This is a genomic window from Leifsonia xyli subsp. cynodontis DSM 46306, from assembly GCF_000470775.1.
Lineage (GTDB): Bacteria > Actinomycetota > Actinomycetes > Actinomycetales > Microbacteriaceae > Leifsonia > Leifsonia cynodontis.
The window spans coordinates 797,085-854,755 of the sequence record NC_022438.1; the positions used below are offsets into that span (position 1 = coordinate 797,085).

Sequence of the window (57,671 nt, forward strand, 5' to 3'; positions counted from 1 at the left end):
CGACTCAACGAAAGCACGCAACCGCAGCTCTGTCACCAGTCTTCGCGGCTTTGGCCGTGGGCGACGCTTCGCCGAGTAGCGATGTGCTGCGAAGGGGTGATAGATCCCGGTCGAGGACCGGTTCCGGGAGATTTCCCGACTGATCGTGGATGGCGACCGCCGCAGCTGGGCGGCGATGCTCCGCAGTGACAACCCATCGCGGAGGAGATCCCGGATCTGCTCACGTTCCTCCAGCGAAAGGAACCGCGGATCGAGCTTCCTCTCCAGCTGAAAGATCGCCGCCGGCGAGATTGTCTCGGTGCCGTCAAGAAACGTCGTCATACCTGTTTTGTAATCGACGACCCGACCATCTGGGTAATAGCGGCGATGAGCGGTCTTCCGGACACCGTTATCCCAATCCCGTGCCGTGCGGATGTTCACCCCGACGGCAGCCGCTGCTTCGCGACGCGAGATGCCATCGCGTCGCAACTGGAAGTAGCGTTCCTTTCCTGGATGCGGACCAGTCCCGGTTTTCCCCTGGCTGCGCAGGCCGGCCTTCCATACCCACGTCCCGCAGGTCGCCGGGTTGAACCCCAACTCACGCGCCGCGATCGTGATGCTCCCACACGCCTCGAACAACGCGAAGAACGCGTCCTTATCAGCCTGCGTGAAACAGCGTCGATCCCTCGAATAGCTCCTTAAACGGGCCACGGTCGTTACAACTCCCAGAAAGTCCAGGTGTTGCAACGACCGTTAGAACCCAAGACAAAGGGATTCGGAGGCTTCGCGCTGGTGCCCCCAGTGGGATTCGAACCCACACTGAAGCGATTTTAAGTCGCCTGCCTCTGCCGATTGGGCTATGGGGGCCGAGTGCTTTCGTGAGCTGGCGCTTCCGTGGGCTGGCGGAGGGTTCGCTCCGCCGGGTCGCACGGCCGGGCCGGCAGGCTCCGGGGGTGAGTCTAGCCGGTTCAGCGGTTGCGGTAGGGGGCCTTGGCCATCGCGACCAGGGACACCAGCACGCCGATTCCACCGCCGACGACGATGAGCCAGATGATACCGATGAACAAGCCTTCCATGCCTCTAAAGGTACACGGTGGGAGCTCGTGTCGGCGGTCGTCTACACTCGCTGGGTGACCCTCCTGCGTTGCCCCTGCACCAGCGGTGAGAACGTATGGCCGCTGCTGCGGCCCTCTGCACGCGGGATCTCTCGCACCGACCGCGGAGCGTTTGATGCGCTCCCGGTTCAGCGCGTTCGCGCTGGGCGACGGCGGCTATCTCCTGCGCAGCTGGCACCCCTCGACGCGGCCCGGCGAGCTGCTCCTGGAGGACGGCCTCCGCTGGTATCGCCTCGATATCGAGAGCACCGGGCGGGGCGGACCGTTCGACCGGGACGGCGTGGTCGCGTTCGCCGCGTACTACAAGAGCGTCGAGCGGGGTGTCCAGCGCGAGACGGGGACTGGTACTACGTCGCGGCGGTCTGAACTCTCAGCGCGCCGGTTCGATGTAGCGCTCCCACAGCCACACGCTGACGCTCAGCACGGCGAACACGAGCGCGGCGCCGAGGATCGCGACGAGGCCTGTGCCGTTCCGGATGAGGGAGGCCACCGGCAGCAGGAGCGCGAACAGCATCGTGTACACGAGCAGGCCCAGTCCGAGCCACAGCGGCCGCACCCAGAGGAAGACCGCGCGGCCAGGAAGCCCGCCGATCGGCAGAAGCGCGACGGCGGCGGACCCGATGCCCAGCAGTGAGAGCGCGTTCGCGAACTCCACCAAGAAAGCGGAGACCCCGCCCGAGGGCGACGGGAGTACACCGACGGCGAGCCAGGCGAGCACACCGAGGGCGGCGATGGCGCAGAGCTGCACGGCGGCGATCCGTCCGCGCGCCACCCGGGCGCGGCCGTCCGGGAGCAGCACTCCCACCACCAGACCGAACAGCAGTGCGGGCTCGAACCCGAACAGACGCGACCCCACAGCCGTCGCCGCCACGGCCATGAGCAGGAGCGGGCGCACGACCACGGGAGGTGCGGATCTGCCCAAGTGCCGCGCCATCGCGCGTGCGGCGAGCACCCCGACGGCATTGACGGCGGCGACAGCCAGCGCGACGGCGAACAGCAGCCGGATGTAGGCGACGGCATCCTGCACGGAGGTCGACAGGGTCACCAGAGCGGCGGCCACGACACCGACGACCGGCGCCAGCCAGAGCGGCTGGGGCGCCGTCGTCGCGGGCACGGAGAGTCCGGAGGCCTCCGACAGCGCGGAGCCCCTCGGCCAGCGCTGCCCGCCGAGCACAGCGTCGGCCTCGGCCAGCTCGGCCCGGGTGCGGTTGCGCCCGAAGACGGAGGGGAGCGCGGGGCGCGAGGCGGCCCGCGAGCGGCGGCGCGCCAGCGCGGCCGCGAGCAGCTGAGCCGGCAAAGCCAGGAGCAGGAGTGCGGCGACGGCGAGAGCGAGCGAGCGGAGCCAGCCCGGAACGGAGGCGGCGTCGACGGCGGGTGCGGAGGCCGTCGAGAACGGGGTTTCGGTCCAGCCCTTGGTGTCGGGACGCTCGGGGTCGGAGGGCGGGGCCGGCGCGGGGACGGTCGGCGTCGGAGTCGGCGAAGGTCCGGCCGCCGGTTTCCGGGAGGACGGCGGAGCGGTCGCGACGGCGTTCTGAACCGTGACCGCGATGGTGTTGCTTCCGGCGCTGACATTGCCGGCGGCATCCCGCTGCAACGCTGAGACGCGGTATCCGCCGGGCGGCAGCGCGCCGGCGCACGACCAGACGCCGTCGGTGACGGGCGAGACGCAGGCGACGGTCGTGCCGGACAGGGTGCTCGCGTAGACCGTGACCTCGCCGCCGGACTCGCCGGCGCCGCCGAAGCCGAACGCTCCGCCGTTCGCGACGGAGGAGCCCAGACGGGGCGCGGTGATGGTGGGGGCGGGCGGTGGGACGGTGTCGAGGACGATCGAGACGCTGGCGCTGCGCCCGGAGCGTGTCGTCGAGAATGGGGCGACTTGCGTCGCGGTGATCGTGTGCCGTCCGTCCGGCATCCCGCCGATGACGCATCCCCAGGTTCCGGCCCCGTCTGCCGGGAACGTACACTGGGCGCCGGTCTCGGAGGCGACGGTCACGGTTGCGCCGGGGAAGGCTGTCCCACGGATGCCGCCGCCGGTCGCCGTGCCGTCCGCGGTGGTGATCGCCGGAGGCGAGAGCACCTGCGCCTGCCAGCTGTCGGACAGCCCGGTCGCGCGGGATTCGGCGCGCACGGGCACGCGGCTGCCGTCCGGCAGACGGCGGAGGGCGCAGCTGAAGCGGCCGTCGCTGTCGGCGGTCGCGGTGCAGCTGGTGTCCGCGCCCGGAGAGGACCCGCCCGAGACCGCGATGACGTCGCCGGGGCTGGCCGTTCCGGAGACCGTGAGCGGGAAGGAGACGACGAGGTCCGAGGGCGCCGGGTCGAGCCGCGGGGCCGACGGGGTCGGCGTCGGGCTCGGTGTGGCGGTGTCGGCGGAGGCCGCCGACGCGGTGGGAGTGGAGGATCTGGGGGAGACTGCTGTCGTTGCCGCAGCCGGCCCCGTCGGAGCGCTGAGCGCCATCGCCACCAGCAGCAGCGCGATGGGCGCAGCCGCGAACGATCCCATCGCTCCCCGCGACCGGACCGGTGGTGGCATGTCCGACGTGAATAACTGCATTTCACCCTATTCCAAGCGCGGCGGACGCCCCTGTCAAATGGAATCGCGCTATTCGCGGCATACTGCCACCCGGTCCGCCTGGCCCTTCGCCGGGAAGCGGCTGCGGTCTCGGCAGCGCCGGCCCGGCAACGCCGATGGCGCGCATCGCCGTCGCAGACTCGCCGCGCTCGTCCCGACGGGCCTCGGGGTCGTGGCCCGCCCCTCACCCGATCCTGCTTTCACGCGATGCCCGAGAACGCCGGCTGGCCATGCCGGAGACGGAGGAGGCTGTCTGCGGCGGAGGGAGCCGCGCGGCGTGGCGCCTGCCGTCCCCGACGCGGTTGCTTCGAGTGTGATGGGAAGGGCGGGGGAGGCTCATTCGCCGCGGTTAGGATGGCACCAGCGCACCCTCTCACAGCGCCCGCACGCAAGGAGTTCCCCTCATGGAATGGCTCATTCCGGTCATCATCGTCGTGGTGATCGCCGCGATCGTCGGAATCTACCTCTGGGCCACCTACAACTCGCTCGTCACCCTCAAGGTGCGCGTGGACGAGGCGTGGAGCGACATCACCGTGCAGCTCAAGCGACGTGCCGATCTCATCCCCAACCTGATCGAGACGGTGAAAGCCTACGCGGCCCACGAGAAGGGCGTCTTCGAGTCCGTCACGCGGGCGCGCTCCGAGACTCTGACCGCTCAGACGCCGGGCGAGGCGTCCGCGGCCGAGGGGCACATGCAGACGGCGCTGAAGAGCATTTTCGCGGTGGCCGAGGCGTACCCGCAGCTGCAGGCCAGCCAGAACTTCCTGCGGCTCCAGGCCGACCTGGTGGACACCGAGGACAAGATCCAGGCGTCGCGCCGTTTCTACAATGGCGGGGTCCGCGAGTTCAACACGAAGATCACGGTGTTCCCCAACAACCTCTTCGCGCGGCGGCTCGGATTCACCGAGCGCGAGTTCTTCGAGGTCGACAACCTGGCGGCGATCGCCGAGCCGCCGCGCGTCCATTTCTAGGTGTGTTTCTCAGGGACGTTGGTCAATCTGCTGATGGGTGGCTGGCTGCCGATGGCGGTGTGGGGCCTGTGGTGATTGTAGGAGTGCAGCCAGGCCGGGAGTGCGTTGCGGCGGGCTGATTCGGAGTTGTAGTGCCGGGCGTATGCCCAGCCGTCGGCGAGGGTGCGGTGGAAGCGTTCGATCTTGCCGTTCGTCTGCGGATGGTAGGGCCGGGTGCGTTTCGGTTGGATGCTGAGCTCGGCGCAAGCGTCGCGCCAGGCGTATGAGCGGTATGCGGAGCCGTTGTCGGAGAGCACCTGTTCGACGGTGACGCCACGGCTGGCGAACCAGCCGACCGCTCGACGCAGAACAGCGATTGCAGTGGCGGCGGTTTCGTCGTCGTGGATCTCGGCGTAAGCGACACGGGAGTGATCGTCGATGACGGTATGAACGAACGCTGTGCCGGTGATCATGTCGCCGGTGATCCCGTGTTTCCCGGTCCGCTTCGCGGTGATGGCCTTGTTCCGCTCTCCCTGGAGACGTCCGACGTAGCGCCAGCCGCCACCGTCGGGGATGTTGCCGAGTTTCTTGATGTCGACGTGGATCATCGATCCGGGATGCTCGTGCTCGTAGCGGCGGGCGGGTTCGCCGGTGCGGACGTCGACGTGGCTGGGCCGATTGATCCGGCACCGGGAGAGGACCGTGTGAACGGTCGAGGCGGGCATGCCGAGCTGGGCGCCGATACCGACTGGTCCCAGCCGCTTCTTCCACCGCAGATGCACGACCTTGCGGACCAGTCTTCGCGGGGTCTTGTTCGGGCTGTGATGCGGCCGTGACGAACGGTCCAGCATTCCCGCCTCGCCCATCTCCACGTAACGACGAGCCCATCGGTCCGCGGTGCGTCAGGACACTCGGAAGTAGGTCGCCGCCGCAGCAACGGACCAGCCGTCGTCGACGACTTGGCGGGCCAGGCGGAGGCATTCGCGAGGAGTCAAAGCAGCATTAGCGTGGGTCACGAGGACCTCCTAAGTCATCGAGTGCAGGGAAACTAGACAGCCCCACTCTCGACCGGGAGGTCCTCACCCATCTATCGCGTCACACCTCAACCAACGTCCCTGAGCAGCACACCTAGCGGCGGAATGCGGCGTCCCCTGGTAGGATTGTTGTGGTCGGCCGCGTGCCGGCCGCCGGAGCAGGCTGGCAGTAGCTGGTCCTCGGTGGTGGTATCCGGATGCGTTCGCCGTGAGGCAAGCGACAGCCGTGTATTTCTACTGATGGCCAGACGGGCTCAGCCCACGCACCCGCCTGGGATGCCGCGCGTGCACGCACTCGCGTGTCGAACTGCCTGCTCGCTCCACCGCTCCATCGAAGAGCAAAGGAGAGTCGCGCCCACACGGGGCCGCGACGTTAAACAAAGGAGAAAGACCTCTTGGAAGGTCCCGAAATCACATTCGCCGAAGCCGTGCTCGACAATGGCCGCTTCGGCACCCGCACCGTCCGGTTCGAGACCGGGCGACTCGCTCAGCAGGCGCAGGGCGCCGTCGCCGCCTACCTCGACGAGGAGACCATGCTGCTGAGCGCGACGAGCGCCAGCAAGCACCCGAAGGACAACTTCGACTTCTTTCCACTGACCGTCGACGTGGAGGAGCGTTCCTACGCGGCCGGCAAGATCCCCGGTTCGTTCTTCCGCCGTGAGGGCCGCCCGTCGACCGAGGCCATCCTGGTCTGCCGCCTGATCGACCGCCCGCTGCGTCCGTCGTTCGTCGACGGCCTCCGCAACGAGGTCCAGATCGTCATCACCGTCCTCAGCATCGCGCCGGACGAGTTCTACGACGCCCTGGCGATCAACGCGGCCAGCGCGTCCACGCAGATCTCCGGTCTACCGTTCTCCGGACCCGTGGCGGGTGTGCGCCTTGCGCTCATCCCCGGCAACGGCCAGCACGAAGACCAGTGGATCGCCTTCCCGAAGGCCTCGCAGCTGGAGGAGGCCGTGTTCGACCTCGTCGTGGCCGGACGGGTGCTGACCAACGAGGACGGCACCGAGGGCGACGTCGCGATCATGATGGTCGAGGCGGAGGCCACCGAGGGCAGCTGGAACCTCATCCAGGGCGGCGCTGTGAAGCCGAACGAGGAGGTCGTCGCCCAGGGCCTGGAGGCGGCCAAGCCGTTCATCCGCCAGCTCGTCGGCGCCCAGGCGGCCCTCGCGAAGCAGTCCGCGAAGGCGATCGCCGACTACCCGGTGTTCCTGCACTACTCGCAGGAGGCCTACGACAGCGTCGCCGCTCTGGCCTACGACGAACTCGTGAACGTCTACCAGATCGCCGACAAGGTCGAGCGTCAGAACGCGGACGACGCCCTCAAGGAGCGGGTCAAGGCCGCCCTCGCCGAGAAGGTGGAGGCCGGCGCGCTCGACGCCGAGGCGCTCACGCAGTTCTCGGCGGCGTACAAGTCCGTCTCGAAGGTCGTCATGCGCGGCCGCGTCCTCCGCGAGGGCGTTCGCATCGACGGCCGCGGCCTGACCGACATCCGCCCGCTCGACGCCGAGGTGCAGGTCATCCCGCGCGTCCACGGCTCGGCGATCTTCCAGCGCGGCGAGACCCAGATCCTGGGCGTCACCACCCTGAACATGCTCAAAATGGAGCAGCAGATCGACTCGCTCTCGCCGGTCACCAAGAAGCGCTACCTGCACCACTACAACTTCCCGCCGTACTCGACCGGTGAGACCGGTCGCGTCGGCTCCCCGAAGCGTCGCGAGATCGGGCACGGCTTCCTCGCCGAGCGTGCGCTGGTTCCGGTGCTGCCGAGCCGCGAGGAGTTCCCGTACGCGATCCGTCAGGTCTCCGAGGCGCTGAGCTCCAACGGCTCGACCTCGATGGGCTCGGTCTGCGCGTCCACCCTGTCGCTGCTGAACGCCGGTGTGCCGCTGCGCGCCCCGGTCGCCGGCATCGCCATGGGCCTGATCTCCGACGTCGTCGACGGTGAGACCCGCTACGCGGCGCTGACCGACATCCTGGGCGCGGAGGACGCGCTCGGCGACATGGACTTCAAAGTCGCCGGCACCAGCGAGTTCGTCACTGCCATCCAGCTCGACACGAAGCTCGACGGCATCCCGTCGTCGGTGCTCGCCAGCGCCCTGAAGCAGGCGAAAGACGCCCGCACCACGATCCTGAGCGTGCTCGACGCCGCGATCGACGCCCCGGACGAGATGGCCCCGACTGCGCCGCGCGTGATCTCGGTCCAAATCCCGGTCGACAAGATCGGCGAGCTGATCGGCCCGAAGGGCAAGACGATCAACGCCATCCAAGACGAGACCGGCGCCGACATCTCCATCGAGGAGGACGGCACCGTCTACATCGGCGCTGTCGACGGCCCCTCGGCCGAGGCGGCCCGCGCCCAGGTGAACGCGATCGCGAACCCCACCAACCCGGAGGTCGGCGAGCAGTTCCTCGGAACCGTCGTCAAGAACGCCGCGTTCGGTGCGTTCGTCTCGCTCCTGCCGGGCAAGGACGGCCTGCTGCACATCTCCGAGGTGCGCAAGCTGGCCGGCGGCAAGCGTGTGGAGAGCGTCGACGACGTCCTCAGCATCGGGCAGAAGATCCTGGTGGAGATCACCAAGATCGACGACCGTGGCAAGCTCTCGCTCGCCCCGGTGCTCGCCGACGAGGCCGAGACGCACGGCCGCGACGCCGCCAGCGAGGGTCCTGAGGCTCCCGCCGAAGGCTGATCTCCGCACGAAGGCCGCGCGACCCTCCCGGTCGCGCGGCCTTCGTCCTCCCTCTCGCTCAGCCATCGATTCCTCACTTCTTCCGCCGACACGCCGGTGTCCGCCCGGAAGAAGTGAGGAATCGATGGCTGAAGAGCTTAGGCGTGGAGGGCGGTGTTGAGGTGGACGCCGGTGCCCGCGCGGCGCAAGACTTCGACGGCCCCGGTGACCGAGTTGCGTCGGAACAGCAGTCCGTGTGCGCCGGAGAGCTCGACGGCTTTCACCGTCTGCGGGCGTCCGCTCGCGTCCACCGGCCCGTCGACCACGACGACCTTCGTCCCGGCGGTCACGTACAGTCCGGCCTCGACCACAGTGTCGTCCCCGATCGAGATGCCGATGCCGGAGTTCGCGCCCAGCAGTGCCCGCTCTCCGATGGACACCCGCTGGACCCCGCCGCCGGAGAGTGTCCCCATGATGGACGCGCCGCCCCCGATGTCCGAGCCGTCGCCGACCACGACGCCCTGAGAGACACGGCCCTCGATCATCGAGGCGCCGAGCGTTCCGGCGTTGAAGTTGACGAACCCCTCGTGCATGACGGTGGTTCCGGGGGCGAGGTGGGCGCCGAGCCGGACGCGGGAGGCGTCGGCGATGCGGACGCGGTCGGGGGTGACATAGTCCAGCATGCGAGGGAACTTGTCGATGGCGGTGACGTGGAGGCCGGCGCGCTGCAGCGCCGGGCGCAGCCGGTCAAGGTCGTCCGGCAGCACGGGCCCGCCGTTCGTCCATGCGACGATCGGGAGGTGCCCGAAGACGCCATCCAGATTCACTGTGTTCGGGCGGGCGAGGAGGTGCGAGAGGATGTGGAGGCGGAGGTAGGCGTCGGGCGTGGACGCGGGAGCGGCATCCAGGTTGATCTCGACGGTGACGATGTCCACCGTGACGTTCCGCCGCGGGTCCGGCGCGGCGAGCCCCTCCAGACCGCCGGGCACGATCCACTTCTCGCGCCCGGCCGGGATGCCGCCGAGCTGCGGCTCGCGGAACCAGGTGTCGAGGACGGTGCCGTCGCCGGCGACCGTCGCGAGCCCGTAGCCCCAGGCCGTCCTCGGGGCGGCGGTGTGGACGGGCGCGGCGAATTCACGGGAGACATCGGAAGGCATGGCTCTAGATTAGTAGGGTGCCTTTGGACCTCACCGCCACCTCCACCGACCTCACCCGCCAGATCTGCGACATCGAGACCGTCTCCGGGAACGAGAAGCCGCTGGCCGACGCCATCGAAGCCGCTCTCGCGCCGCTGCCGCATCTGGAGCTGATCCGCGATGGCGACACCGTCGTCGCCCGCACAGACCTCGGCCGCGAGCGTCGCGCGATCATCGCCGGCCACATCGACACAGTGCCGCTGAACGGCAACCTGCCCACACGGTTCGCGGAGGAAGACGGCACCCGCTTCCTGTGGGGCCGTGGGACGGTCGATATGAAGGCGGGCGTCGCCGTGCAGCTCAAGCTCGCCGCCGAACTCACCGCCCCCGCGGTCGATGTGACCTGGATGTGGTACGACCACGAGGAGGTCAACGCCGAGCTGAACGGTCTCGGCCGGCTCGCGCGCAATCGGCCCGACCTGTTCACGGGCGACTTCGCCATCCTGGGCGAGCCGAGCAACGGCGTGATCGAGGGCGGCTGCAACGGCAACCTGCGCGTGGAGGTGCGAGCGTTCGGGCGGCGCTCGCACTCGGCGCGCGGCTGGGTGGGGGAGAACGCCATCCACAAGGTCGCGCCCATTCTGGACACCCTCGCCGCCTATCAGCCGCGCGAGGTGGAGGTGGAGGGGCTGATCTACCGCGAAGGGCTCAACGCGGTCGGCATCACTGGGGACGTTGCGGGCAACGTCATCCCGGACGAGTGCATGGTCCATCTCAACTACCGCTTCGCCCCTTCGCGCACTTCGGAGGAGGCCATCGAGCACCTGCGCGAGCTGTTCGGAGACTACGAGCTCACCGTGGTCGACTGTGCCGACGGCGCCCGGCCGGGCCTGGACGCGCCGCTCGCGAGGGAGTTCGTGGCCGCGGTCGGCGGTGTCGCCAAGCCGAAGTACGGCTGGACCGATGTCGCCCGCTTCAGCGCCCTCGGCATCCCCGCTGTGAACTACGGCCCGGGCGATCCGCTGCGAGCGCATGCCGACGACGAGCGGGTGGACGTCGGCCAGATCGCGGCCGTGGAGGCCGGACTCCATGCCTGGCTCACTGGTTCCGGCACGCGCTGACGGGGCGGCTCCGGGAGCCGTCGCCACCGCGCCTTGGTGGACGCGGTGGTGGGTGCGCGTCCTCGCGATCTTCCTCGCCAGTCGGGTCTTCACCACTGTCGTCCTGCTGATCTTCGCGGCGAACCAGGGGCGGAACCCGTGGACGGGCCCGCGGCCGGACTACTTCTCCTATGCGACCATCTGGGACGGCCTCTGGTACAACATCGTGGCTGTCTCGGGCTACCCGGTCACGCTGCCGACGTCGGATGGCGTGCATATCGCCGAGAACGCCTGGGCGTTCCTCCCGGGCTATCCGTGGCTTGTGGATGTCGTCATGTTCCTCACGCGGCTGCCCTGGGCCCCTGCCGGCGTGCTTGTGTCGTTCGTCTGCGCTGCCGCTGCGACCCTGGTCTTCTTCCGCCTGATGCTCCGTGTCGGCCTCGGGAACGCCACCAGTCTGTTCGCCGTCGTGCTGTTCTGCGTCGCCCCGGTCTCCCCGCTCTTCCAGCTCGCCTACGCCGAGTCGCTCTATCTCCTGCTGCTCGCGACGGCACTGCTGCTGCTCGTGGAGAGGCGCTACGGCTGGCTGTTCCCGGTCGTGCTCGTGATGGCGTTCACGCGCCCGAGCGGACTGGCGTTCGCCCTCGCTGTGGGGCTGCATGTCGTGTACCGCTGGGCGAAGCGGCGGGAGGACCCGTTCTCCGCGCGGGAGCGCATCCTGAGCGCCGGTCTCGCGCTGTTCAGCGGGCTGGCCGGTCTCGCCTGGCCCGCGATCGCCTCTGTCACGACGGGGTCCCTGACGGCGTACACCGACACCGAGCTGGCCTGGCGGGCGCCCTACATCGGCTTCACGCATCTCGTGCCGTTCGCCGCGTGGTTCCAGGGCGCGGATTGGTGGTTCCGGGTCATCCTCGGCGTCCCGGGCTGGATCGGCGGGGTGGCGCTGGTCGTCCTCGTCGCGTTCTTCGCCGTTCTGCTGTTCTCCCCGGCCGTGCGGAGGCTGGGCGTCGACCTCCGGTTCTGGGTCATCGCCTACTCGCTCTACCTGTTGGCGGTGTTCTTTCCGCAGTCGAGCACCTTCCGTCTGCTGATGCCCCTGTTCCCGCTGCTCGGAGCGATTGCCCTCCCTGCGAGCCGCGTCTACCGGGTCGGGATGGTGCTGCTTCTGCTCGCGCTCCAGGTCGGCTGGATAGCGATCTGCTGGGGCGTCGACGGCGCTGACTGGTCCCCGCCGTGATGCCTGGATTTCGTTCGCTCGATGTGAATGGCCGATAATAGAAGGACATTCACGAAAGGGGAGCTGCATGGCGGCCATGAAGCCGAGGACTGGGGACGGGCCCATGGAGGCTGTGAAGGAGGGGCGGCTCATCATCGTGCGGGTCCCGCTCGAAGGAGGCGGTCGTCTCGTCGTCTCCGTCAACGATGCGGAGGCGAAAGAACTCCACGATGCGCTCGCGAGTGTCGTGGGCGCTTCCTGATCGCAGCGTCACGACCGCCGCAGAGCCACACGAAGAGGCCCCGAGCGATCGGGGTCTCTTTCGTGTCCGGCCGGGTGGCTACGGCGTCAGCTTCGTGATCTGTAGCAGACCGTCAGCGGCCGGAGACAGAGCGCTGATGACGGCGCCGGACGCCGCGGTCTCGGTGATCAGCGTCCGGAACCCGGTCGCCACCTCGTCGCGCGCCGCGGGGTCGGCGACGCGGCCGCGCCAGAGCGCGTGCGGCACCAGGACGGTGCCTCCGGGACGCACCAGGCGCAGGCCGTGTTCGACATACTCGATCACCGAGGCCGGGTCGGCGTCGACGAAGACGATGTCGTAGGAGCCCTCGTTCATCCGGGGCAGCACGTCCAGCGCTCGCCCGGTGATGAGGCGCACACGGCTGGCCGGGATGCCCGCCTCGGTGAAGAAGGCGCGCGCGTGCTGCTGGTAGTCCACTTCGATGTCGATGGAGGTCAGCTGGGCGCTGGTGCCGCCGCGCAGCAGCCAGAGCCCCGAGACGCCGACTCCGGTGCCGATCTCGACGATGTTCTCGGCCGCTGTCGCGGCGACCACGACGGCCGCCTGCGCGCCGGTGCTCGGCGCGATCGGCTCGACCCCGAGTTCGAGCGACTGCTGCCGTGCCCGGGCGATCACCTCGCCTTCGACGATCGCGTCATCGGCGAATCTCCAGTTCGATTCCTTGTCTGACACAGCGCTCCCGTCGAGTCCTCACCCCAGGATAGAGCCCACCGATCCAGCTTTTCCGCAGCCACGGCGCGATACTCTTTATGTGTGTTCGGTCTGACATTCGACAAGCTCCTGATCGTGGCGGTGATCGCCGTCTTCCTGATCGGTCCTGAGCGTCTGCCCGGATACGCGGCCAAACTGGGCGAGTTCGTCCGCTCCCTGCGCGGGTTCGCCGATGGCGCGAAATCGCGTATGCGCGAGGAGATGGGTTCGGAGTTCGACGATGTCGACTGGAAGAAGCTCGACCCCCGCCAATACGACCCGCGCCGCATCATCCGCGAGGCTCTGCTCGAGGATATGCCCGCTCCGGCGTCCTCGATCAAGCCGGTGACACAGCAGGCCGCCGAGCCGCGGCGCCCGGCGCTTCCGCCGGGAACGCTGCCGCCCTTCGACGCGGAGGCCACCTGAACCGCGGTCCGCTCGGGCGGAGACGGCCACAGCCGCTGCGCTGAAAGACAGGGCGGTGGCGGTCACTTCATCGGCTGTCTCCGGACATTGCGACGTGCCTGTGGGGACTGCACTCTGTGGGTCTCGTGTGTTCGGCGTTTCACCTCTTAACACGCCGCGAAAACGTGTAAGGACCTGTCAGAGTAGACGCCGCCATGTTCGCAAAAGCCCATCGAGCCGCCTTCCTCATCGCGGCAGCCCTCCTCCTCGTCCTAGTGACGATCTCGTCGTTCAGCGCCTTCGACAATCCCTTCGACGCCGCATCGGTCGGTGAGCTCGACACGGCCGGCTTCGGGTTCGACGCGCCGCCGGTCGGCATCGGGAAGATCGCGATGTGGCTCGGTGTGCGCGCTCTCGCCGGACTCATCCTCTACGCGGCGGCCTTCTTCGGCATTCGCTTCGCACAGCGCCTTCGCGAGGGCGACCCCGTCTATCGCCGCTGGGCGTGGGTGAGCCTCGGCGTGCTGGTCGTCAATCTGGCTGTCCTGCTGGTCGTCTGGCCCGGGTTCTGGACGAATGACTCCTATTTCGTCATGGCGAAGGCGCAGCAGAACTGGATATCGACCTGGCAGAGTATCTTCACCGCGATCTACTTCCCGGTGAGCATGGTCCTTGTGCCGGCGGCCATCGGCCCGGTGGCCGTCCAACTGATCTTCGGCTCCATCGTCGCTGGCTATGTCGTCGCGCGCACCGTGGACACGCTGCGGTGTCCGTGGCTGGGCTACGCGCCCTGCTGCTGCCGTTCCTGACGCTGCCGGTGCTGCTGTTCGACCAGTACCCGCTGCGCGTCACGATCCACGTCTACATCGAACTGGCTGTGGTCTTCCGCATCCTGATCATCCGGGTGCGTCCGGAACTCGTCGCCGATCGCTACCGCGAGTTCGTGTTCCTCTCCACGGCCATCACCCTGTTGGCGTTCTGGCGCACCGAGTGTGTGTTCTATCTGCTGCTGATCCCGATGCTCGCCGTCGTGCTGCGCATCTTCCGCCGCTCGGAGACGGGCGTGCGTCGTCGCACGATCGTCGTCGCTGTGGGGGCGGTGGCGGCCGTCGTGGTTGTCAACATCGGTGCGGCCGCTGTGCTCTCGAACGCGAAGTACACCGTCACAGCGGTCGTCAACCCGCTCTCGGTCATGCTCCAGAAGCCGCTCTCGGGGCCGCATCTCGAGGAGAACCTGGCGGCCATCGACCGCGCGATCGACCTCGACCTCGTGCGTGAGATGCCGAGCGCGTACAACATCCCCTCGTACTGGACCGATCGGCTGCTGCGCCCCGACTACAAAGCGCACATGAGCGGATTCTAGCGCGCCTACGTCTCCCTCGTCGCGGAGAACCCGGGCGCCTTCCTGGAGGCGCGGACGCAGACCTTCCTCGCTACGAACTCGATGGGCGATTTCCCCCGCGCCTACGCGCGTGGTTTGGAGGCGATCGACGCCGGGCGCTCGCTGGACGACGCCCGCACGGCATTCGAGGAACGCAACCCGTCGATCGTGCCGTTCGACCGGGAGTTCCAGGAACACGCGATCCGTGCGCTGCTGCTGCTCGACGCGGACAACGAGGACCTGCCGCTCGGAGCGGTGGTCTGGAACGCCGTTCCGGTGCTGGGGCTGCTGCTGCTCTTCTTCGCCGGGTCGATCGTGCGGCGGCAGTGGGTGTCCGCGGGGCTGCTGGGCATTCTGCTGACCCGGGCCGCGATCGTGTTCGCGACCGCTCCGGCCCGGTTCTTCATGTACTATTTCTTCGCCTACCTGGTGGGCGGCGTGGTCGTGCTCTTCCTGGGCGTGCGCGGGATCGACCGGGCGCTCGCGCGACGGGACGAGCGCCTTGCCGGGGCAGAGCAGACCGCCAGCGCCGACCGCGCCTCCACGCTGGCGGACCGCTAGCTCGAGCGTACTGAGAGCCCGAGCTTCCGGCCGGCGAGCCCCCGTCCCCGTGTTGCGAGTCGGTCGGCGACCGCGCTGATAGCCATGGCGGCGGCGTCCTGCGGGTCCGTCACGACCAGGGGAGCCCCCGCGTCGCCGCCGGCCCGCAGCGGGACGCTGAGCGGGACGCTCGCGAGCAGCGGAACCGGGTGGTCCTGGCCTGCGGAGAGCCGCCGAGCGACCTCCTCGCCACCACCGGAGCCGAAGAGTTCGAGGACGCTGCCGTCCGGTTGCACAAGACCGGCCATGTTCTCGATGACGCCGACCACTCTCTGACCGGTCTGACGGGCGACGACCCCGCTGCGTTCGGCGACATCCGCCGCCGAGCGCTGCGGGGTGGTCACCACGAGGACCTCAGCCTGAGGCAGGAGCTGCCCCACGGTGAGGGCGATGTCCCCGGTTCCCGGCGGAAGATCCAGGAGCAGGATGTCGAGGTCGCCGAAGAACACATCCCCGAGGAACTGCTGGATGGTGCGGTGCAGCATCGGCCCCCGCCAGGCGACCGCGGCGGAGGGCGAGTCCACGAACATGCCGATCGAGACCACCTTCACGCCGTGGGCGATCGGCGGCAGGATCATGTCGTTCACGCGCGTCGGGCGCTGTGCGACACCGTTCTCATCGGTCAGGCCGAGGATGCCGGGGAGGGAGAACCCGTGGACGTCCGCGTCCACGACCCCGACCCTCAGCCCCCGTTGGGTGAGCGCCACGGCGAGGTTCGCGGTGATGGTGGACTTCCCGACGCCGCCCTTGCCGCTGGTCACGGCGTAGACGCGCGTGAGCGAGCCGGGGCCGAACGGCGGGACGCGCTCGGAGCGTCCGCCGCGGAGCTTCTCGGTGAGGGCTTTGCGCTCGGCCGGGGTCATGACGGAGACCTCCACCGTCACTCCGGTCACGCCGGGGACATTCGCGGTCGCCGCGCGGACGTCCCGTTCGATCGCATCGGCGGCGGGACAGCCGGCGATGGTCAGCTTGACGTCGACGCTCGCGTGTCCGTCGGCGGCCACCTCGACCCCGCCGATCATGTCCAGCTCGGTCACGGGCTTGCGGATCTCGGGGTCGAGCACCCCGCCGAGGGCGCGCCGGATCTCCTCTTGCAGGTCAGGCACGGGCCGGTTCGCCCTCCCCGACCCCTTCATCGTCGCTGCGCTCTTCCAGGTCCTCCAGCAGCGCGCGGAGCTCGGCCCGGATGAAGTCCTTGGTCGCGACATCCTTCACGGCCAGCCGCAGAGCGACCACTTCGCGCGCCAGATACTCGGTGTCGGCGAGAGTGCGCTCGGCGCGCTGGCGGTCCTGCTCGATCTGCACCCGGTCGCGGTCGTCCTGCCGATTCTGCGCCAGCAGGATCAGCGGGGCGGCGTACGAAGCCTGGAGCGAGAGCACGAGGGTCAGGGCGATGAAGCCGAGCGAGGCCGAATCGAACCGCCAGGCCGCCGGCAGCAGCGTGTTCCACACCATCCAGGCGGCGACGAAGACCGTGAGCCCAAGCACGAACCAGGGCGTGCCCATCGCTCGCGCGATCCACTCGGTGAAGCGGCCGAACCGGTCGCTTTGCTCGACGAGGTCGCGGCGGCGCGGGATCACCGTCGAGCGCAGGCCCTTCGGCGCGTCCAGGCTGGTTTCCTGCCTACGTCGTGCCACGTTTTCCCCTCCTTCCACTCAGCACGGGGACGCGGCCGGTCTTGTCGGACGGGGCCTGTTTGACAGGCTCATCCTCGTCTTGGCTGCGCCAGTCGTCGGGGAGCAGATAGTCCAGGATGTCGTCGATGGTCACCACCCCGACGAGTCGGTGCTTCTCGTCCATGACGGGAACGGAGACGAGGTTGTAGGACGCCAGGATGCGCGACACCTCGGCGGCGGAGGTGTCGGCGGTGACCGGTTCCAGGCTCGGATCCAGCAGCGTGCCGAGCCGGACATGCGGAGGATAGCGCAGCATCCGCTGGAAGTGGACGACGCCGAGGAAGCGCCCGGTCGGAGGCTCGTAGGGCGGCAGTGTCACGCACACGGCCGCCCCGAGCGCCGGGGCGAGCTCGTGCCGGCGGATGAGCGCCAGGCCCTCCGCGACGGTCGCGTCGGCGGAGACGATGATCGGCTCGGTGGTCATGAGGCCTCCGGCGGTGTCCGGGGCGTAGCTGAGCAGCATCCGGACGTCCTCGGCCTCCTCGGGCTCCATCAGCTCCAGAAGGTGCTCGCCGCGCTCGTCGGAGAGCTGGGCGATCAGATCGGCGGCGTCGTCCGGCTGCATCTGGTCGAGGACGTCGGCGGCACGGTGGTCGTCGAGGCTCGCGAGGATCTCCACCTGCTCGCTCTCGGGCATCTCTTCGAGGACGTCGGCGAGGCGATCGTCCGGCAGCTCTTCCGCCACCTCGAGCATCCGCTGCGCCGGCAGGTCGAGCAAGGTGTTCGCGAGATCGGCGGGCTGCAACTCGGAGTAGGTGGCGATCAGCTGCTCGGCGGACTGCGCCTCGCCGCGTGCCAGCCTCTCGCGCACGTCGTTCCAGGCGGCGAACGCGGTAGGCCCCTTGCCGAACGGCGACGCGCCGCTCTTCGGGCGGCGCACGAACAGCGAGCCGACTGCCCACTCGCCGGTGGCGGACTCTTCGATCGCGACATCCTCGATCGTCGCCTCGCCGCTGCCGTCCGCGAAGTCCACTTTGCGGCCGAGCAACTCCGCGATCACTCGCACTTCGCCGCCCCGCTGCTCGAACCGGCGCACGTTGATGAGCCCGGTCGTGATGATCTGGCCACTGGAGATGCTGGTCACCCGGCCGATCGACACGAACACCCGCCGCTTTCCCGGGATCTCGACGATCAGGCCCACGACACTCGGCGGGTCGCTCTTCCGGTAGACGACCAGTACATCCCTGACCCGGCCCACCCGGTCGCCGACCGGGTCGAACACGCTGGTCCCGGCCAGCCGGGCGACGAAGATACGGGGAGCGCTCACAAAGATAAATCTATGCCCTTCCCACTCGTTGAGGCGGAGCAATGGAACAATGGGGCGATGACGACACCGAGCCCGCTGGGCGGACGCAACCGGATACCCTTCCCGACCCTCCCGCGCGGCGAGATCGTGGCCACATACGAGACCTACCCCGAGGCCCAGCAGGCCGTCGACGCGCTCGCGCGCGCCGACTTCCCCGTGGACAAAGTCTCCATCGTCGGCAGTGATCTGAAGAGCGTCGAGCGGGTCACGGGCAAGCTCACCTGGGGCCGGGTGGCGCTGGCGGGCGCGGCCTCCGGCGCCTGGATGGGAATCTTCTTCGGCCTGCTGCTGCTCATCTTCTCGCCGACCCTCAGCTATGCCTTCGTCATCGCCGCTGTGCTGATCGGCGCTGGCTTCGGGATGCTGTTCGGAATCGTCTCCTCTGCGATCAACCGCCGCCGTCGCGACTACACCTCCGTCATGCAGGTGATCGCCACGAGCTACTCCGTGCTCGTGGACGGCGAACTGCTGAACCGGGCGCGGAACCTGCTCGGCGGGGCCGCTGCCGAACCGACGGCTTGGGCGCAGCCCGCGCACCCGAGCGACCCGCCTCCCGCGCAGCCCGAGCCGACGCAGCCCCCGCAGCCGCAGCCGCCGGTCGACCAGCCCGGGCCGCCTCCTGCGCAGACCGGCGACGAGCGCTCGCCCGCGCCGTCCGCGTAGCGCCGCCCGGCACGGCGGTCCTGGCGGCCGTCGGCGGGCTCCGGCTCGCCGCACCGCGGAGAGATCGGCCTGCGGATCTTCTGGACACTCCGGGGCCGCGGCGGCTCAGCGCGAGCTGAGCCGCCGCACCCACGCCTCCACGTCGTCCGCGGTGCGCGGGATGCCGATCGACAGGTTCTCGGCGCCGTCGCCGGTGACCAGAATGTTGTCTTCGATGCGCACGCCGATCCCGCGGAAGCTCTCCGGCACGGTCAGATCGTCCGGCTGGAAGTACAGCCCTGGCTCGATCGTGAACGTCATCCCCGCCTCCAGCACGCCGTCGAGGTAGAGCTCGCGGCGGGCCTGCGCGCAGTCGTGTACATCGAGCCCCAGGTGGTGACTCGTGCCGTGAACCATATAGCGCCGGTGGTGCTGGTTGTCGGCTTCGAGCGCCTGCTCGGCGGTCACCGGCAGCAGGCCCCACTCCGCCGTGCGGCGGGCGATCACGGCCATCGCGGTCGCGTGGATCTCGCGGAACCGGATGCCGGGCTTCACGATCGCGAACGCCGCGTCCGCGGCTTCCCGCACCGTCTCGTACACCAGCCGCTGCGTCTCGGTGAAAGTGCCGTCGATGGGGAAAGTGCGCGTGATGTCCGCGGTGTAATGGCTGTCGACCTCGACACCGGCGTCGAGAAGGATGAGATCGCCCGGGACGACCGGCCCGTCGTTGCGCGTCCAGTGCAGGATGCAGGCGTGCGGACCGCTCGCGGCGATCGTGTCGTAGCCGACCGCGTTGCCGTCGGCGCGCGCCCGGCCGTTGAAGACCCCCTCGACGAGGCGCTCGCCGCGCGGGTGCGCGACGATGCGCGGCAGGTCGGCGATCACATCGTCGAAGCCGCGCGCGGTGGCGGCGACGGCGGCGCGCAGCTCGCCGATCTCGAAGGCGTCTTTGACGAGGCGCAGTTCGGAGAGCTCGCGCGCGAGGAGGTCGTCGCCGGTGCGGTCCTCAGGGTCGAATTCGACGCCGTCCCCCGCGGTGAGGAGCAGCCGAGCGCCGTCCACGCGGTCGGTGAGCGCCGGGTCGGCTTCGCGCAGCACGAGTGTGTCCGCGTCCACGGCGTCCAGCACGGCCTCCACGGCGGCGATCCCACGGGTCGGCAGGGCCAGATCGCTCGCGACCTGGGCGAGCGAGGGGCGCGGACCGATCCAGAACTCGCCGATCTCCGGGTTCGCGTAGAACTCGTCGGAGTCTCGGCCGGCGCGCTCGCGGAAGTAAAGGGTCGCTTCGTGCCCGGCGGCGGTCGGCTCCAGCACCAGCACGCTGCCCGGCTCGGAGTCCGACCCCCAGCCGGTGAGATGCGCGAACGCCGAGTGCGCCCGGAAAACGTAGTCGGTGTCGTTCGAGCGCTGCTTCAGCCGCCCGGCCGGGACGATGAGGCGCTTGCCGCGGAAGAGCTCCGACACGCGCGCGCGGCGGGCGGCCGCGAAACCGGCTTGCTCGCGGGCGGCAGGGAGAGCCTCGGGCCGCTCGGCCCAGCCGCGGCCGATGTACTCCTTGAAAGCCGCTGACCCGGGCGTGGTGGACCGGTTCGCGGTGGCGCGGGGGGCTTCCTCGACGGTCGCGGCATCGGACGGCGAGACAGGGGGGTTCTGGGAGGACATGCCGACCATTCTCCCACTCCTAGGATGGACTGCATGGCAGCTGAGCGACGCTTCCGCGTTCCGGCCGATCTGCACACGCATTCCACCGTGTCGGACGGCACGGACACCCCGGGCGAGCTCGTCCGCGCCGCCGCGGCGGCCGGGCTCGGCACGATCGCGCTCACCGATCACGACTCCACCGCCGGCTGGCTGGATGCGGCCGCCGCCGGAGCCGAGGCCGCCGTCACCGTCCTCCCCGGCATGGAGCTCTCCACCCGCTTCGAGCTCGCGAGCGTTCACCTGCTGGGCTACCTGTTCGATCCCGAGGACGCCGCGCTCGCGGCCGAGACGCAGCGCATCCGCGACGGCCGTCGCCGCCGGGCGGAGGACATGGTGCGCCGCATCGCGGAGGACTACGACATCATCTGGGACGATGTGCTCGCCCAGGCCGCCGAGGGCGCGACCGTGGGCCGGCCGCACATCGCGGACGCGCTGGTCGCCCGCGGACTGGCCGAGGACAGGAGCGCGGCGTTCGCCGGGGTCCTCCACTGGCGCAGCGGCTATGTCCGGCCGCACTATGCCCCCGATCCGATGACGGGTGTGCTGCTGATCCGGCAGGCCGGGGGCATCCCGGTGCTCGCGCACCCCGCGACGAGCAGCCGCGGCAGCGTCATCCCGGAGGAGCGGCTGCGCCGGCTGGCCGATGCCGGGCTCTTCGGCCTCGAACTTGACCACCGCGAGAACCGGCCGGACGGCGTCGCGCTCCTCCGCGAACGGGCAGCGAAATACGGCCTCGCGGTCACCGGCTCCAGCGACTATCACGGTTCCGGGAAACCCAATCGCCTCGGAGAGAACACCACCGATCCGGCCGTCGTGGACCGGATGATCGAAGAAGCGACAGGCGCGGCGCCTTTCTTCGCGTGAGCGGACTCCGCGGTTACGCTGGTATCCCGGCGTGCGACGATCGGGGATCGGAAAGCGAGGTGTTCGCGTGGGGCGACGGTACGGGGTGTCCAAAACCGTGGTCGCAGCGCTCGTCGGCGCTCTGATCCTGACCGCCGGTGTCGCGCCGGCCGCAGCCGACGACTATCCCTCGTGGGACGATGTCCAGGCCGCGAAGGCGAACGCTTCGTCGGCGCAGGCCGAGGCGGACAAGATCAGCGGTCTTCTCGCCCAGCTCCAGTCCACGGCGAACGCGGCGGGCGATCTGGCCATCAAGCGCGCCGGCGAATACGGGACCGCCGAGACGAACCTCCAGGCGGCGACCGCGAAATCCGACGATCTCGCGCAGCAGTCCGCCGCAGCCGCCGCGAAAGCCGACCGGCTCAAGGCGCAGAGCGGCAAACTCGCCGCGCAGCTGACCCGCTCCGGGACCTCGGATGTCTCCCTCCGGGTCTTCTTGAGCGCAAACGATCGCTCGCCGGCCGACTCGTCGCTGCTCTATCAGCTCGGCGCGATGTCGAGACTCGCCGATCAGGCCAGCAGCCTGTTCGCGCAGGCGACCGCGCAGAAGAACGTCGCGGACGCGCTCAGCGCCCAGGCCGCCGCCGCTCAGAGGATCCGCGATCGGCTCGCTCAGGACGCGGAGACGGCGTTGCAGGCCGCCCAAGCGGCCAAAGCGGCTGCGGACGCGGCCCTCTCCGAGCAGCAGACCCGGGCGAACACCCTGTACGCGCAGCTCGCCTCGCTCAAGAACACCGAGGCATCGGTCGAGAGATCGTACGCGGAGGGCGTGGCGGCACGCGCGGCCGCGGCGGCGGCCGCGAACAGCGGCGGCGGCGCCGACGGCTTCGCTCCGCCCCCGGGCGTCGTCGTGGACCCCGCCGGAGCCCAGGCGTACGCGCAGAGCCGTCTCCCCGCCTACGGCTGGGGAGGCACCCAGATGGCATGCCTCATCAAGCTCTGGAACCAGGAGTCCGGCTGGCGCGCAGACGCGTACAACACGTCATCCGGCGCCTACGGCATCCCGCAGTCCCTCCCGGCCAGCAAGATGGCCACCGCCGGCTCCGACTGGATGACGAACGGCAACACCCAGATCGACTGGGGACTCGGCTATATCAGCGGCCGGTACGGATCGCCGTGTGGCGCGTGGTCGCACGAGATCGCGTACAACTGGTACTGACTCTCGTGCGGCCCGAGGGCCGCGATCAGCTGCCGGTCGCCTGCGGGGCGGCAGCGCCGCCACCGTGCGAACGACGGCGTCGGCGGCGCGGCGCGCTGTTCCCGTCGCGGTGCTGGGAGCCGCCGCCGTCGTGCGTGCCCGACGCGGACATCGCCTCGTCGCCCGCGGGCGCTCCACCCTCGTTTCCCGAGCCGTTCGCGGCGGCCCGAGCCCGCTGACCGCCGCGTGTGCGCCGGCGCTGGCGGTTGCCGGCTCCTCCGGCCGCGCCACCGGCGGCCGGACCGCGGTCGTTCGTCCGGCTCTCCGGCGCTTTGACAGCCGGTGTGGCCTTGAGCCGGCCCTTGGCTCCCTCGGGGATGCCCAGATCGCCGAAGAGGTGCGGCGACGACGAGTACGTCTCCGTGGGTTCGGGCTGGCCGAACTCGAGGGCGCGGTTGATCAGCGCCCACTTGTGCAGGTCCTCCCAGTCCACGAACGTCACGGTGATGCCGGACTTGCCCGCGCGGCCGGTGCGTCCGGCGCGGTGCAGGTAGGTTTTCTCGTCGTCCGGGATGGTGTGGTTGATCACATGGGTGACGTCGTCCACGTCGATGCCGCGGGCGGCGACATCGGTGGCGATGAGCACATCCTTCTTGCCCGCCTTGAACGCGGCCATGGCGCGCTCCCGCTGCTCCTGGTTGAGGTCGCCATGAACGGCGGCGGCGTTGAAGCCGCGGTCGTTCAGCTCCTCCATGAGCTTGGCGGCGCTGCGCTTGGTTCGCGTGAAGATCACCGTCTTGCCTCGGCCCTCGGCCTGCAGGATGCGCGCGACGACCTCGTCCTTGTCGAGCGAGTGCGCCCGGTAGACGAGGTGCTTGATGTTCGCCTGGATCTGGCCCTCGTCGGGGTCGGTCGCTCGGATGTGGATGGGCCGGGACATGAAGCGGCGCGCCAAGGCGACGATCGGGCCCGGCATGGTCGCCGAGAACAGCATGGTGTGACGGGTGGCGGGAGTCTGCGCGAACAGTTTCTCGATATCGGACAGGAAGCCGAGGTCGAGCATCTTGTCGGCTTCGTCGAGCACCATCTCCCGCACCGTGCTGAGGCTCAGCAGACGCTGGCCGGCGAGGTCGAGCAGACGGCCGGGGGTGCCGACCACGACCTGCGCGCCCGCCTTCAGCTGGGCGATCTGCCCCTCGTACGCTTTGCCGCCGTAGATCGCTGCGATCGAGGTGGGGCGGTTGGAGGCGGCCTGCTCGAGATCCTCGTAGACCTGGACGGCGAGCTCACGGGTCGGCACAACCACCAGAGCCTGCACACCGGGCTCCGGGTCGGCGCCGAGCCGCTGGATGATCGGCAGGCCGAAGCCGAAGGTCTTGCCGGTTCCGGTCTTCGCCTGGCCGATGATGTCCTGGCCAGTGAGGGCGAGCGGGATCGTCTGCGCCTGGATGGGGAACGGCTCGGTGATGCCCTTGGCCGCGAGGGCGTCCACCATGTCTTGGTCGATGTTCAGTGCGGAGAAAGTCACAGAATGCCTGTCGTTTCGAGTGTGGGGTGCTACGCCCTGATCCTCTCGCAGGCGTAGGGCCGTCGATCCAGCGCCGACGGCACGCCAAGCCTACTGGACGTCCCCGTTACACTGCTGTACGTGTCAACCTGGTTCACGCGACGCCCGCCCTCCGTCGAGCTGCCGCGCCTCGCGCCTCGCGCCCCGAAGGCGCCTTCCGTGCGCGTCGATCTGCACGAGGTGATGCCCGACCTGCTGCCCTACCTCGGTCAGGTCGCCTATCTCCAGCTGGAGCAGTTCCAGACCCTCGCGAGCGTCGCCGCGGACGCCGATTCGCTGCGCGCCAAGGGCGCTGCCGCCGCAGCAGCCGGCCTCGCCCTCTCCAAACACCAGGGCATCGTCGCCGAGATCCGCCGACGCGGAGACGATCCCGCGGGAGTCATGGCCCCCTTCGCCGCGGAGGTCGAGGGCTTCCGAGCCCTGCTCGTCGGCTCCGATTGGCGGGGGACGCTGCTGGCGGCACTGATGACAGGCGGTCTGCTCGACGACTTCTTCATCCGTCTCGCTGCCGGCCTTCCCGGAGAGGTCGGCCCTCGCCTCGCCCAGCTCCTCGGCTCCGACTCCGGACAAGACGCTCTTCTGAGCGTCCTCCGCAGCGAGATCGAGACCGACCCCCGCCTCGCCAGCCGCCTCGCCCTGTGGGGCCGCCGGCTGGTCGGCGACACCCTCCTCGTCGCCCGCTCCGCTCTCCACCTCTCCGGCAACCGCGCCACCGACGACGAGCGCATCGAGCCCATCTTCACCGAACTCATCGCCGCCCACACCCGCCGCATGGACGCCCTCGGCCTGACCGCCTAACCTGCCCGTCCACCCCCACCCCACCGCTCTCCCCGGCTCTCCTCGGCCCCCGCCGCCGGAAAAGGAGGTGTCGCCCGCCCTCCTCCCGCAGATCTCCTCCGTTTCCTGCCTTTCGCCGCTCTCGTGGCCAGTTCTCCTCCCTTTCCGACCGCGTCGGAAAGGGAGGAGAACTGGCGCGGAGCAGCGCGAGAACGCAGGAAAGGGAGGAGAATTCGGCTGATCGTGGCCGGTTTCCCTACCTTTTCGGTGGAGAGGGTCTTTTCGGGAGGGGCGCGGTCAGTGGGTGGCGGCGCCGCGGTTGAGGGTGTGGAACAGCTTCTCGTCGTGAGCAGCGCGGACGCGGCCGACGACCAGGTCGGCGGCGACGACGATGGCGGCCGTGCCGAGCAGGGCGATCCACCAGATCCAGCCGCCGTCCCAGGCGAGCCCCGCCCAGGTGAGGGCGACCCACAGGACGCACGCGACGCTCACGCCGACGGCGGGGATGAGCGCCGAGCCGTGTGTGTGGCGGTTGGGCAGAAGATAGCGGGCGCCGAGGCCGAGGATGGCGCCGGCGAGGGCGACGAAGAGCAGTTCCACAGACGGGGAACCTAGCCGACGAAGCCGATGCGGCGCGACTCCTCGGCGCCGACCTCGACGTAGGCGATGCCGGCGGCGGGGACGAGGTAGAGGCGGCCCTTGTCGTCGGTCAGCCGGAGGATGCCGGTGCCGCTGGCGATGCCGGCCTGCACCTGCTCGGCGAGCTCCTCGGCCGACTGCGCGGACTCGAAGCTGAGTTCGCGGGGGGCGTTGACGATTCCGATTCGGATCTCCACTGACATGCCTTTCCAAGGTGACCGGCTGAGGTGAGTTCAGACTACCGGTTGGCGGCGCGCGGCCCGGGTCGCGTTCTCTGTCGGCGGACGCCGTTAGCGTGGATGCCATGACCACTCTGGGCTTCCGTGCGCGCGAGACGGCCCGCGTAGCTGCGGCCGTCCTCAGCCTCGATCCCGCCCAGCGCGAGGTTGCGGCGCTGCCGGACGGCGCCTCCGCCGCTGTGCTCGGCGCACCGGGCACGGGCAAGACGACGGCGCTGGTGGAGGCGCTTGCCGAGCGGGTGCTCGGCCGCGGCTACGCGCCGGGCGAGGTGCTCGCGCTGAGCGCATCCCGTGCCGCCGCGACCGCGCTGCGAGACCGGCTCGCGCTGCGCCTCGGCGTCCCGACCCCGGGCCCGCTCGCCCGGACGGCCACCTCGCTCGCTTTCCAGCTCGCCGGTGAGCGGGCCCGTCGCACGGGGGAGGAGCCACCACGGCTGCTCACCGGCGGCGAGCAGGATCAGATCATCGCCGAGCTCCTCGCCGGTCAGCTCGGGGATGGCACGGGACCGCTCTGGCCGGACGCCCTCGGCCCGGAGGTCCGGTCGTTGCGTGGTTTCCGCACCGAGCTCCGCGAGTTGATCGCCCGGTGCGCCGAACGCGGTGTGAGCCCCGCCCGTCTCTCCGAACTGGGCGCGATCGCCGGCCGCGAAGGGTGGCGGGCGGCCGCCGCGTTCATCGCCGAGTACCAGAGCGTTCTCGACAGCTACCGCGGCGGTTTCGTCGACGCCGCTGAGCTCATCGCGTCGGCCGTCGCCATCGTGCGCGACGGCAGCCCGCTCGACTCCCTTCGCGCGGTGTTCGTCGACGACCTTCAGGAGGTGACCGTCGCGACCATCGCTCTCTTACGGGCGCTCGCGTCGCGCGGTGTCGCCGTCATCGCCTTCGGGGACCCGGATGTCGCCTCCACCGCGTTCCGCGGCGCCGAGGCGACCGCGCTGGGCCAGCTGGGAGCGCGCCTGGGCGTCCCGGTGACCCGGTTCGTGCTCGCGACCGCGCACCGTCAGACGCCGGTTCTGCGGGAGCTGACCGCGCGTGTGACCGAGCGGATCGGTACGGCGGCGGCCGGTGTGCAGCGTGTCGCGTCGGCCGGCCGCGGCGAACCGGAGAGGACCGGCGGAAACCGTCCCGAGGTCGTCGTCGTCCAGGCCGTCTCCGCTCCGTCCGAAGCCGCCCGGCTGGCCAGGAGACTGCGCGAGCGGCGGCTGCTCGACGGCGTGCCGTGGGGCGAGATGGCTGTCGTGGTGCGCTCCGGTGCGCACATCCCCGGCCTCGCCCGCGCCCTGGCTGTGGCCGAGGTCCCGACCAAGACGAGCATCGCGGGCCGGGCCCTCCGCGACGGCTTCGCGGCACGGCAGCTCATCACGCTGGCGGGTGTCGAGGTCGGCGCGGTCGACCTCACCTCGGAGACGGCGACCGAACTGCTGCTGGGTCCGTTCGGCGGCCTCGACGGCATCAGCCTGCGTCGCCTGCGCCTGGCCCTCCGCCAGGAGGAACTCGCCGGCGATGGCAACCGCGCCGCCGATGAACTGCTCGTGGAGGCGCTGGCCGATCCCGCCCGGCTGGCCACCATCGACTCGTCGCCGGCCCGGCGCGCCGCCCGGTTGGCGGAGACGCTGCGCAGCGGGCGCGAGAAGGCGGCCGCGGGCTCCACCATCGAAGAACTGCTCTGGCACGCCTGGGAGCGCAGCGGCCTCGCCCGGCGCTGGCTGGAGCAGTCCGAGCGCAGCGGCATCGTCGCCGACGAGGCGAACCGGCACCTCGACGGCGTGGTCGCGCTCTTCACCGCCGCTCGCCGTTTCGTCGAGCGCTTCCCGGAACGCCCCGCCTCCGACTTCGTCGTGGAACTGTTGGGCGCCGAAGTCCCCGAGGACACCCTCGCCGCGCAGACCGCGGGCGACGCCGTTCTCGTCTGCACGCCCAGCGCCACCGTCGGCCGGGAGTTCGAGGTCGTCGCGGTCGCCCGGCTGCAGGAGAGCGTCTGGCCGAATCTGCGCTTGCGCGGTTCGCTGCTGCATCCTCAGGAAATCGACAGCGTGCTCGACGGACGCGAGACCGAGACCGAGGACCAGCGCGCCCAGGTGCTCGGCGATGAGCTTCGGATGTTCGCGCTCGCCGTCTCCCGGGCCCGCGGCCAGGTGCTGCTTACCGCGACCGCGAACGATGACGAGCAGCCGTCGCCGCTCCTGCGCCTTGCGGGGGAGCTGGCGGCGCCGGACATGGAGGACAGCATCCACCCTCTCTCGCTCCGCGGCATGGTGGGCCGCTTGCGTCGTCGCCTGGTCACCACGGGCGCGCCGGAGGCGGCGGATGCGCTCGCGCGCCTCGCTGACGCCGGGGTGGAGGGCGCCGACCCCGCCGATTGGTACGGGCTCGTGGAGCCGACCACCGAAGAGCCGCTGGTCGATCTGACGGACCCGGAGGCCGGGGTGCGCCTCTCGCCCTCGCGGCTCGGGACCTTCGAGAAGTCGCCGCTGGCCTGGTTCGTGGAGGAGATGGCCGCTTCGCCCAGCAGTCTCACGGCCGGTATCGGCACCGTCGTGCATGCTGTGATGGAGGAGGCCAGCGCGACCGGCGAGTTCGGTGTCGATGCGCTGTGGGCGGGCATCGAGCGGCGCTGGGCGGAACTCGCTTTCGAGTCCCCGTGGGTCGAGGAGCGCGAGCGGCGTCGCACTCGCGGACTGGTGGGCGGAGTCTCCGGATATCTGCGCGACTTCGAGCGGGCGGGCGGGCGGTTGCTCGGCTCGGAGGGGGAGTTCGAACTGCGGCTCGGCCGGGCGCGCATCGGCGGCAAGATCGACCGCGTCGAGGCGACGCCCGACGGGACGGTCGTCGTCGTCGATCTCAAGACCGGGCGCACGGTGCCGAGCCCGGCCGAGGCCGCGTCCCACGCGCAGCTCGGCGCTTACCAGCTCGCCCTCGAGCATGGCGCGATCGAGCAGGCGGGGGAACGGCCGCCCGGCGGCGCCAAGCTGCTCTTCGTCGCTAAGGGGGTCCGCGGCAAGCCCTACCGCGAGGTGGTCCAGGACCGGGTGGACGCCGAGGGCCTGGAACGGCTGAAGCAGCGGGTCGCGGTCGCGGCGGAAGGCATGGCCGCGGCCACGTTCGCGGCGGTGGTCGACCTGGACGACCGCGACCCGCACGCGGCGTACGAGTACCGCCTTCACCTGGTCCCTGCGGTGAGCGCGTGAACGCCGGCGACGACATCCTCGGCGATCTCCTCGGGGTCGAGACCGAACAGTCCGGCCTCGACCTGGTCGAGAGCGGCTTCGCGCTCTCGGAGCCGGAGTCCGGGCCGGTTCGCCCGTGCCGGAGAGTCTCCGCCGTCGAGATCGCGGACGCGCTCGGCCTCCCGCGCCCGACCGGGCAGCAGCGGGCTGTGATCGAGGCGCCGCTGAGCCCCGCCATCGTCGTCGCCGGCGCGGGCAGCGGCAAAACCGAGACGATGGCGAATCGCGTGGTCTGGCTGCTCGCGAACGGGGAGGTCCGCGTCCCGGAGGTGCTCGGCCTCACCTTCACACGCAAGGCGGCTGGCGAACTCGCGGAGCGTGTCCGGAAGCGCATCGAGCAGTTGGTCGCTTCGGGTCTGACAGATATCCAGTTCGACCCGTTCGAGGCGCCGGACGTGGCGACCTACAACGCGTTCGCGAACGCGATCTTCCGCGAGAACGCCCTTCTCATCGGGCGTGAGCCGGAGGCGGCCGTCCTCAGCGAGGCGTCTGCCTGGCAGCTCGCGCGGCGAGTGGTGGTCGACAGCGCCGATGACCGCCTGGTCGATCTCGACCGGAACGTGGACGCTGTCACCGCCGCCGTTCTGGACCTCAGCCGCGCCCTCAGCGAGAACATCGCCGGCGCAGCCGAGGTCGGACGGATGGCCGAGGACTTCGGCCGGGTGATCGACCTCCCCACCGGCAGCGCCCGCAAGGCGGAGCCGTACGCCAAAGTGAAGGCGGCCGTCGAGACCGTCGGCGCGCTGCCGCCGCTGCTCGGCCTCGCCGAACGCTTCGCGGAGGAGAAGCGCCGCCGCGGTTTCGTCGAGTACTCCGACCAGGTCGCCCTCGCGCTCGCCGTCTGCGAGCGACTGCCGGACGTCGTGGACGACTACCGCCGCCGCTACCGTGTGGTGCTGCTCGACGAATATCAAGACACGTCCGTCGTCCAGACCCGTCTGCTCTCCGCCCTCTTCTCCGGGGAGGCTGTGATGGCGGTCGGCGATCCGCACCAGTCGATCTACGGCTGGCGGGGAGCGAGCGCGGCGAACCTCGGCCGGTTCGCGACCGACTTCACCGGGCGTCCCCGGGGGGCGGACGAGTATGCGCTCAGCACCAGCTGGCGGAACCCGACGAGTGTGCTCGACGCGGCCAACATCCTCGTCGCTCCGCTGGGCGCGGGCTCACCTGTGCGTGTCGAGCGGCTCCGGGCGCGGCCGGGCGCGGTCGCCGGCGAGCTGGCGTGTACGTTCGGGCAGACCGTCGAGGAGGAGGCGGAGGCGATCGCGGCCTGGTTCGCGCAGCGGCTCGCGCGGCGGGACGCCGAGGGCACGCCGCCCTCGGCCGCGATGCTCTGCCGCTCCATCAAGAAGATCGAAGTGTTCACGGCGGCGCTGAGCCGGCACCGCATTCCGTTCCACGTCCTCGGCCTCGGCGGGCTGCTGGAACAGCCGGTCATCGCCGATCTCGTCAGCGCGCTGCGCGTGATGCACGACCCGACGGCCGGTTCGGAGCTGATCCGCCTGCTCACCGGTGCGCGCTGGCGGGTCGGGCCGAAGGACATCGCGGCGCTCCGCCGCGTCGCATCGTGGCTCGCCGGCCGCGACCACCGCTTCCAGGAACTCGAACCCGAGGTGCGCGACCGGCTGCGGCGCTCGGTCGCAGGGGAGGAGTCGGCCTCTCTCGTCGACGCTCTCGATTTCGTGGTGGAGGCTCCGGAGGGGCACCGTCAGCTCTCCGGGTTCAGTGGGTCCGGCGTCGAGCGGATGCGCGCCGCCGGCCGCCAGCTCGACCAGCTGCGTTCCCGCGTCGGTCTCGATCTGCTCGACCTCGTCACCCTCGTCCAGCAGGAACTGCGCCTCGACATCGAAGTCGCCGCAAACGAGACCGCTCAGCTGGGTCAGGCCAGCCTCGACGCGTTCGCCGAACAGGTCGCGTCCTACCTCGCCAGCGACGACCGTGCGACGCTCGGCTCCTTCCTCTCCTGGCTCGCCGAGGCCGAAAAGCGCGACAACCTGGCGCCGCGCAGCGAGGACGCGGAACCCGGAACGGTCCAGATCCTCACTATTCACGGCTCCAAGGGATTGGAGTGGGATGTCGTGGCCGTGCCGCGCCTGGTCGAGGGCGAGCTCCCCGGCCCACCGCAGAGCCGGCGCGGCTGGCTCGCGTTCGGGCAGCTCCCGAGCGAGTTCCGGGGCGACTGCGCCGAACTCCCCGTGCTGCCCTGGCGGACCGTCGAGGACCAGAAGACCCTCGACGCCGCCATCGCGGACTTCGAGGCCGAGAACCTCGCCCGCCACCTGGACGAGCAGCGGCGCCTCGTCTACGTTGCCGTGACTCGCGCCCGCGAGAGCCTGCTCCTCACCGGCTCGTACTGGTCGACGCAGTCGCGCCCGCGCGGCCCGGGCGCCTATCTGCGAGAGCTGCAGGGGGCCGGCCTCATCGCCGGGGACGCGTTCCCGGCCTGCGACGACCCCGAGGACAACCCGCTCGCCCCCGCTTCTCGGATGGTCAGCTGGCCCCTCGATCCCCTCGGCGCGCGCCGCCGGTCCGTCGAGTCCGCAGCCGAAGCTGTGCGCTCGGCCCGCGCGCGGGGTGCGGGGGAGGGCGGAGTGTACGCCCGGGACCTCGATCTGCTCCTCGCCGAGCGCGCCCGCCGCGAGTCCGAGTCCGGGCTGGTGGAGCTGCCCGCGCGCATTCCGGCCTCCCGTTTCAAGGACTACGTCAGCGATCCGGCCGGGGCCGCTTCGGCGTTGCGTCGCCCGATGCCGGAGCGCCCCTACCGCCAGACCCGTCTCGGAACGCTCTTCCACCGCTGGGTCGAGGAGCGCTACGGCACCGTCGCCGGGAGGGTCGATGAGCTCGACGCGACTGCTCACGAACTCGACGATCCGGCCGGTGAGATCCTCGAGGCCGAGCGCCTGGCCGACCTTCAGGCGACCTTCGCCGCCAGCGAGTGGGCGCTCCGGGCGCCGGACGAGGTCGAGCTGGAGATCCACATCGCGCTCGCCGGTCAGGTCGTGGTCTGCAAACTGGATGCCGTCTACCGGGTCGCGGACGGCCGTCACGACTACCAGATCGTGGACTGGAAGACCGGCAGGGCGCCTCATGATGCCAGCGATCTGGACCGTAAGCAGCTTCAGCTGGCGCTGTACCGCCTCGCGTTCGCGCAGCACGCGGGGATCGAGCCGGAGCGGATCGACGCTGTCTTCTACTTCGTGGCGGACGACACGGTGGTGCGGCCGTCTCGGCTGTACTCGGAGCAGGAGCTGGCCGAACTGTGGCGCGCGTCGGTGGCCGGCCGCTAGGTCTCCGGTGCGGTGTGGCAGGAGGGGGAGCTTCGATGGACGCTGTTCGCACCGCCCACGGGGCTTCTCGGTATGACGTTCCGACTGGAACTTGACATGAGAGATTCTGTATTGGAAGGATCGGGGTGGTAAGTGGTTTTGGTCCGGTTGGGCCGTTATGAGGGGAGTGGAATGATGTCGCGTGTGCTTTCGACCGAGCAGGCGAAGACGGCTATCCGTCAGATTCAGTCGATTGTGAATGGGGGTTCACGGATCAGATCTCTCAGTTGGATGCTCAGGGTCGGATTCTGTCTGACTCCGCTGTGTGGGATGGGCCGTTGGCGGCGAGGTTCCGGGGGTCGACGTGGCCGGAGACGAAGGCTGCGTTGGATAAGGCGAGGCAGGAGCTTGAGGAGCTTCGGACGCAGCTTGATCGTATTTCGCAGGATATTTTCACTGCTGGTGGCGGGTTCTGAACCGGCGCTGAGTGATTTGATCGCCCCCGCCGGACGGCGGGGGCGATCTCTTGTCTCAGTGGAAGCGGAGTGACCCGAATGGGCCTGGACATGTATGGTGCGCCTGATCTGGCTTTCGATTTCGAGGCGGCTCAGCGGGTGGTCACGGCTGCTGATGGCGCTGCGGACGCTCTGGAGGGGCAAACAGGTTCGCGTGCGTCTTATGTCACTGCGGCGGAGACGGATTTCCGCAGTTACTACAGTGAACTCTTCGCGGCGAATGCGGCCAGCACGGCGGGCGACCGCCGCGAGTTGGCTGTGCGCCTGTGGGAGGTTTCGGCCTTCATGGGGAAGCTTGTTGCGGCGGCTCGGGAGGAGAACGCGCGTCGGAGGCGTGCGCGGGAGTACAAGGCGAGGGTCGAGCAGCGTCGACGCAATTGGGTCGACGCTACGTGGGATCAGATTTTCGGTGAGGAGCCGCCGCCGCGCGAGCAGGCGAAGGCGGCTCCGGTTTTTCCGGCTGAGGTCGTGCGGCAGGCTCCTCGGTCTCCTCTGGCGGGGACGGGCGCTGGGTCGATGACGTCTACGCGGCCGGCGGATTTGCGGGCGTCCGCCTCTGGCAGCGCGGGCCTCGATGCGGCGGTCCGGGACTGGCCGAGCCGGTTGCGGTCCGCGGCCGGGAGCTTCATGGCCACGTGCGACTTCGGTGGCATCGACGTCGCGCCGGTGGTGGTGGGCTTTGAGAAGTGGCTCGCGGCCAACGCGGAGGATGTGCGCTGGGCGAACATTGTGGCTGCTGCGTTCGAGGCCTCGGGCGCGGGCAGTGGTGTCGCGACGGTCTCCGATGCTGCGCTCGGCGCTGCGCTGGCAGCGGCTGGGGTGAACGCTCGGCGGGATGATCTGGCGATCGATCCGGCGCAGGCGTTCGGTGGTGTGCCGACCACCGGGTTCGTGAACGATCCTGTCAACACCTCGACGGGCAACTTCATCGAGCCGGAGAGCGATCTCCTGTTCGCCGGGGCGTCGGCGTCGCTGTCGCTCTCCCGGATGTATAACTAACTCGCTTGACGATGCCGGTGGTGTTTTTGGGCGGGGCTGGTCGTCCGTCTTGGATGTCCGGCTGGTGCTGGGGGACGAGGGAGCCGCCTTCGTGCTGCACGATGGTCGGGAGATCCGGTTCCCGCGCAGCGGGTCCGGTGGGGTCGCGCCAGTGGCGACAGCTTCTGGTTGGCGGCGGAGCCGGCCGACCGCATCCCCGTTCTCGGCGACCGCTTGGACGGTTCTGCGGGGGAGATCCTTATCGTGCGTGACAACGGCGGACGCTGGTGGGCGTTCGCGCCCTCCGGGTCGTGGCTCGGCACGGGTGCGGGCCCGGGGAGCGCCGTCCTGACCCGGCATGATCGGACTGGCCGCATTGTCGGGCTTGCGCACGAGCGCGGGCGCTCGATCGAGATCGTGTATGCGGGAGGCCGGGTCACCTGTGCCGGTGCTTCCGATGGCCGCCGGGTCGATTACCGGTACGACGAGGCGGGCCGTCTGGTGGGTGTCGCCGACGCGGTCGGCGCGCGCACTTATGAGTGGAACGATGCTGGTCTGATCTCTCGGGTCGTTTCGGCGGCCGGGGTGGTGGAGTGCGAGAACCTCTATGACGAGACTGGTCGTGTGGTGGAGCAACTGACGTCTTTCGGCCGTCGGGTGCGGTTCGCTTATCTGCCCGGCCGGGTGACGGCGGTTTCGGATGCCGGCGGCGCGAACGGGAACACCTGGATCGCGGACGTCAGGGGTCGCTTGGTGGGTGTGATCGACGCGGACGATAAGCGTCAGTCGATGGCCTACGACGGGCACGGCAATCTCGTGTCGGTGATCGAGCGCGATGGTTCGGTCACGGTGCATGTCTACGACGAGCGGGGCCGGAAGACGCGGACAGTGACACCGGACGGGGCCGACATCACGTATGGCTATGACGAGCACGACCGGCTCCTCACCGTCGTGACGGCTTCCGGCGGTGTGGTCGAGTACGGGTACGATGCCGATTCCGACCGTGACCCTTCTGTGATCGTGGACCCGTGCGGCGGCCGCACCCGGTTGAGCTGGCGGGACGGTCTGCTCGAGCGGGTCGTCGATCCCACGGGTGTCGTCGTTTCCTTGGCGTATGACGGGCACGGTGAGCTGATCGAGACGACCAACGCGGTCGGTGGCACGGCCCGGATCGAGCGCGATCCGGCCGGCCGGGGGCTGTCGCCGCGGTGTCGCCGTCGGGCGCGGTGACGCGCTACCGCTACGAAGAGCGCGGGCTCGTCGCTTCTCGTGAGGACGCGGACGGCGCAGTCTGGCGTTTCGAGCACGGAGCCGGCGGGATGCTCCGCTCGGTCACCGATCCCCTCGGTGCGATGACGTCGTTCGAGTATGGTCCGCACGGTGAGCTGACTCGCACGACCGATCCGCTCGGCCGCTCGGTCGATCGGACGTTCTGGATGTCGAGTAGCGGATTCCCCGTACTGCGGGGCCTCTGCATCAATTGGCTTTACAGCGTGGGTGTCGGTTTCACGATTGCGTATCTTTTGGAGCGTCGTCGTGATCGTGGCGGGAAGGGTGTGGCTCCTGCGGGCAGGGTGAACTATGTTCTCGTTCCGGATGGGACGCGGGTGCGTCGGTTGCCGTTGGGAGAGTTCGTGGGGTTGGTGCGCGGGTTGGACGGGCAGAAGCGGAGTCTGGTGAGTGCTGTGCGGCGGGGTGCTCGGTTGGATGTGGTGGGGGATGCCTCGGGGGCGATGGTGGTGTGGTTCTCGCCTGATGTGAAGGATGAGGGTGTGTGGAGTTTTTTGGCGTCGCCGGTGGCGGGGACGGTGTTTCGTCTTCCTCCGGGAGAGGGTGAGGAGTTGGTGCGGGTGAGCGTCGACGGTGTGGAGGGGGAGTATGCGCGGTGGGAGACGACGACGCTGACTTCTGCGGTGGGGGCGGCTGAGCAGTTCGTGAAGGATGGGACGGCTAAGGAGGGGCTGGTGTGGTTCGCTTCCCCGGATGTGTTCGAGCGGCGACCGCTGCGGTGAGAGCGCCCGGGGCGGGATGAAAGATGTCGTCGCATTCACTGGGTTCCTCGAAGAAACCTCGCGATGGGGGGAGATTTGCACACGGGCTCATCCATCGGCTCGGCGGAACTCTAGGCGGGGCTCGCTGACAGTGTGCGTCATTCACAATCGATGAGAGACATTCGTTTCTACAAGCGCCCCCGAACCAAAGTGGACGCGCTGGCTGGTCTGATCTGCATGATCGTTGGACTCGCCCTTCCGCTGTCTTGGAGCATTGAACGTGGGTCTCCCGTAGCGTTTCTCGTTGCTTTCGTCTCTGCGTTCTGTGCCCTCGTTGCTGCGTGAGCGGTCACATCGTGTTCCCTCTGCGCGTCGCCATCTGGATTTGGGGTCTTGTGTTTTTCTCGGGGGCGGCGTTCTGGTATTGCGTTGGCCTCGCGTGCGGGAACTCCCACCCGGGCTGTTGCGGTCAATCGTCTGGGACCGGGCCGCCGAGATGGGCCGGCACGCGAGCATCACCCGGAGACCGCACCCCGAATGAGCTCTTCACCGTGTTGCTAGCCTCAGAAATCAGTCAATGTCGCAACGTTGGCTGACCCATCCCGACGATACTCACATCCCCGAACCGAGCGACTTAACATATTCCTGTCGAAGGTCCTCTGAACTGCTGCCGAATGGCGGCGGCTGGGGAGGTCAGAACATGGTGTTGTCGTTGGCGGAGGTCTCCGGGATTTCTTGAACGACGTCCCAGTGTTCGACGATTTTACCGTTTTCGAGGCGGAAGAAGTCGGCGACGGCGCTGCCGGGTGTGCCGGGGACCAGGACCAGGTGGGAGTGGGTGACCACCAGGTCGCCTTCGGCGATGACTCGTTTGATCTCGATTTTCGTGTCGGGGTATTCTCCGCGCATCCAGTGGACGAAGCCGATGAACGCTTCCGGGCCGTTCTCGGCTTGTGGGTTGTGCTGGATGTAGCGGTCGCCCAGATGATCGGCGACCGCTTTCTCCGGGTTGCCCGCGAAGGCGGTCAGGTAGTAGTCCGTGACGATGCGCTTGTTGTCTTCCGTGGTGGTCATGAGTTCGCTTTCGTGAGGTGAGTGGGTGTGTCATCGAGTTAACCGGATCACTAGCTATTTAGAAAGTACCTACTTTTCAGTAAGCTAGGGTGATGTCCGACCTCACGCAGAATGAAATGCGATACAACGTGTACGACCCGGGGTGCCCGTCCCGGCAGGTGTTGGATCATGTGACCGGCCGATGGGGCATCCTGGTCCTCGGAACCCTGCGGGAAGGAACGCGCCGTTTCAGCGAACTGCACCGGGCGTTGGGCGGGGTCTCGGAGAAGATGCTGGCGCAGACGTTGCGTGTCCTGGAACGGGACGGTCTCGTGCATCGGGTGGCGTATCCAGTCGTCCCGCCGAAAGTGGAGTACAGCCTGACGCATCGGGGACGGGAGATCGCCGAACTCACCGTCCGACTCGTCGGCTGGGTCGAGGGCAACACTCCCACCATCATCGCCGAGCGGACGGATCGGCAGGGGACTGTCTGATTTTCGGTGTTTCCGGGCCGGCCTGACCAGTATCCGGCGATCAGCAAGCTCGGGCACAACGCCTGGAGCGAGTTCGTTCCCCTCATCTGCGGAGAGACATCGAGATCCGCTGCATCATCCGCTCGGCAACGCGATCGATGTCGGTAATTCGGCTGCGCCATGATGCCGGGACCGCGACACTCAGCGATGCGCATACCGTCGTGAGATCAACGATGAGACCGAGTGTGCCCAGGCTGCGGATCAGCCCGCGTCCGGCTCCGCGACCGGCCGCATCCCGTCGCTGCGCGCCCCCGAACGGTCGCCGGGCGTGCGGTCCAGCAGCGCCTCGACATCGCCGACCGCGAGGATCGGGCCGGTTGCCCGCGAGAGCGGGGTCGCGGTGTTGCTGTGTACGCGGTCGACGAGGCCGTCGAGCATCTGGACCGCGTCGTCCACGATGCTCTGGTCGCGGAGCCCGCGGCCGTGCAGGAGCCAGCGCGCGACTTCCAGCTCCGCGTAGAGCATGGCCCGCTGCGTGAACTGGCGGTCGGTCGCCACCTGCCGGGTGGCGGCGTACGCGCCGAGCGCGCCGTCGGCGGCGTCCGGGTTCAGAGCGAGCAGCCAGTGGAGGTCGCGGGCAGGGTCGCCGACACGGAGAGCAGACCAGCCGAGCACGGCCGAGACGGTGTCGTCCTCCACGAGGAAGGACTCGACGCCGAGGGCTCCGTTGATGACGCTCGGCTGGAACTGCCACACCGAGTGGTCGGCCACCGCATCCCGCCACCGGTCCCGGAGCGCGGCCGGGACCAGACCGGTCGCGGTCGCCGACTCGATGACCTGGGCGGTCGAGGCGAGACATTCGGCGGAGGTGAGGGCCGGGAGGCCGGCCTCGCCGACGAAACTGGTGGGGAGGGCGTGGATCGTCGCGATCGCGTGCCCGATGGACCCGGCGAGGCCGTCTCCGGGCGGGATGTCCTCCACGTCGATGTGGTGTCCCGGGAGATAGTTGTAGACGATGGCGCGGGTTCCTCCGACGGGCGCCTGACCGAGGTAGCGCGGCACGTCGAACGGCAGCCGGCTGCGGATACCGGCGGTGAGGGCGCGCAGGGCGACCAGATCCGCGCTCTGCTCGGTCTCGGCGACCTGGCTGATCGGGACGCGGACGATGAGGGTGCTGCCGTCCCGCGCGGTCAGCAGCGCGGAGTCGAACTCACCGACTCCGTCGCCGCTGTGGGGGCGGGCCCCGGAGACGGCGAGGTCGGGCACGGCCGAGGCGGCCAGCGCGGCTAGAGTGAGAGGGGATCTGGCCATGCTCCCAGGCTAAACGGCCATCCTCGCGCGAGGAGTTCCGCCACGCCTTGAAAGGATCTCGATGTCGTCTGCCCCCGCCGCTCTGCCGCTCGCTGCGCTTCCGCTGTCGCGGCACGCTGTGGATCGGGACCACACAGCCCGCTCGCGTCCGGCGCTGTTCGACGAGCTCTGGGCGGAGCCGGGGACCCGCGTGCTCGCCCTGTGGCAGGGACGCGCGTTGCTCACCCCCGAGAGCGTTCCGGCCGCGACGCCGCCGGGCGACGGCTGGAGCGTCCCGGACGCCGGGACCGCCGCCGTCGCTCTGCTGCCGGTCGAGCGCGTGCCCGCCGCGCTGCTGCGCGTCTACCTCGGCCGCACACTGGTGAGCACTTCCTCGGAGCCCGCCGGGACCCCGGTCGTCCTCGAAGTGCTCACCAATGCCGCCGCGCGCGAGCTCGAGCCCGATGAGGCACGCTGGGGGAGTCTCCGCACTGTCGCGACGGCTCTGGGCGACCGGGACGCCGGGCTCTTCACCGAGGCGCTCGCCATCGCCAGCTGGCACGCTTCGCACACGCACTGCCCGCGCTGCGGAACGCCCACCGTCGTGGAGCAGGACGGCTGGGTGCGCCGCTGCTCCGAAGACCGGTCCGAGATCTTTCCGCGCACCGACCCCGCCGTGATCGTGACCGTTCTGGACGCCGACGACCGTCTGCTGCTCGGCTCCAACGCGTTGTGGGAGCACTCGCGCTACTCGCTGCTCGCCGGTTTCGTGGAGCCCGGCGAGTCCTTCGAAGCGGCTGTCGAGCGGGAGATCTTCGAGGAGGCCGGTGTGCGCGTGGTGGACGCTCGGTACAAGGGCTCGCAGCCCTGGCCTTTCCCGGCCTCCATCATGGTCGGGATGACCGCGCGGCTCGCCGACGACCAGCCTGCCGCCGCCCTCGAACCGGATGGCGAGGAGATCCTCAGCCTCCGCTGGTTCAGCCGGTCGCAGCTGTGGGAGTCACGTGAACGGGTCATCCTGCCCGGCCGCTCCTCGATCGCCCGCGCGCTGATCGAGGACTGGTATGGCGGTCCTCTGGACGAGCCGCCGGTCCGCCCGTGACCCCCGAGCGGCTCCTCGCCGGCCTGGACGATCAGCAGCGCGTCGCGGCCGAAGCGCTGTTCGGTCCCGTCTGCGTCCTCGCCGGCGCAGGAACCGGCAAGACCCGCGCGATCACCCACCGCATCGCCTACGGCGTCGCGTCCGGGGCGTTCACGCCCAACCGCGTGATGGCCCTCACCTTCACCAACCGCGCCGCCGCCGAACTGCGCGGGCGTCTCCGCCAGCTCGGGGCCGGAGGTGTCGCGGCGCGGACCTTCCACTCCGCTGCGCTGGCGCAGCTCAACTACTTCTGGCCCCAGGTGGTCGGCGGCCAGCTTCCGAGCGTTCTGGACGGCAAGGGCCGCGTCCTCGGCCACGCCGCGGAGAAGCTCGGTGCGCGCGTGGACACGGCGATGCTCCGGGATGTCGCCGCGGAGATCGAGTGGCGCAAGGTCACCGGCCTCAGCATCGACCAATACGCGGAGCGGCTGACCGACCGCTCGATCCCCGGCACGCTCCGCCCGGAACAGCTGGTGGACCTCCACCGGATCTACGAAGAGCTCAAGGATGAGCGCAAACAGGTCGATTTCGAGGATGTCCTCCTTGTCTGCGCGGGCATGATCGAGGTCGAGCCATCCGTGGCCATGCAGGTGCGTGAGCAGTACCGTTTCTTCGTCGTCGACGAGTATCAGGATGTCTCCCCTCTTCAGCATCAGCTCCTCCGGTTGTGGCTCGGTCCCCGCAAGGACCTCTGCGTGGTCGGCGACGCCAGCCAGACCATCTACTCGTTCGCCGGCGCCCGCAGCGACTACCTCCTTGATTTCGGTCGTGAGCATCAGGGCGCCACGTTCGTCCGGCTGGAGCAGAACTACCGTTCGACACCGGCCGTGATCCGCACCGCCAACAACCTCATGCGCGGACGCGCGGGGGCGCTGACCCTGCACGCTGTCGCCGAACCTCGCTGCGGCGACGATGTCCCCCCGGCCGCCGAGTTCGAGGACGACCGTGCCGAGGCCCGCGCTGTCGCCGAGGCGGTCTCGGCCGAGCTGGCCGACGGGGCCCGCCCGGAGGGCATCGCCATCCTGTACCGCGTCAACGTTCAGGCCGCCGCCCTCGAGCGGGCCCTCGGCGACCGGGACATCAGCTACACCGTGCGCGGGGCCCGGCGCTTCTTCGACCTGCCCGAGGTTCGTCAGGCGATCATGACGCTGCGCGCCGCGAGCATGGCCGCCACCGACGAGCCGTTGTTCAAGTCTGTCAGCGATGTCCTCCGCACTCTCGGCTGGTCCGTGCAGCCTCCGGAGGCCCGCGGAGCCGTCCGCGACCGCTGGGAGTCGCTCAACGCGATCATGGGTCTCGTAGACGACGTCCCCGCCGGCACCTCCTTCCGTCGTTTCACCGACGAGCTTCTCGCCCGTCAGGCCGGCCAGCACGATCCGGTCCTTGCCGCCGTCACTCTCGGCACCCTGCACGCCGCCAAGGGCCTCGAGTGGGACTCGGTCTATCTCATCGGCCTCAGCGAGGGTCTCGTCCCCATCAGCTACGCGAGCTCGTTCGAGCAGATCGACGAGGAGCGTCGCCTCCTCTACGTCGGCATCACCCGAGCCCGCAAGCGTCTCCGTCTGAGCTGGGCGCAGCGGAGCGCTCAGCCGGGACGTCCGGTTCTGCGCCAGGCGTCGCGTTTCCTGGCGGAGCTCGCGGCGCCCGCGGCGGAGCCGCGGCGCGCGTGACCGCTCCGCATCCCCTCACCACGGCCGCACCGGCCGTGCCGCATCGGGCCGGACGCACCCGCACTCGGGATGCGGTGGCCGCTCCACCTCGGCCCAGTGCGCAGAGGCCCGATCGTAGTGCTGGCCGTGTCGCTTCGGGCACGCCCCGTCGAGTGCGCCCAAGATCAGTCCCGCCGCAGCCAGCGCAGATACCGCCGTGGGGCGATGGCGTAAGCCGCCACGATCACCGCGAGGGCGACCTCGTCGTCCTCGCGGTGAGCGGGCGTGGCGATCGGCGTTTCGGGCGCGGCCGCGGTGGCCCCGTCGAGCGCGGCAACGGGCGTGGCGGGGTCGAGCGAGGCTCCGGCGCGCGGTCTTTCCCGCGGCGGCTCCGGCCGGCCGGCTTCCTGGACGGCGACGCCACCCTCCCGGCGCCCCGCCCGCTGTCTGGGCCACCACCTCGAGCACCCCGCGCGACACCCCGCTCGCGAGCGCGGCGAGCATCCGCTCCTCGACGCTCCCGACCGGATCGAGAACGAGCACAGGCGCGTCGACGCCGAACTGGAGGGCGTGCGGGGAGCGCCAGACGCGCTGGATGCGAGGGTCGAGTGCCAGTGCCATCCTGCCAGCAGCCGGATGCTTCTCAGCGGTTATCCACAGGATAATGTGCGGACAAACAAGGAGAGTGGCGCTGTCCCGGTCACCCCTCGGCGGGGCGCTCCCCGTCCTCGCGCAGCAGGTCCTCGATCGCCTGGTCGACCGCGTCCCGTTCCGGTTCCTCTCCCGACGCCAACGCGGTCAGCCGAGCGACGAACTGGGAAGGATCATCCAGGTCGCTCGGCTCAGGGAGCAGGTCCGGGTGCGACCAGAGGGCGTCACGGCCCTCCTGGCCGACGGCTTCCGTCACCGCCCGCCACATCGCCGCGGCCTCGCGCAGGCGGCGCGGCCGGAGCTCCAGGCCCACGAGTGTCGCGAAGGCGGACTCGGCCGGCCCACCGGACGCGCGGCGGCGGCGCACCGTCTCCGCGATCGCGCCGGCCCGGGGGAGGAGGCCGGTCGCGCTGGCGGTCACGACATCCACCCAGCCCTCGATGAGCGCGAGCATCGTCTCGAGACGCCCGAGCGTCTCCAGCTGCTCCTCGCTCTTCTGCGGGATCAGGGCGCCGGAGACCATCGCCTCGCGCAGCTCTTCTGGGTTCGCCGGGTCGAAGTTCTCCGCCAGCGATTCCAGACGCGCGGTGTCGATCGTGATGCCTTTGGCGAAAGCGGTGATCTGCGTGATGAGCTGCAGCCGCAGCCATTTGGCGTGCCGGAACAGCCGCGCGTGGGCGAGCTCGCGCACCGCGAGGTAGAGCTGGACCTGGTCGGCCGGGATATCGAGTCCCTCGCCGAACTCCGCGACGTTCTGGGGGACGAGCGCCGCCGTGCCTTCCGTCAGGAGCGGAATGCCTATGTCGCCCCCGGAGACGACTTCCTTGGAGAGCTGTCCGACCGCCTGGCCGAGCTGCATCGCGAAGAGGGCGCCGCCGACCGAGCGCATCAGGGCGCCGGCGTTCTGGATCATCCCCTGCATCTCTTCGGGAGCATGTTCGGTCAGGACACGGGTGAGGGCGTCGGAGATGCTGAGGGCGACGGGCTCGGCGAGCTGCGTCCACAGTGGCATCGTCTGGCGCGCCCACTCCGCGCGGCCGATCAGCTCGGGGGCGCCGGGGAGCCCCGCGACGGTCGTGGCCCCGTCGAGCCAGAGCGCGGCGACATGGAAGGCCTGGTCGAGTGTCGCGTGCTCCGCCGGGGTGACGGAGTGGGCGCCCTGGCCCGCCAGCGTGCGTGCCTGCTGGGTCGCGAGGTCCCAGTTGACGCCGCCGCCGGGGTTCTGCAGGGCGTTCTGCAACTGTCCGAGCAACTGCTGGATGCTGGCCGGATCGTTCGGGAGACCGGCGGCTCCGGCGAGCTGGCTCGGGTCGATCACGGACTCGCCGGAGAGGAACTCGCGCAGCATGTCCCGGAACTCGTCCTCCGGGTCCTTGTCCGGTTCCCCGCCCATGAGCGCGCCCTTCGTCTCGATCTTTCCCGGCCGTCTGGTTACGGCTTTCCAGGCTTGCCCTCTACGCTAGCCCGTGACACCCAAGAGCCGGGTGAGAATCGGCCCATGCCAGTCTGGCCCGGCGTGCGCCTGTGGCGAACACGACCGAAGGGACCAGCTGGACGTGACTCTCCTCGACGACGAAGCCCCATACGGGCGAACGCAGAGCGGCGAAGACGGCGACCTCCATCCGGCCGGGCGCGTCGCCCCCTCCCGCCGCGTCGTCGCCGGCTGGATCGCGATCGCCTTCGCCGTCGTCCTCACGCTGGTGCTCGCGCTCGTGCCCGCTCCGTTCGTGATCGAGCAGCCCGGGCCCGTCTTCAACACGCTCGGGACCGACCAGCGCGTCGGCGCCGCACCGTCCAAGGACGCGAAAGAGCTGATCAGCATCCCCGGGCAGAAGACCTACCCGACCTCGGGCTCCCTCGACTTGCTGACGGTCTCGGTGGTCGGCAACCCTGACGAGCGGCCGAGCTGGCTCAGCACCCTGGGCGCGTGGTTCGACCCGAGCCGCGCCGTGCTGCCGATCGACGCCGTCTTCCCGCCCGGGACCACGACGCAGCAGTCGAACGCCGAGAACGCGGCGTTGATGGTGGACTCGCAGCAGGATGCCGTCGCCGCCGCGCTCGCTCAGCTCGGCTACGAGTTCCCCCAGGCCGTCTCCGTCAAACAGCTCATCAAGGGTACACCCGCGGCGACCGTGCTGAAGGACGGGGATGAGATCACGAGCGTCAACGGCGCGACAGTGGAGAGCGTCCAGGGCCTTCGCGACCTCGTCGCGAAGAACGGCACCTCGAAGCCCGCCGAACTCGGGATCGTGCGGGACGGCTCGGCGAGCACCGTCCAGCTGACCCCTGTGGAGAGCGGGGGCCGTGCCGTGCTCGGGATCGGTGCGGGCATGGACTACACCTTCCCGTTCGAGGTGAAGATCCAGCTGGACGATGTGGGCGGCCCGAGCGCCGGCCAGATGTTCGCGCTCGGCATCATCGACAAGCTGACGCCGGAGGAGCTCACCGGCGGCAGGAAGATCGCCGGCACCGGGACGATCGACAATGTGGGAACGATCGGCCCCATCGGCGGCATCCGGCAGAAGATGTACGCCGCTCGCGACACCGGCGGCGCCCAGTACTTCCTAGCGCCGCGGTCCAACTGCGCTGAGGTGACCGGTCACATCCCCTCCGGTCTCCAGGTGTTCGCGGTCACGACGCTCGCCGACTCGCTGAAGGTGCTGAAGGCCGTGAGCGCGGGGACGAGCACCGACGGCCTGCCACGCTGCCCGGCCTCCTGAGCCTTCCCGGACCGTCAGGTTCCCGGGCGCGGTGGAGGGAGGTTTTCTCAGCGACGCTCGCCTAGGATGGATCCCGATCCATGTCAGGCGAGAGCAAGAGGGCCCATAGGTGACGTCAGCAGCTGCAGTTCGACCCCCAGGACGCCGTCGGGCGGCCGTCTGGACCACTCTCGGGGTGATCGTGGCGCTGGTGATCCTGTTCTTCATCTTCGCCGGGCTGTACGCCGACATCCTCTGGTACCAGCAGCTCGGCTTCCTCAGCGTGCTGACGACGCAGTGGTTCGCGGCCATCGCGATGTTCTTCATCGGGTTCCTGGGGATGGCCCTGCCGCTCTGGCTCGTCATCCAGCTGGCGTACCGGCTGCGCCCCGTCTACGCGAAGCTGAACAGCCAGCTGGACCGTTACCAGCAGGTGATCGAGCCGCTGCGGCGGCTCGCGATGTACGGCATCCCGATCGTTTTCGGGATCTTCGCGGGTGTCTCGGCGGCCAGCCGCTGGCAGACGGCCGCGATGTGGATCAACGGCACGCCGTACGGCAAGACGGACCTGCTCTTCCACCTCGACATCGGCTTCTACCTGTTCGCGCTGCCGTTCTACCGCAGTGCGGTCGGCTTCGCCTCGGCGGTCGTCCTCATCTCGCTGCTCGCCACGCTCGCGACCTGCTATCTGTACGGCTCGATCCGGGTCAGCGGCCGCGAGGTGCGCATCTCCCGGACGGCCCGGGTGCAGATCTCGGTCATCGCCGCCGTCTACCTGCTGCTCCAGGGTGTGAGCATCTGGCTGGACCGCTATGCCACCGTGACCGATGCCAACGTCAACAATATGATCAACGGTGCGGCCTACACCGATGTGAGCGCGACGATCCCGGGCCAGGCCGTGCTGGCCGTCGCCGCCGTGTTCGTGGCCCTCCTCTTCGCTCTCACCGCGTTCACCGGCCGCTGGCGGTTCCCGGTCGTCGGAACCGCGCTGCTCATCGTGGCCGCTCTCGTCATCGGAGCGATCTATCCGTGGGCGATCCAGCGCTTCCAGGTGGAGCCGAGCCAGAAGACACTCGAGACGCCCTATATCCAGGACTCGATCGAAGCCACCCGGGACGCCTACGGCCTGAGCGATATCGACGTCGTTCCGTACAACGCCACGACGAACGCCGAAGCGGGCGCTCTGCGGCAGGACGCGCAGACCACCGCGCAGATCCGGATCATGGACCCGGCCGTGATCAGCCCGTCGTTCCAGCAGTTGCAGCAGTTCCGCCAGTACTACTCGTTCCCGCGGAACCTCAATGTCGACCGGTACACCCTCAACGGCAGCCAGCAGGACGCCGTGGTCTCGGTGCGCGAGCTCAACCAGTCGGGCCTCACCAGCCGCAGCTGGTACAACGACACGGTCGTCTACACCCACGGCTACGGGATGGTCGCCGCATACGGCAACCAGCGCTCCAGCGACGGCCAGCCGGTGTTCATGGAGTACGGCATCCCGACCCAGGGCACGCTCGGCACGTACGAGCCGCGGGTCTACTTCGGCCAGCAGTCGCCGACCTACTCCATCGTGGGAGCGCCGAAGGGCGCCAAATCCATCGAGCTCGACTACCCTGGTGGCGACAACGACGCCCAGCAGACATACACCACTTTCAGCGGCGACGGCGGTCCGAAGCTCGACAACATCTTCAACCGTCTGGTCTATGCGCTGAAGTTCCAGGACGAGCAGATCGTCCTCTCCACCGCGGTCAACGACGACTCGCAGATCCTCTACGACCGCGACCCGATCAAGCGTGTGCAGAAGGCGGCTCCCTACCTGACGACGGACTCGCAGGCCTACCCCGCCGTCATCGACGGCCGCATCAAATGGGTCGTCGACGGGTACACCACGAGCAACCAGTTCCCCTATTCGCATGTCGGCAGCCTCAGCGACGCCATCGCAGACACCGAGACGCCGAAGTCGGCCTATGCCTTCGACGACATCAACTACATCCGCAACTCGGTGAAGGCGACCGTGGACGCTTACGACGGCTCCGTGACGCTTTACGCCTGGGACGACAAGGACCCGGTGCTGAAGACCTGGCAGAAGATCTTCCCGTCGACCATCAAGCCGATCAGCGCGATGAGCGCCCAGCTGCTTCAGCATGTGCGCTACCCGTCGGATCTGTTCAAGGTGCAGCGCTCGGTCCTCGGCCAGTACCACGTCACCGACGCCGGTTCCTTCTACTCACGCGACGACGCCTGGACGCCGCCGAACGACCCCACTTCGTCGCCGACGGACCCGACACTGCAACCGCCGTACTACCTGACGATGCAGATGCCGGGACAGAAAGCGCCGACGTTCTCGCTCTACACCACGTTCATCCCGCAGGCCGCGAGCGACTCCAGCCGTTCGATCCTGAAGGGCTATCTGGCGGTGGACGCGGACGCAGGCTCGACCAAGGGCGAAGTGGCCCCCGGCTACGGCAAGCTCAGACTCCTGTCGCTCCCCTCCAGCGACACCATCCCGGGGTCTGGGCAGGTGCAGAACAACTTCAACTCCGATCCGACCGTGTCTCAGGAGCTCAACCTACTGAGACAGGGCAAGACGGATGTGACCAACGGCAACCTCCTGACGCTGCCGGTGGGAGGCGGCCTGCTGTATGTGCAGCCGGTCTACGTCAAATCGACCGGTGAGACCAGCTATCCGATCCTGCAGAAGGTGCTCGTCGCCTTCGGCGACAAGATCGCGTTCGAGGACACACTCGACCAGGCGCTCGACTCGCTGTTCGGCGGCGACTCCGGCGCGACGGCCGGCGACAACAATGTCCCGACCACGCCCGGCGGCGGATCGAGTGGCGAGGCTGGCTCCAGTGGCGGTGGCTCGGGTTCCTCGGGGACGCAGAGCAACGCCGCCCTGCAAAAGGCGCTTCAGCAGGCCAAGCAGGCGCTCGCCGACCGGGAAGCGGCACTGAAGGCGGGCGATTGGGCCGCCTACGGCGCGGCGGACTCCCGCTTGCAGCAGGCCCTCCAAGCCGCCATCGCCGCCTCCGAAAAATAACCCCGCGCTGGCCTTCCACCCCAGCCATCGATTCCTCACTTCTTCCGCCGACACGCCGTTGTCCGCCCGGAAGAAGTGAGGAATCGATGGCTGGGGGGCGAGGGCAGAGGGCGAGGGGAAGACAAAAGCCCCTGATCTGCGGGTACAGATCAGGGGCTGTTTTTGGTTGCGGGGGCAGGATTTGAACCTGCGACCTCTGGGTTATGAGCCCAGCGAGCTACCGAGCTGCTCCACCCCGCGTCACAAGAACGACTCTAGCACGGCTCCCGTGACCCTCGAAATCGGGGTCACAGCCCGGGCGCGTCTCTGTATCGGTAGAACGCTCGTCCCAGTAGGCTCATCGCGAGAAAGGGATGCGGGTGGCGAATGCCTTTGAGAAGTACACGTGTTTGTGTGATCGAGGACGATCCGGATGTCGCCTTCTACGTGAAGACCGTGCTCGAGAAACGTGCGGACGCTCACGTGGAGGCGATCACCGATCCATCCGTTGCGCTGGAGGCCATCGCGGCGTTCGATCCGGATCTCGTTCTGACGGACATCGAGATGCCGGGCATCTCCGGACTGGAACTGCTGCGCGAACTGCGCGCGACCCAGCCCGGGATGCCGGTCGTCATCATGACGGCGCATGTCTCGGTCGATTACGCGGTCTCGGCGCTGCGCTCCCAGGCCGACGAGTTCCTCACCAAGTCCATCAACTCCACCGAGCTGGTGTCGATCGTGCGGCGGCTCGCCGAGGAGGGCCGGGCGAACCGCTCGGCGCAGAACCAGCAGGTCGTCCTCGCGATCGGCGCGCATCCCGACGATATCGAGATCGGCATCGGCGGTCTCCTGGCCGCGCACCGGGAGGCAGGCAACTAGGTCGTCATGCTCACCCTCTCGCGTGGTGCGCGCGGCGGCGACGCCGACGACCGTCAGCACGAATCCCTCGCGGCCGCGGAGCTGCTCGGCGCGCGTCTCTTCCTCGAAGACCTCGAGGACACGCAGATCTCGGCCGCCGATCCGACGGTGAGCATCATCGAGCGGGTGGTGAACGAGGTGCAGCCGGACATCGTCTACACACATTCCGACCACGACCGCCATCAGGACCATCGCGCCGTGCATGCCGCGACGAACGTGGCCACCCGCTCGGTGCGCACGGTGTGCTGCTACCAGAGTCCCTCTGCGACGATCGACTTCCGGCCCACCCGGTTCGTCCCGATCGACGACTTCACCGAGACCAAGCTGCGGCTCATCGACTGCTTCCGTTCGCAGACCGACTTGCGTGCCTACCTCGAACCCGACTTCGTGCTCGCGACGGCCCGCTACTGGTCGCGCTTCGGCGGTGGCACGAGCTGCGAGCCCCTGGAAGTGATGCGTGACACCGCGGACATCTCCGTGCCCGCATCCGCGACGCAGACTGGCACCCGACTCAGGAGGACCCACGAATGACAGCCCCCCGGACCCGCGTGCTTGTGACCGGAGCCGGAGGCCCCGCGGGGATCGCGGTGATCCGCTCGCTGCTGAAGCGAGACGACGTCGAGGTCCTCGCCGCCGATATGGACGGCTGGGCCAGCGGGCTGTACCTGGTTCCCAGCGGCGATCGCCGCATCGTGCCCGCCGGCCGCTCCGAATCGTTCGTGGACGAGGTGATCGGGATGTGCCGCGACGACCTCGTCGACGTCCTCTTCTCGACCGTCGATGTCGAGCTGCCGGGTCTCGCCGCGCGCCGCGCCGAGCCACGAGACCCTCGTCACCTGCCTCGACAAGCACCGGCTGGCGGCGACCGTCGATGGCCGGGCCCGCATCCCGCTCACCCGGCTGCTGAACCGCGCTGGGAAGGGCAAGGACTGGACCTTCCCGGTCATCGTCAAACCGCGCAGCGGCGCCGGCTCGCGCGGGGTGCGCCTGATCGCCGATCGTGCGCAGCTGGAGGCGCTGGACGACGATGACAGCATCCTGATCCAGGAGAACCTGCCCGGCGAGGAGTTCTCGGTGGATGTGCTGGCCGGTCTCGACGGTTCGATCATCGCCGCCGTTCCCCGCTCGCGCGAGCGGGTCGACTCCGGCGTGTCCATCGCCGGCCGGACGCTGCGCCGTGCGGAGCTGGAGGAGACGGCCGCTGCCGTCGCCCGCGCGCCATCGGCCTGACCGGCGTCGCGAACGTCCAGTTGCGCTACAGCGTGGACGGGGTCCCAGCTCTGCTGGAGGTCAACCCGCGCTTCCCGGGGGCGATGCCGCTGACCATCGCCGCGGGGGTCGATATGCCGGCTCTGCTGCTGGACCTCGTCCTCGGCCGTCCCGTGCCGTCGGCGGTGGATTTCGCGGAGCTCGCCAATGTGCGCTTCCTCGAAGACGTCTTCCTGGACCCGGGCGGAGGTGCTCGTCTCCGAGAACGCCGCGCACTCGGAAGGTCCCGGCGAATGACAGCTCTGCTGCGTGGCGACTTCCACGTCCACTCCACTTTTTCGGACGACGCGCGGAGCACCCTCACGGAGAACATCGCCGCGGCGCACGCGGCCGGCCTGGAGCTGCTGCGGTTGACCGATCACGTCCGGGCGTCGACGACCTGGGTGCCCGAGTTCCTCGCGGCGGTGGCCGCGGAGTCCGTGCCGGAAGGGCTCACCGTCCTCACCGGTGTCGAGGCGAAGCTGCTGGATGTGTCCGGGGCGGTCGACGCCCCGGCCGGTCTCGTCGTCGGAGCGGGCGGCGTCGGCGCCGTGGTCATCGGCGACCACCAGTTCCCCGGAACCGACGGGCCCTGGTCGCCAGAGGCGACGCGCGCCCGGCTCGCCGCCGGACTCTCCGCGGACGACGCGCTCGACCTGCTGGTGACCGCCAGCATCCGGGCGATGGAGCGCACGCCGAACGCGCAGCTCGCGCACTGGTTCTCGATCCTGCCCAAGGTGGGTCTCAGCGAGGAGCAGCTCGGCGACGACCGGCTGCTCGCCTGGGCCTCCGCCGCGACCGCGACCGGCACGATCGTCGAGGTCAACGAGAAGTGGGACTGCCCGGGACCCGCTGCCGTCGCTGCGCTCCAGAGCGCCGGAGCGCGTATCGTCGCCTCCACCGATAGCCACCAGGCCGGCGACGTCGGCCGGTATGAGCGCGTGAGCGCCATCCTCGATGCGGCCGCCGTGATCCGGCGGCCGAAGGGAGACCAATGAGTCCTGTCGAACCGAATCGCAGACAGAGCGCGATTATCCAGCGTGAGATCGACGCGGACCGGCGCTGGGAGCGTCGCCTGTCGCTGTATGCGCTGATGGCCTTCGCCGTCCTCGCGGCGATCATCGTCGTGCGGGTGGTGTTCTTCTCGTGAGCGAGCCTCTGAAACGCGTCGTCATCGCGGATGACGACGACGATATCCGCACCCTGATGATGATCGCCGCGGGCCGCGCCGGCGTCGAGATCGTCGCCGCCGTCGACAACGGGCTGGCGGCCCTCGCCGCGGTCCGCACCGGCGACATCGACCTGGCTGTCCTCGACATCTCGATGCCCGGGCTCAACGGAGTCGAAGTCGCGGGGGCGATCCGCGGCGACACGGGGATGCGCAGCACGCTCATCCTCATGGTGTCGGCCTCCGTGCAGCTCCTGACCGATCACGGTGTCGTCGCCGATCGCTCGGACAGCTTCATCATCAAGCCTTTCAGCCCGAGGTTGCTCTCGCAGCGCATCCGCGAGATGCTGGCGATCGGAGAGCCGGCATGACCTTCGAACGCTTGCTGAGCCGGATACCCATCGACTCCCCTTCGCCGCTGATGAAGCAGCTGCCGACACTCATCGGGTTCGCCCTGGCGGTCATGCTGTCCTTCCTCCCCAAAGTGGTCACCGCGGTGCTGCCGCTGTACTTCTTCCTCGCGATCGGGCTCATCGTGCTGGCGACGGTTCTCGCTGCGATGCTGCCGTGGAACCGGATGGACACCCGCTGGGTGGTCATCGTCCCGATCATCTCGATGTTCGCGGTCGGTTCGCTGCGGCTTGCGACAGACGCTTCGGTGTCGCCGTTCGTCGTGCTGACGCTGCTGCCGTTCGTCTGGATCGCGACGGAAGCGGGCCGGATCAACATCCTGTACGCCGGAGCCGGCACTTTCCTGGTGTTGCTGGCGCCGCTGGTGGTCGGTGATATCCCGACGAACGACGGGGACATCGTGCGCCTCGTCTTCTCCCCGTTCATCTACGCGATCGTGGCACTCGTCGTCAACGAAGTGGCGCACCGGATGCGGGTCCATCTGGCGGCGGCGCGGACGGCCGCTGTCGAGCAGGAGGCCACCCTCGCCCGGGCGGTCAAGGCGCAGGACGAGCTGGTGCTCAACGAAGCGCGGCTCAAGACGGCCAATCGGCTCATCCAGAGCGTCTGGAACGCCGTCACCGAGCAATCTGTCATCGGCTCGGATCTCAACGGGCTCATCGATGTGTGGAACCCCGGCGCCGAGAAGATGCTCGGCCTCACCGAGAAGCAGGTCATCGCGGGACGCCGCCACGTCATCGAGTTCCACCTCGCCAGCGAGCTCGAAAACCGGCTGCGCGATATGGACGCACAGTTCATAACGGTCCCCAGCGTCGATGACTTCTCGGCCCTCATCGACGCGGTCCGTGCGGGCTACGCCGATATCCGCGACTGGACGTACGTGCGCGCCGACGGCAAGCATGTGCCGGTGCAGGTCGCGGCCACGCCACGCCTGGACGAGAACGGCCACCGCGTCGGCTTCATCTTCGTGGCGACGGATATGACGCAGGCCCGTGAGTTCGCGCGGCTGAAAGACGAGTTCGTCGGTCTCATCTCGCATGAATTGCGGACGCCGCTCAGCAGCATCCTGGGCTATATGGAGCTGATGCGCGACGACGACGAGGCGCCGCTGTCGGACAAGCAGCTGCAATACCTGAGCGTCGCCGAGCGCAACGCGCACCGGCTGCTGCGGCTCGTGGGGGATCTGTTGTTCACGGCGCAGGTCGAGTCCGGCCACTTCCCCCATCAGCTTCAAGGAGGCCGAGCTCTCGGCCGTCATGGCGGCCTCGGTGGAGTCCGCCGGACCGGTCGCGGCGAACGCGAAGGTGGAGCTCGTCAGCGAAGTGCCCGAGCATCCCGTCGAGGTTCTCGGCGACACGGTCCGTCTGGGGCAGGCTGTGGACAATCTCGTCTCGAACGCGCTCAAGTTCACTCCGGCCGGTGGGACGGTCACCGTCACCCTGCGGGGGACGGAGGAGGTGGTGATCACCGTCACCGACACCGGCATCGGCATCCCGGCCGTGGAGCTGAGCAGCCTCTCGCAGCGCTTCTTCCGTGCGTCGACGGCGACACGCAACGCGGTTCCAGGGGTGGGCCTCGGGCTCACGATCACGAAGGTGATCGTGACGGCGCACGGCGGTCGTCTCGACATCCAGAGCGAAGAGGGCGTCGGCACCTCGATCAGCCTGCACCTGCCCGCGGGGAAGCCCGCGCCGGCGGAGCAGGTGGCTCCCGAGGTCCAGGCGGCCACGTGAGCGGTGCCGGGGTCGCCGTCGTCCAGTTCGCCCCCAGCGACGACCGCGCTCACAACCGGGGAACCGTCGCGGCGCTGCTCGCCGACGCGGTGGAACGAGGAGCGCGGCTCGTCGTCTTCCCCGAGTACTCCTCGTACTTCGCAGACCCGCTCGGTGTCTCTTTCGCCGACAACGCCGAACCGCTCGATGGCGATTTCGTCCGTTCGCTCGCGGATGCGGCCCGTCGGCACAGGGTGTTCGCCATCGCCGGCCTGGTCGAGCGGATGGGGGAGCGTCACAAGTTCTCCAACACGCTCGTCGCCGTCGATCCGTCGGGGGCGACGGTGGCAGTGTACCGCAAACAGCACCTCTACGACGCGTTCGGCTCTCGCGAGTCCGAGCGGGCGATCCCGGGAGACCTCGCCTGGCCGGAGACGTTCGACGTCGACGGTCTCCGGGTCGGGATGCAGACCTGCTACGATCTCCGATTTCCCGAAGTGACCCGCCGCCTCGTGGACGCCGGAGCGCAGCTCGTCGCCCTTCCCGCCCAGTGGGTGCGCGGTCCGCGCAAAGAGCAGCACTGGGCCACGCTGCTCGCCGCGCGCGCCATCGAGAACACGATCTACATCGCTGCCGCGGGCCATCCCCCGCCGTCCGGTGTCGGCGCCAGCCGGATCGTGGACCCGGTGGGTGTCACGATCGCGGGCATCGCCGAGGAGACCGGTGTCGCCGTCGCGAGCGTCTCTGCCGAGCGCCTCGCAGCGGTGCGCGAGAGGAACCCTGCGCTGGGACTGCGGCGCTACCGGGTCGAGCCCGCCGGCTAGACGATCGGCGGCCGGCCGGCGCGCGTCATCCGCCACACCGTTCGCCAGCGCAGGGGCTTCCGCTCGCCGGGATCGGCACGCCAGCCCTCCGCCCAGCCGCCGAACCAGGCGCGGAGGACAGCCGGTTTGCGGAACCAGCGCAGCAGCTGGATGCCGGTCCACGAGCCGATGTACAGCGGTACGAGCACGGCGGGCAGGTTCCGCCGTGCGAGCCAGACACGATTGCGCGCGTTGAGCCGGTAGTAGTACGAGTGCCGAGTGGGGGAGACAGCGGGGTGCTCGGCCACCAGGTCGCCGGTGTACCAGACCCGCTTGCCCTGATCCCAGACCTTCCACGCCAGATCGATGCCCTCGTGGGCGTAGAAGAACGGGTCGGCCCAGCCACCGGCGGCGTCGAAGACCGTCCGGGGGAGCAGCACGGCCGCTTCCAGGATGGAGAACACGTTTCCGGACTGCGAGGCGTCGCCCTTCCGGATGCGCGGGATCCAGCGGCGTGGAGCGGGCTTGCCGTCCGGGTCTCGCAGCCGTGGCTGGAGCATCCCGATGCCCGGGTCGGCCCGGATGAGGGCGACTCCGTCGGCGAGGAATGTCGGCTCCGGGAGGGCGGCGTCGTCGTCCAGGAAGAACAGCGTCTCGCCCTCGACCAGCGGGACGCCGCGGTTCCGTCCGGCCGGGATGCCCAGGTTCTCCGGCACCGCGAGGGTCTTGACGCCCGCGGGCAGCGCGGGCTCCGCGGTCGCCGGGTCCCAGCCGTTCCCGACCACGACGATATCCGTACACACGCCGGACTGCGCCAGGACGGACTCGACGCCGCGGCGCAGCTCCACCGGCCGCGTGCCCTGTGTGAGCACCACGACGGCGATCGCCGGGTCAGCCACGGACCCGCTTCGACGCCATGATCGTCACGAAGTGCCCGATCAGTGCGAGCAGGGCGAGCGGAACCAGGGCGCAGAGGAGGATGCGGTCCGCCAGCACCGGCCCGATGACGAGCCCGGCGATCGCGGACACGAAGATGAGCATGGTCAGCTCGACCGAGTGGTACAGACGGTGGAACGGCACGAAGCGCGCCGCCCGCCGCAGCCTGGCGATGAGGCCGTGTGTCGGCGCGTACTCGGACTGCGTGTCCGCGAGTTTCGGCAGCCCGGCGTCGCCGCGCGCGACGCGCACCATGTCGTTGAGCGCCTTGTTCAGCACGACGATCAGCGCGAGCAGTGTGCCGAGGGTTGTCCAGAGGAAGTCCGCGGGCGTCTCGAAGGGGTAGCCCGCCGCGCGGATGCCGAGAGCGATCGCGATCAGCGTCTCGGTGGAGTAGTGCCCGACATTGTCGAGGAAGATGCCCGCGGGTGAGGAGGTCCCGCGCCAGCGGGCCACCTCGCCGTCGCAGCAGTCCACCAGCATCTGCGCCTGGCCGAGCACGAGGGCGAGGGCGGCGCCGCCGATGCCCGGGACGAGCAGGCTCACGGCGGTCGCCCAGCCGGTGAGGATCATCAGGCCGGTCACGCCGTTGGCCGAGATCGACGTTCTCAGCAGCAACCAGGTCAGGTAGGGCGAGAGGGTGCGCAGATAGAGGGAGGCCGTCCAGTGTTCGGCGTTGCGGCGGCCGCGGACCTCGGGCGGCTGGGCGACCGCCCGGAGCTGGGCGATCGAAGACGGCCGTGCGGGTCGCGCGCCGGAACCGGGTGCTGACATGCCTACCTTCCCGTGTGGGCCGTGATGTTGCGGGTGAGCGAGAGGTATCCGAGCACGAAGCCGACCCCCCAGCTGAAATGGATGCAGGGCAAGACTACGAGAAACCAGAGCAGGGACGAAAAGCCGTCCTTGCCGCCCCACAGCAGTGCCGACACCACGACGATGACGAGGTAGGCCGCCGGGACGGCCAGCCCCCACAAAAGCCAGGGTGTGCCGCCGAGCGCCGCCTGCACGCCGCCGCCGATCCCGAGCAGCACGCCCAGAGCGAAACCGAGCACCATCACCGGCGGGGCGAAGTAGCGCAGGCCGTTCGACGCGGGGAAGCGCCGCGCCAGTTCGCCGCGCCAAACGCCCGTGGAGAAGAACTGCCGTGCGAGGCGATACAGGTTCGGCCGGGGACGGTAGGTGACCTTGAGACGCGGTGTGAACCACACCGTGCCGCCGCTGTGCCGCAGCCGCCGGTTGAGCTCCCAGTCCTGCCCGCGCTTGATCTCCTCATCGAACAGGCCGACCTCCAGAAGCCGGTCGCGGCGGAACACGCCGAGGTACACGGTCTCCGCCGCGCCCGCTTCGCCGCCGACATGCAGCTTGGTGCCGCCGAGGCCGACGCGGCTGCCGTACGCCCGGGCGACGGCACGCTCGAACGGGGTGGTTCCCTGGGCATCCATCAGACCGCCCACATTGTCCGCGCCGGTCTCCAGGATGGTCTCGACAGCGATGCGCGCGTAGTCCGTGGGGAGCACGCTGTGGGCGTCGACGCGGACCACGATCGGATAGCTCGACTCGCGGATGGCGAGGTTCAGTCCGGCCGGCGTCGAACCGGCCTCGTTGCCGACCACGCGGATGCGGGAGTCGACAGCGGCCAGCTCCTCGACCAGTTCGGTCGTCCCGTCGATGCTCGGGCCGAGCGCGATGGTGACCTCGAACGGGCCGGTGTAGTCCTGGGCGAGCAGACTGTCCACAGCGGCCCGGACATGGGTCGCTTCGTTGAGCACAGGCATCACATAGGAGACACCGGGGAGGGTTCTCGTACTGTCGTGCTGCATTCGGTCCATTCATCGTTCTGGGTCGGCTGCGAGCCTATCAGTGGGCCCCCTGCGAACGCCGGGCGGACGTGCGGAAGCCGCCCGGCGCGAGGGGCGCCGGGCGGCTTTCTTGCGGGTGGGGCTCAGCTGGCCGGGAGCGAGCCGACGGTCACCGAGGCGGTCTTGGTCTGACCGTCACGGATGTAGGTGAGGTCTGCGCTCGCCCCGGCCGCCAGCGCCCGGACCTGAGCGGTCAGGTCGGTGGCGCCGGTGATCGGCAGACCGTTGAAGTTGACGATCACATCGCCCGCCTTCAGGCCCGCGGCGGCCGCCGCGCCGCCGCTCGTGACCTCCTTGATCTGTGCGCCGACCGTGGCCGCTTTGCTGTCGGAGCTCGCATCGGCGACGGAGGCGCCGAGCAGACCGTGTGTGGCCGAGCCGTTCTTGATGATCTCGTCAGAGACGCGCTTGGCCAGGTTGGACGGGATGGAGAAGCCGACGCCGATGCTGCCGGACTGGCTGCTGCTGTTGCTACCCCCGGCGCTCGCGATGGCGACGTTCACGCCGATCAGCTGGCCCTTGCTGTTGAGCAGCGCTCCGCCGGAGTTGCCCGGGTTAATCGACGCGTCGGTCTGGATGACCGGCAGCGCGATCGTGCTGGTGCTCTTGGACTGCTGCTGCGACGAGCCGCCGCCCTGGCCGGGGAAGTCGAAGTTGAACGGGCTCTGGCTGCTGCCGTTGCCGCCGTCGTTCTCGTTGGACTTCGGCGCTGCCGAGGAGGCGATGCTGATGGAGCGGTTGAGCGCTGAGACGATGCCGTCCGTCACGGTGCCGGAGAGACCGAGCGGAGCGCCGATCGCGATCGTGGTGTCGCCGACGTTGAGCTTGCCGGAGTCGGCCCACTCGATCGGCGTCATCCCGCTGGCTCCGTCGAGCTTGATCACGGCCAGGTCGGTCGTCGGGTCGGTCCCGACGATCTTCGTGGTGTAGATT

Annotated in this window: 45 protein-coding genes, 2 tRNA genes and 7 pseudogenes (2 of these 54 cut by a window edge); 33 read left to right on the forward strand and 21 right to left on the reverse strand. The window is 69.3% G+C overall.

Annotated elements, in window-relative coordinates:
- Positions 1-321 (reverse strand): annotated as a pseudogene (locus tag O159_RS03785) (IS30-like element ISLxc3 family transposase) (its annotated part extends 621 nt beyond the left edge of the window); the annotation flags it as partial.
- Positions 322-769: 448 nt separating this feature from the next.
- Positions 770-846 (reverse strand) — tRNA-Leu (locus O159_RS03790).
- Between the two features lie 263 nt (positions 847-1,109).
- Here O159_RS03790 and O159_RS13795 point away from each other — a divergent pair.
- A pseudogene (locus O159_RS13795) lies at positions 1,110-1,428 on the forward strand (YchJ family protein); the annotation flags it as partial.
- A 36-nt stretch (positions 1,429-1,464) separates the two neighbouring features.
- Here the strand turns inward: O159_RS13795 and O159_RS03795 are convergent.
- Positions 1,465-3,594: an Ig-like domain-containing protein gene (locus tag O159_RS03795; protein ID WP_021754436.1), complete on the reverse strand. Its 2,130-nt coding sequence runs from the start codon at positions 3,592-3,594 to the stop codon at positions 1,465-1,467.
- Between the two features lie 473 nt (positions 3,595-4,067).
- Between O159_RS03795 and O159_RS03800 the strand changes: the two genes are divergently transcribed.
- On the forward strand, positions 4,068-4,634 hold the full coding sequence (locus tag O159_RS03800) for a LemA family protein (protein ID WP_021754437.1): 567 nt from the start codon (positions 4,068-4,070) through the stop codon (positions 4,632-4,634).
- On the opposite strand, the pseudogene O159_RS03805 reads toward O159_RS03800, so the two are convergent.
- A pseudogene (locus O159_RS03805) lies at positions 4,631-5,629 on the reverse strand (IS481 family transposase). The gene O159_RS03800 and the pseudogene O159_RS03805 overlap by 4 nt on opposite strands.
- Positions 5,630-6,042: 413 nt before the next feature.
- Between O159_RS03805 and O159_RS03810 the strand changes: the two are divergent.
- Positions 6,043-8,337 carry a polyribonucleotide nucleotidyltransferase gene (locus O159_RS03810; RefSeq protein WP_021754439.1) on the forward strand — a complete coding sequence of 765 codons (2,295 nt, stop codon included), beginning with the start codon at positions 6,043-6,045 and terminating at the stop codon, positions 8,335-8,337.
- A gap of 137 nt (positions 8,338-8,474) precedes the next feature.
- Here O159_RS03810 and dapD read toward each other — a convergent pair whose 3' ends face one another.
- The gene (gene dapD / locus O159_RS03815; RefSeq protein ID WP_021754441.1) at positions 8,475-9,473 is read right to left on the reverse strand and encodes a 2,3,4,5-tetrahydropyridine-2,6-dicarboxylate N-succinyltransferase; all 999 of its coding nucleotides are present in this window, start codon (positions 9,471-9,473) and stop codon (positions 8,475-8,477) included.
- 17 nt (positions 9,474-9,490) lie between these two features.
- Here dapD and dapE point away from each other — a divergent pair, with 17 nt between their 5' ends.
- The 3 genes from dapE to O159_RS13800 all read left to right on the forward strand — a co-directional run bounded on the left by dapE (position 9,491) and on the right by O159_RS13800 (position 12,030).
- Positions 9,491-10,573: a succinyl-diaminopimelate desuccinylase gene (dapE, locus tag O159_RS03820; RefSeq protein ID WP_043993486.1), complete on the forward strand. Its 1,083-nt coding sequence runs from the start codon at positions 9,491-9,493 to the stop codon at positions 10,571-10,573.
- A complete protein-coding gene (locus O159_RS03825; RefSeq protein WP_043993487.1) occupies positions 10,542-11,789 on the forward strand; it encodes a hypothetical protein in 1,248 nt (415 codons plus the stop codon). Before dapE ends, O159_RS03825 begins: the two co-directional genes overlap by 32 nt.
- Positions 11,790-11,856: 67 nt before the next feature.
- A complete protein-coding gene (locus O159_RS13800; RefSeq protein ID WP_081689806.1) occupies positions 11,857-12,030 on the forward strand; it encodes a DUF3117 domain-containing protein in 174 nt (57 codons plus the stop codon).
- Positions 12,031-12,108: 78 nt separating this feature from the next.
- On the opposite strand, the gene O159_RS03830 is transcribed toward O159_RS13800, so the two are convergent.
- A complete protein-coding gene (locus O159_RS03830) occupies positions 12,109-12,741 on the reverse strand; it encodes an O-methyltransferase (protein ID WP_021754445.1) in 633 nt (210 codons plus the stop codon).
- Positions 12,742-12,822: 81 nt separating this feature from the next.
- Between O159_RS03830 and O159_RS03835 the strand changes: the two genes are divergently transcribed.
- The 4 genes from O159_RS03835 (at position 12,823) to O159_RS03850 (ending at position 15,106) form a co-directional block, all read left to right on the forward strand.
- Complete coding sequence (locus O159_RS03835; RefSeq protein WP_021754446.1) at positions 12,823-13,185, forward strand: twin-arginine translocase TatA/TatE family subunit; 363 nt, start codon at positions 12,823-12,825, stop codon at positions 13,183-13,185.
- A gap of 194 nt (positions 13,186-13,379) precedes the next feature.
- Positions 13,380-13,973, forward strand: a complete 594-nt coding sequence (locus O159_RS03840) for a hypothetical protein (protein WP_043993488.1) — start codon at positions 13,380-13,382, stop codon at positions 13,971-13,973.
- Positions 13,931-14,527 carry a hypothetical protein gene (locus O159_RS03845; RefSeq protein ID WP_043993489.1) on the forward strand — a complete coding sequence of 199 codons (597 nt, stop codon included), beginning with the start codon at positions 13,931-13,933 and terminating at the stop codon, positions 14,525-14,527. The genes O159_RS03840 and O159_RS03845 overlap by 43 nt, the downstream gene beginning before the upstream one ends.
- An 81-nt stretch (positions 14,528-14,608) precedes the next feature.
- Positions 14,609-15,106 carry a hypothetical protein gene (locus O159_RS03850; protein WP_043993490.1) on the forward strand — a complete coding sequence of 166 codons (498 nt, stop codon included), beginning with the start codon at positions 14,609-14,611 and terminating at the stop codon, positions 15,104-15,106.
- Here O159_RS03850 and O159_RS03855 read toward each other — a convergent pair.
- From O159_RS03855 to O159_RS03865, 3 genes are read right to left on the reverse strand one after another with little or no spacing between them, the layout of a single operon-like run.
- Positions 15,103-16,281: an Mrp/NBP35 family ATP-binding protein gene (locus O159_RS03855; protein WP_043993491.1), complete on the reverse strand. Its 1,179-nt coding sequence runs from the start codon at positions 16,279-16,281 to the stop codon at positions 15,103-15,105. The two genes, O159_RS03850 and O159_RS03855, sit on opposite strands and share 4 nt — an antisense overlap.
- A complete protein-coding gene (locus O159_RS03860) occupies positions 16,244-16,783 on the reverse strand; it encodes a DUF1003 domain-containing protein (protein WP_021754448.1) in 540 nt (179 codons plus the stop codon). Before O159_RS03860 ends, O159_RS03855 begins: the two co-directional genes overlap by 38 nt.
- Complete coding sequence (locus O159_RS03865) at positions 16,770-18,089, reverse strand: magnesium transporter MgtE N-terminal domain-containing protein (protein WP_021754449.1); 1,320 nt, start codon at positions 18,087-18,089, stop codon at positions 16,770-16,772. The genes O159_RS03860 and O159_RS03865 overlap by 14 nt, the downstream gene beginning before the upstream one ends.
- A 12-nt stretch (positions 18,090-18,101) precedes the next feature.
- Between O159_RS03865 and O159_RS03870 the strand changes: the two genes are divergently transcribed.
- Positions 18,102-18,791 (forward strand): general stress protein, encoded by a 690-nt coding sequence (locus O159_RS03870; RefSeq protein ID WP_144267546.1) that lies wholly within the window; start codon positions 18,102-18,104, stop codon positions 18,789-18,791.
- A gap of 105 nt (positions 18,792-18,896) precedes the next feature.
- On the opposite strand, the gene O159_RS03875 is transcribed toward O159_RS03870, so the two are convergent.
- Positions 18,897-20,432, reverse strand: a complete 1,536-nt coding sequence (locus tag O159_RS03875) for an aminopeptidase P family protein (protein WP_043993987.1) — start codon at positions 20,430-20,432, stop codon at positions 18,897-18,899.
- 33 nt (positions 20,433-20,465) lie between these two features.
- On the opposite strand from O159_RS03875, the gene O159_RS03880 reads away from it, so the two are divergent.
- Together O159_RS03880 and O159_RS03885 are read left to right on the forward strand one after the other, a co-directional pair.
- Entirely contained in the window at positions 20,466-21,335 is an 870-nt protein-coding gene (locus O159_RS03880; RefSeq protein WP_021754452.1) for a PHP domain-containing protein, read from the forward strand.
- A gap of 67 nt (positions 21,336-21,402) precedes the next feature.
- Entirely contained in the window at positions 21,403-22,533 is a 1,131-nt protein-coding gene (locus tag O159_RS03885; protein WP_043993492.1) for an aggregation-promoting factor C-terminal-like domain-containing protein, read from the forward strand.
- 25 nt (positions 22,534-22,558) lie between these two features.
- Here the strand turns inward: O159_RS03885 and O159_RS03890 are convergent, their stop codons facing one another.
- Complete coding sequence (locus O159_RS03890; protein ID WP_021754454.1) at positions 22,559-24,040, reverse strand: DEAD/DEAH box helicase; 1,482 nt, start codon at positions 24,038-24,040, stop codon at positions 22,559-22,561.
- Between the two features lie 120 nt (positions 24,041-24,160).
- Between O159_RS03890 and O159_RS03895 the strand changes: the two genes are divergently transcribed.
- Positions 24,161-24,877 (forward strand): ferritin-like fold-containing protein, encoded by a 717-nt coding sequence (locus O159_RS03895; protein WP_043993493.1) that lies wholly within the window; start codon positions 24,161-24,163, stop codon positions 24,875-24,877.
- 276 nt (positions 24,878-25,153) lie between these two features.
- Here the strand turns inward: O159_RS03895 and O159_RS03900 are convergent, their stop codons facing one another.
- Entirely contained in the window at positions 25,154-25,456 is a 303-nt protein-coding gene (locus tag O159_RS03900; protein WP_021754456.1) for a hypothetical protein, read from the reverse strand.
- A gap of 11 nt (positions 25,457-25,467) precedes the next feature.
- Positions 25,468-25,692 (reverse strand): DUF3107 domain-containing protein, encoded by a 225-nt coding sequence (locus O159_RS03905; RefSeq protein WP_021754457.1) that lies wholly within the window; start codon positions 25,690-25,692, stop codon positions 25,468-25,470.
- Between the two features lie 107 nt (positions 25,693-25,799).
- On the opposite strand from O159_RS03905, the gene O159_RS03910 reads away from it, so the two are divergent.
- From O159_RS03910 to O159_RS13145, 6 genes are all read left to right on the forward strand, one after another.
- A complete protein-coding gene (locus tag O159_RS03910) occupies positions 25,800-28,922 on the forward strand; it encodes an ATP-dependent DNA helicase (protein ID WP_021754458.1) in 3,123 nt (1,040 codons plus the stop codon).
- Positions 28,919-32,248 (forward strand): ATP-dependent DNA helicase, encoded by a 3,330-nt coding sequence (locus tag O159_RS03915; RefSeq protein ID WP_021754459.1) that lies wholly within the window; start codon positions 28,919-28,921, stop codon positions 32,246-32,248. The genes O159_RS03910 and O159_RS03915 overlap by 4 nt, the downstream gene beginning before the upstream one ends.
- Before the next feature lie 533 nt (positions 32,249-32,781).
- The gene (locus O159_RS16200) at positions 32,782-33,741 is read left to right on the forward strand and encodes a DUF6531 domain-containing protein (RefSeq protein WP_052323459.1); all 960 of its coding nucleotides are present in this window, start codon (positions 32,782-32,784) and stop codon (positions 33,739-33,741) included.
- Positions 33,742-33,790: 49 nt separating this feature from the next.
- Positions 33,791-34,072 (forward strand): hypothetical protein, encoded by a 282-nt coding sequence (locus O159_RS16205; RefSeq protein WP_269078371.1) that lies wholly within the window; start codon positions 33,791-33,793, stop codon positions 34,070-34,072.
- Positions 33,985-34,950, forward strand: a complete 966-nt coding sequence (locus O159_RS13140; protein WP_169725656.1) for an RHS repeat protein — start codon at positions 33,985-33,987, stop codon at positions 34,948-34,950. The genes O159_RS16205 and O159_RS13140 overlap by 88 nt, the downstream gene beginning before the upstream one ends.
- Positions 34,929-35,732, forward strand: coding sequence for an RHS repeat domain-containing protein (locus O159_RS13145; protein ID WP_052323463.1), 804 nt, complete (start codon positions 34,929-34,931; stop codon positions 35,730-35,732). Before O159_RS13140 ends, O159_RS13145 begins: the two co-directional genes overlap by 22 nt.
- Before the next feature lie 672 nt (positions 35,733-36,404).
- On the opposite strand, the gene O159_RS03930 is transcribed toward O159_RS13145, so the two are convergent.
- Positions 36,405-36,785 carry a nuclear transport factor 2 family protein gene (locus tag O159_RS03930; RefSeq protein WP_021754460.1) on the reverse strand — a complete coding sequence of 127 codons (381 nt, stop codon included), beginning with the start codon at positions 36,783-36,785 and terminating at the stop codon, positions 36,405-36,407.
- Between the two features lie 170 nt (positions 36,786-36,955).
- On the opposite strand from O159_RS03930, the gene O159_RS03935 reads away from it, so the two are divergent.
- Positions 36,956-37,258 carry a winged helix-turn-helix transcriptional regulator gene (locus O159_RS03935; protein WP_330216838.1) on the forward strand — a complete coding sequence of 101 codons (303 nt, stop codon included), beginning with the start codon at positions 36,956-36,958 and terminating at the stop codon, positions 37,256-37,258.
- A gap of 240 nt (positions 37,259-37,498) precedes the next feature.
- Here O159_RS03935 and O159_RS03940 read toward each other — a convergent pair whose 3' ends face one another.
- The gene (locus tag O159_RS03940) at positions 37,499-38,548 is read right to left on the reverse strand and encodes a phosphotransferase (protein ID WP_021754462.1); all 1,050 of its coding nucleotides are present in this window, start codon (positions 38,546-38,548) and stop codon (positions 37,499-37,501) included.
- Between the two features lie 61 nt (positions 38,549-38,609).
- Between O159_RS03940 and nudC the strand changes: the two genes are divergently transcribed.
- A complete protein-coding gene (nudC, locus tag O159_RS03945) occupies positions 38,610-39,629 on the forward strand; it encodes an NAD(+) diphosphatase (RefSeq protein WP_021754463.1) in 1,020 nt (339 codons plus the stop codon).
- Positions 39,626-41,338, forward strand: a complete 1,713-nt coding sequence (locus O159_RS03950; protein ID WP_021754464.1) for an ATP-dependent helicase — start codon at positions 39,626-39,628, stop codon at positions 41,336-41,338. Before nudC ends, O159_RS03950 begins: the two co-directional genes overlap by 4 nt.
- Positions 41,339-42,017: 679 nt before the next feature.
- Here the strand turns inward: O159_RS03950 and O159_RS03955 are convergent.
- Positions 42,018-43,361: a zinc-dependent metalloprotease gene (locus O159_RS03955; RefSeq protein ID WP_021754465.1), complete on the reverse strand. Its 1,344-nt coding sequence runs from the start codon at positions 43,359-43,361 to the stop codon at positions 42,018-42,020.
- A gap of 163 nt (positions 43,362-43,524) precedes the next feature.
- On the opposite strand from O159_RS03955, the gene O159_RS03960 reads away from it, so the two are divergent.
- Together O159_RS03960 and O159_RS03965 are read left to right on the forward strand one after the other, a co-directional pair.
- Entirely contained in the window at positions 43,525-44,688 is a 1,164-nt protein-coding gene (locus tag O159_RS03960) for a YlbL family protein (RefSeq protein WP_021754466.1), read from the forward strand.
- Between the two features lie 109 nt (positions 44,689-44,797).
- Positions 44,798-47,704 carry a UPF0182 family membrane protein gene (locus tag O159_RS03965; RefSeq protein ID WP_201766232.1) on the forward strand — a complete coding sequence of 969 codons (2,907 nt, stop codon included), beginning with the start codon at positions 44,798-44,800 and terminating at the stop codon, positions 47,702-47,704.
- Positions 47,705-47,867: 163 nt separating this feature from the next.
- Here O159_RS03965 and O159_RS03970 read toward each other — a convergent pair.
- Positions 47,868-47,944, reverse strand: a tRNA-Met gene (locus O159_RS03970).
- Between the two features lie 126 nt (positions 47,945-48,070).
- Between O159_RS03970 and O159_RS16730 the strand changes: the two are divergent.
- The 8 genes and pseudogenes from O159_RS16730 to O159_RS04000 form a co-directional block, all read left to right on the forward strand.
- Positions 48,071-49,132: pseudogene (locus tag O159_RS16730) on the forward strand (response regulator).
- Positions 49,129-50,107 (forward strand): annotated as a pseudogene (locus tag O159_RS03980) (ATP-grasp domain-containing protein). The pseudogenes O159_RS16730 and O159_RS03980 overlap by 4 nt, the downstream one beginning before the upstream one ends.
- On the forward strand, positions 50,104-50,847 hold the full coding sequence (locus O159_RS03985; RefSeq protein ID WP_043993494.1) for a PHP domain-containing protein: 744 nt from the start codon (positions 50,104-50,106) through the stop codon (positions 50,845-50,847). The pseudogene O159_RS03980 and the gene O159_RS03985 overlap by 4 nt, the downstream one beginning before the upstream one ends.
- Positions 50,844-50,999, forward strand: coding sequence for a hypothetical protein (locus O159_RS14915; RefSeq protein ID WP_169725657.1), 156 nt, complete (start codon positions 50,844-50,846; stop codon positions 50,997-50,999). The genes O159_RS03985 and O159_RS14915 overlap by 4 nt, the downstream gene beginning before the upstream one ends.
- Entirely contained in the window at positions 50,996-51,388 is a 393-nt protein-coding gene (locus O159_RS03990) for a response regulator (RefSeq protein WP_021754470.1), read from the forward strand. Before O159_RS14915 ends, O159_RS03990 begins: the two co-directional genes overlap by 4 nt.
- A gap of 509 nt (positions 51,389-51,897) precedes the next feature.
- A pseudogene (locus O159_RS15595) lies at positions 51,898-52,581 on the forward strand (histidine kinase dimerization/phospho-acceptor domain-containing protein); the annotation flags it as partial.
- Positions 52,582-52,684: 103 nt separating this feature from the next.
- On the forward strand, positions 52,685-53,161 hold the full coding sequence (locus O159_RS15600) for a sensor histidine kinase (RefSeq protein ID WP_236609561.1): 477 nt from the start codon (positions 52,685-52,687) through the stop codon (positions 53,159-53,161).
- A 23-nt stretch (positions 53,162-53,184) separates the two neighbouring features.
- Positions 53,185-53,964, forward strand: a pseudogene (locus O159_RS04000) (carbon-nitrogen hydrolase family protein); the annotation flags it as partial.
- Here O159_RS04000 and O159_RS04005 read toward each other — a convergent pair.
- The 4 genes from O159_RS04005 to O159_RS04020 form a co-directional block, all read right to left on the reverse strand.
- Positions 53,961-54,842: a glycosyltransferase family 2 protein gene (locus tag O159_RS04005; RefSeq protein WP_021754472.1), complete on the reverse strand. Its 882-nt coding sequence runs from the start codon at positions 54,840-54,842 to the stop codon at positions 53,961-53,963. The pseudogene O159_RS04000 and the gene O159_RS04005 overlap by 4 nt on opposite strands.
- Positions 54,835-55,653, reverse strand: a complete 819-nt coding sequence (locus O159_RS04010) for a CDP-alcohol phosphatidyltransferase family protein (RefSeq protein ID WP_021754473.1) — start codon at positions 55,651-55,653, stop codon at positions 54,835-54,837. Before O159_RS04010 ends, O159_RS04005 begins: the two co-directional genes overlap by 8 nt.
- Positions 55,654-55,655: 2 nt before the next feature.
- Positions 55,656-56,708, reverse strand: a complete 1,053-nt coding sequence (locus tag O159_RS04015) for a glycosyltransferase family 2 protein (RefSeq protein ID WP_201766233.1) — start codon at positions 56,706-56,708, stop codon at positions 55,656-55,658.
- A 113-nt stretch (positions 56,709-56,821) separates the two neighbouring features.
- On the reverse strand, positions 56,822-57,671 hold the 3' portion of the coding sequence (locus O159_RS04020; RefSeq protein ID WP_021754479.1) for a S1C family serine protease. It continues 827 nt past the right edge of the window; 850 of the gene's 1,677 nt are visible here — the last part of the coding sequence; the start codon falls outside the window, past its right edge; the stop codon is at positions 56,822-56,824.

Coding starts and splice junctions, on each gene's coding strand:
- O159_RS03880 (WP_021754452.1), top strand. CDS start 20,466: ATGGCAGCTGAGCGACGCTTCCGCGTTCCGGCCGATCTGCACACGCAT.
- O159_RS15600 (WP_236609561.1), top strand. CDS start 52,685: ATGGCGGCCTCGGTGGAGTCCGCCGGACCGGTCGCGGCGAACGCGAAG.
- dapD (WP_021754441.1), bottom strand. CDS start 9,473: ATGCCTTCCGATGTCTCCCGTGAATTCGCCGCGCCCGTCCACACCGCC.
- O159_RS03940 (WP_021754462.1), bottom strand. CDS start 38,548: ATGGCCAGATCCCCTCTCACTCTAGCCGCGCTGGCCGCCTCGGCCGTG.
- O159_RS03825 (WP_043993487.1), top strand. CDS start 10,542: ATGCCTGGCTCACTGGTTCCGGCACGCGCTGACGGGGCGGCTCCGGGA.
- O159_RS03840 (WP_043993488.1), top strand. CDS start 13,380: ATGTTCGCAAAAGCCCATCGAGCCGCCTTCCTCATCGCGGCAGCCCTC.
- O159_RS03955 (WP_021754465.1), bottom strand. CDS start 43,361: ATGGGCGGGGAACCGGACAAGGACCCGGAGGACGAGTTCCGGGACATG.
- nudC (WP_021754463.1), top strand. CDS start 38,610: ATGTCGTCTGCCCCCGCCGCTCTGCCGCTCGCTGCGCTTCCGCTGTCG.
- O159_RS04010 (WP_021754473.1), bottom strand. CDS start 55,653: ATGTCAGCACCCGGTTCCGGCGCGCGACCCGCACGGCCGTCTTCGATC.
- O159_RS03870 (WP_144267546.1), top strand. CDS start 18,102: ATGCCCTTCCCACTCGTTGAGGCGGAGCAATGGAACAATGGGGCGATG.
- O159_RS14915 (WP_169725657.1), top strand. CDS start 50,844: ATGAGTCCTGTCGAACCGAATCGCAGACAGAGCGCGATTATCCAGCGT.
- O159_RS16200 (WP_052323459.1), top strand. CDS start 32,782: ATGGGCCTGGACATGTATGGTGCGCCTGATCTGGCTTTCGATTTCGAG.
- O159_RS03795 (WP_021754436.1), bottom strand. CDS start 3,594: ATGGGATCGTTCGCGGCTGCGCCCATCGCGCTGCTGCTGGTGGCGATG.
- O159_RS03800 (WP_021754437.1), top strand. CDS start 4,068: ATGGAATGGCTCATTCCGGTCATCATCGTCGTGGTGATCGCCGCGATC.
- O159_RS13800 (WP_081689806.1), top strand. CDS start 11,857: ATGGCGGCCATGAAGCCGAGGACTGGGGACGGGCCCATGGAGGCTGTG.
- O159_RS03875 (WP_043993987.1), bottom strand. CDS start 20,432: ATGTCCTCCCAGAACCCCCCTGTCTCGCCGTCCGATGCCGCGACCGTC.
- O159_RS03985 (WP_043993494.1), top strand. CDS start 50,104: ATGACAGCTCTGCTGCGTGGCGACTTCCACGTCCACTCCACTTTTTCG.
- O159_RS03910 (WP_021754458.1), top strand. CDS start 25,800: ATGACCACTCTGGGCTTCCGTGCGCGCGAGACGGCCCGCGTAGCTGCG.
- O159_RS04015 (WP_201766233.1), bottom strand. CDS start 56,708: ATGGACCGAATGCAGCACGACAGTACGAGAACCCTCCCCGGTGTCTCC.
- O159_RS03850 (WP_043993490.1), top strand. CDS start 14,609: ATGGGCGATTTCCCCCGCGCCTACGCGCGTGGTTTGGAGGCGATCGAC.
- O159_RS03930 (WP_021754460.1), bottom strand. CDS start 36,785: ATGACCACCACGGAAGACAACAAGCGCATCGTCACGGACTACTACCTG.
- O159_RS03855 (WP_043993491.1), bottom strand. CDS start 16,281: ATGAAGGGGTCGGGGAGGGCGAACCGGCCCGTGCCTGACCTGCAAGAG.